The sequence below is a fragment of the Pseudanabaena sp. CCNP1317 genome (assembly GCF_034931345.1).
Lineage (GTDB): Bacteria > Cyanobacteriota > Cyanobacteriia > Pseudanabaenales > Pseudanabaenaceae > Pseudanabaena > Pseudanabaena galeata.
This window is the reverse complement of the sequence record NZ_JAYGIF010000055.1, coordinates 115,344-156,869: the sequence shown is the minus strand read 5'-3', so window position 1 is coordinate 156,869 and position 41,526 is coordinate 115,344. Positions and strand designations below refer to the sequence as shown.

The 41,526-nt window shown below is 42.0% G+C and carries 37 protein-coding genes and 1 pseudogene (1 of these 38 cut by a window edge); 22 read left to right on the top strand and 16 right to left on the bottom strand.

Annotated elements, in window-relative coordinates:
• Positions 1-431 precede the first annotated feature (431 nt).
• From VB775_RS10955 to VB775_RS10935, 5 genes are all read left to right on the top strand, one after another.
• Positions 432-704: an HNH endonuclease gene (locus tag VB775_RS10955; RefSeq protein WP_281005569.1), complete on the top strand. Its 273-nt coding sequence runs from the start codon at positions 432-434 to the stop codon at positions 702-704.
• An 85-nt stretch (positions 705-789) separates the two neighbouring features.
• Positions 790-1,473, top strand: a complete 684-nt coding sequence (gene rnc, locus VB775_RS10950; RefSeq protein ID WP_281005568.1) for a ribonuclease III — start codon at positions 790-792, stop codon at positions 1,471-1,473.
• Positions 1,474-1,612: 139 nt separating this feature from the next.
• Entirely contained in the window at positions 1,613-1,828 is a 216-nt protein-coding gene (locus tag VB775_RS10945; RefSeq protein ID WP_281005567.1) for a type II toxin-antitoxin system HicB family antitoxin, read from the top strand.
• Positions 1,825-2,049 carry a type II toxin-antitoxin system HicA family toxin gene (locus tag VB775_RS10940; RefSeq protein WP_281005566.1) on the top strand — a complete coding sequence of 75 codons (225 nt, stop codon included), beginning with the start codon at positions 1,825-1,827 and terminating at the stop codon, positions 2,047-2,049. The genes VB775_RS10945 and VB775_RS10940 overlap by 4 nt, the downstream gene beginning before the upstream one ends.
• Before the next feature lie 117 nt (positions 2,050-2,166).
• A complete protein-coding gene (locus VB775_RS10935; protein ID WP_323216791.1) occupies positions 2,167-2,337 on the top strand; it encodes a hypothetical protein in 171 nt (56 codons plus the stop codon).
• Positions 2,338-2,718: 381 nt separating this feature from the next.
• Here VB775_RS10935 and VB775_RS10930 read toward each other — a convergent pair whose 3' ends face one another.
• Positions 2,719-2,907, bottom strand: coding sequence for a type II toxin-antitoxin system RelE family toxin (locus VB775_RS10930; RefSeq protein ID WP_407072932.1), 189 nt, complete (start codon positions 2,905-2,907; stop codon positions 2,719-2,721).
• A pseudogene (locus VB775_RS10925) lies at positions 2,894-3,034 on the bottom strand (IS982 family transposase); the annotation flags it as partial. The pseudogene VB775_RS10925 and the gene VB775_RS10930, both read right to left, overlap by 14 nt.
• Before the next feature lie 213 nt (positions 3,035-3,247).
• On the opposite strand from VB775_RS10925, the gene VB775_RS10920 reads away from it, so the two are divergent.
• From VB775_RS10920 to VB775_RS10905, 4 genes are all read left to right on the top strand, one after another.
• Positions 3,248-5,416 (top strand): NACHT domain-containing protein, encoded by a 2,169-nt coding sequence (locus tag VB775_RS10920; protein WP_281005564.1) that lies wholly within the window; start codon positions 3,248-3,250, stop codon positions 5,414-5,416.
• An 87-nt stretch (positions 5,417-5,503) separates the two neighbouring features.
• Positions 5,504-6,538: an adenosylcobinamide-phosphate synthase CbiB gene (gene cbiB / locus VB775_RS10915; protein WP_407072988.1), complete on the top strand. Its 1,035-nt coding sequence runs from the start codon at positions 5,504-5,506 to the stop codon at positions 6,536-6,538.
• Positions 6,539-6,948: 410 nt separating this feature from the next.
• Positions 6,949-7,593: a type I restriction endonuclease gene (locus VB775_RS10910; protein WP_281005562.1), complete on the top strand. Its 645-nt coding sequence runs from the start codon at positions 6,949-6,951 to the stop codon at positions 7,591-7,593.
• A gap of 140 nt (positions 7,594-7,733) precedes the next feature.
• On the top strand, positions 7,734-8,951 hold the full coding sequence (locus VB775_RS10905) for a M20 metallopeptidase family protein (RefSeq protein WP_281005561.1): 1,218 nt from the start codon (positions 7,734-7,736) through the stop codon (positions 8,949-8,951).
• A gap of 46 nt (positions 8,952-8,997) precedes the next feature.
• On the opposite strand, the gene VB775_RS10900 is transcribed toward VB775_RS10905, so the two are convergent.
• From VB775_RS10900 to ylqF, 4 genes are all read right to left on the bottom strand, one after another.
• Positions 8,998-9,942 carry a trypsin-like serine peptidase gene (locus tag VB775_RS10900; protein WP_281005560.1) on the bottom strand — a complete coding sequence of 315 codons (945 nt, stop codon included), beginning with the start codon at positions 9,940-9,942 and terminating at the stop codon, positions 8,998-9,000.
• A gap of 107 nt (positions 9,943-10,049) precedes the next feature.
• Positions 10,050-13,313 carry a CHAT domain-containing protein gene (locus VB775_RS10895; protein ID WP_281005559.1) on the bottom strand — a complete coding sequence of 1,088 codons (3,264 nt, stop codon included), beginning with the start codon at positions 13,311-13,313 and terminating at the stop codon, positions 10,050-10,052.
• A 407-nt stretch (positions 13,314-13,720) separates the two neighbouring features.
• Positions 13,721-14,620 (bottom strand): DUF2887 domain-containing protein, encoded by a 900-nt coding sequence (locus VB775_RS10890; protein ID WP_281005558.1) that lies wholly within the window; start codon positions 14,618-14,620, stop codon positions 13,721-13,723.
• Between the two features lie 246 nt (positions 14,621-14,866).
• Positions 14,867-15,706 (bottom strand): ribosome biogenesis GTPase YlqF, encoded by an 840-nt coding sequence (gene ylqF, locus VB775_RS10885; RefSeq protein WP_281005557.1) that lies wholly within the window; start codon positions 15,704-15,706, stop codon positions 14,867-14,869.
• An 88-nt stretch (positions 15,707-15,794) separates the two neighbouring features.
• Between ylqF and VB775_RS10880 the strand changes: the two genes are divergently transcribed.
• A complete protein-coding gene (locus VB775_RS10880) occupies positions 15,795-16,631 on the top strand; it encodes a TPM domain-containing protein (protein ID WP_323216789.1) in 837 nt (278 codons plus the stop codon).
• Between the two features lie 92 nt (positions 16,632-16,723).
• Here VB775_RS10880 and VB775_RS10875 read toward each other — a convergent pair whose 3' ends face one another.
• Together VB775_RS10875 and VB775_RS10870 are read right to left on the bottom strand one after the other, a co-directional pair.
• Entirely contained in the window at positions 16,724-19,579 is a 2,856-nt protein-coding gene (locus VB775_RS10875; protein ID WP_281005556.1) for a zinc-dependent metalloprotease, read from the bottom strand.
• A gap of 339 nt (positions 19,580-19,918) precedes the next feature.
• Positions 19,919-20,713: an E3 ubiquitin ligase family protein gene (locus VB775_RS10870; protein WP_281005555.1), complete on the bottom strand. Its 795-nt coding sequence runs from the start codon at positions 20,711-20,713 to the stop codon at positions 19,919-19,921.
• Between the two features lie 111 nt (positions 20,714-20,824).
• Between VB775_RS10870 and VB775_RS10865 the strand changes: the two genes are divergently transcribed.
• Positions 20,825-22,216, top strand: coding sequence for an aldehyde dehydrogenase (locus VB775_RS10865; RefSeq protein ID WP_281005554.1), 1,392 nt, complete (start codon positions 20,825-20,827; stop codon positions 22,214-22,216).
• Between the two features lie 221 nt (positions 22,217-22,437).
• On the opposite strand, the gene VB775_RS10860 is transcribed toward VB775_RS10865, so the two are convergent.
• Positions 22,438-23,520, bottom strand: a complete 1,083-nt coding sequence (locus VB775_RS10860) for an alkene reductase (RefSeq protein WP_281005553.1) — start codon at positions 23,518-23,520, stop codon at positions 22,438-22,440.
• A gap of 139 nt (positions 23,521-23,659) precedes the next feature.
• On the opposite strand from VB775_RS10860, the gene VB775_RS10855 reads away from it, so the two are divergent.
• Complete coding sequence (locus VB775_RS10855; RefSeq protein WP_323216787.1) at positions 23,660-23,962, top strand: ArsR/SmtB family transcription factor; 303 nt, start codon at positions 23,660-23,662, stop codon at positions 23,960-23,962.
• 464 nt (positions 23,963-24,426) lie between these two features.
• Here the strand turns inward: VB775_RS10855 and VB775_RS10850 are convergent, their stop codons facing one another.
• Entirely contained in the window at positions 24,427-25,212 is a 786-nt protein-coding gene (locus VB775_RS10850) for a carbonic anhydrase (protein ID WP_281005551.1), read from the bottom strand.
• A gap of 110 nt (positions 25,213-25,322) precedes the next feature.
• On the bottom strand, positions 25,323-25,628 hold the full coding sequence (locus VB775_RS10845) for a hypothetical protein (RefSeq protein ID WP_281005550.1): 306 nt from the start codon (positions 25,626-25,628) through the stop codon (positions 25,323-25,325).
• 199 nt (positions 25,629-25,827) lie between these two features.
• On the opposite strand from VB775_RS10845, the gene VB775_RS10840 reads away from it, so the two are divergent.
• Positions 25,828-27,213: a 1-acyl-sn-glycerol-3-phosphate acyltransferase gene (locus VB775_RS10840; protein WP_281005549.1), complete on the top strand. Its 1,386-nt coding sequence runs from the start codon at positions 25,828-25,830 to the stop codon at positions 27,211-27,213.
• Between the two features lie 133 nt (positions 27,214-27,346).
• Here the strand turns inward: VB775_RS10840 and tsaD are convergent, their stop codons facing one another.
• The gene (gene tsaD, locus VB775_RS10835) at positions 27,347-28,372 is read right to left on the bottom strand and encodes a tRNA (adenosine(37)-N6)-threonylcarbamoyltransferase complex transferase subunit TsaD (protein ID WP_281005548.1); all 1,026 of its coding nucleotides are present in this window, start codon (positions 28,370-28,372) and stop codon (positions 27,347-27,349) included.
• 291 nt (positions 28,373-28,663) lie between these two features.
• On the opposite strand from tsaD, the gene VB775_RS10830 reads away from it, so the two are divergent.
• Together VB775_RS10830 and VB775_RS10825 are read left to right on the top strand one after the other, a co-directional pair.
• Positions 28,664-29,239: a Photosystem I reaction center subunit III gene (locus tag VB775_RS10830; RefSeq protein ID WP_281005547.1), complete on the top strand. Its 576-nt coding sequence runs from the start codon at positions 28,664-28,666 to the stop codon at positions 29,237-29,239.
• A 107-nt stretch (positions 29,240-29,346) separates the two neighbouring features.
• Entirely contained in the window at positions 29,347-29,463 is a 117-nt protein-coding gene (locus tag VB775_RS10825) for a Photosystem I reaction center subunit IX (RefSeq protein WP_071590168.1), read from the top strand.
• Between the two features lie 257 nt (positions 29,464-29,720).
• On the opposite strand, the gene VB775_RS10820 is transcribed toward VB775_RS10825, so the two are convergent.
• The 4 genes from VB775_RS10820 to VB775_RS10805 all read right to left on the bottom strand — a co-directional run bounded on the left by VB775_RS10820 (position 29,721) and on the right by VB775_RS10805 (position 35,221).
• On the bottom strand, positions 29,721-31,322 hold the full coding sequence (locus VB775_RS10820) for a SpoIID/LytB domain-containing protein (protein WP_281005546.1): 1,602 nt from the start codon (positions 31,320-31,322) through the stop codon (positions 29,721-29,723).
• A gap of 260 nt (positions 31,323-31,582) precedes the next feature.
• Positions 31,583-32,776, bottom strand: a complete 1,194-nt coding sequence (coaBC, locus tag VB775_RS10815; protein ID WP_281005545.1) for a bifunctional phosphopantothenoylcysteine decarboxylase/phosphopantothenate--cysteine ligase CoaBC — start codon at positions 32,774-32,776, stop codon at positions 31,583-31,585.
• Positions 32,777-32,960: 184 nt separating this feature from the next.
• Positions 32,961-34,316, bottom strand: coding sequence for a TldD/PmbA family protein (locus VB775_RS10810; RefSeq protein WP_281005544.1), 1,356 nt, complete (start codon positions 34,314-34,316; stop codon positions 32,961-32,963).
• 110 nt (positions 34,317-34,426) lie between these two features.
• On the bottom strand, positions 34,427-35,221 hold the full coding sequence (locus tag VB775_RS10805; protein WP_281005543.1) for a DevA family ABC transporter ATP-binding protein: 795 nt from the start codon (positions 35,219-35,221) through the stop codon (positions 34,427-34,429).
• A 150-nt stretch (positions 35,222-35,371) separates the two neighbouring features.
• On the opposite strand from VB775_RS10805, the gene VB775_RS10800 reads away from it, so the two are divergent.
• The 7 genes from VB775_RS10800 to VB775_RS10770 form a co-directional block, all read left to right on the top strand.
• On the top strand, positions 35,372-35,914 hold the full coding sequence (locus tag VB775_RS10800) for a hypothetical protein (protein WP_281005542.1): 543 nt from the start codon (positions 35,372-35,374) through the stop codon (positions 35,912-35,914).
• Between the two features lie 98 nt (positions 35,915-36,012).
• Positions 36,013-37,257 (top strand): polysaccharide ABC transporter ATP-binding protein, encoded by a 1,245-nt coding sequence (locus tag VB775_RS10795; RefSeq protein ID WP_281005541.1) that lies wholly within the window; start codon positions 36,013-36,015, stop codon positions 37,255-37,257.
• Between the two features lie 23 nt (positions 37,258-37,280).
• Positions 37,281-37,967, top strand: a complete 687-nt coding sequence (locus tag VB775_RS10790; RefSeq protein WP_323216785.1) for a TylF/MycF/NovP-related O-methyltransferase — start codon at positions 37,281-37,283, stop codon at positions 37,965-37,967.
• 2 nt (positions 37,968-37,969) lie between these two features.
• A complete protein-coding gene (locus VB775_RS10785; protein ID WP_281005540.1) occupies positions 37,970-38,701 on the top strand; it encodes a methyltransferase domain-containing protein in 732 nt (243 codons plus the stop codon).
• Between the two features lie 21 nt (positions 38,702-38,722).
• On the top strand, positions 38,723-39,727 hold the full coding sequence (locus tag VB775_RS10780) for a glycosyltransferase family 2 protein (protein ID WP_281005539.1): 1,005 nt from the start codon (positions 38,723-38,725) through the stop codon (positions 39,725-39,727).
• 249 nt (positions 39,728-39,976) lie between these two features.
• A complete protein-coding gene (locus VB775_RS10775) occupies positions 39,977-40,972 on the top strand; it encodes a glycosyltransferase family 2 protein (RefSeq protein ID WP_281005538.1) in 996 nt (331 codons plus the stop codon).
• A gap of 12 nt (positions 40,973-40,984) precedes the next feature.
• Positions 40,985-41,526: the 5' portion of a class I SAM-dependent methyltransferase gene (locus VB775_RS10770; protein WP_281005537.1), read on the top strand. Its footprint extends 376 nt past the window's final position; only the first 542 of its 918 coding nucleotides appear in the window; it begins with the start codon at positions 40,985-40,987; its stop codon lies off the right edge, out of view.

Here is a 41,526-nt window from a genome sequence, read left to right as displayed (position 1 = left end):
GAGTAGTTGTTTGACAATCTTAGGGAAGTTAGATAACATTGTTAACATTATTTTTTGTTTTGACGCTTCTAATTTATCAAATTAGAAGCGTGTTTTTCTAGCTTTTTTCTATCATTCAACACTTCTGGTTTAAGACAAACAAATATCAACTATTTGATTTTCGTCTTATACATAACACCTAAGTTTCTCAGTTTTGTGCAGCCTCATTATTTTGACTCAGCACTGATTGTAGAGCAGACATTGTACTTCTAGCAAAGGTACTGGTTCAACATACTGAAGTATGCACTGAACTGAGGGACATAGGTATTATGCTTAAGACGTTTACAGTCAATTATTCTAAGGAAATGCGCTATCCAAAAGTGAAATTTCTGTATATTTGACAATTTGATATTTCAAGTCTGTTAAACCACTATTTAACGGAGTTCTTTGAAATGCCTAAGCAAATGAGCAAAAAACAAAAAAATGCCAGAAAACATCTACTTGCAAATGATTGGGGCTTTGGTCTGTCTTGTTTCTGGTGTCGGCAAGATTTCCCATTTGAGCAACTTACCCTTGATCACTTGCGTCCTTCAAGTAAAGGTGGATCAAACAATCCAGAAAATTTACGCCTTACTTGCCGCAAATGTAATATCTCACGCGGTAACAGCTTATTTCCACCTGAGCAAAGGTACAAAAGTTCGTCTTTGAACAACTCTGGCAAATAACTTTTGTGTAACTAAAACCTAGATTTTATATTTAGGTTTTAGTTGATTTAAACAATTATATTTCTAACAAATAAACTCAATAAAAATGCATAAACTTTTGATTTTTAATGACGAAAAATTACTTCGTCGTGCGCTTACTCATCGCTCTTTTGTTAATGAAAACTTTGATGAATCTGGACATAATGAAAGATTAGAATTTCTTGGTGATGCCATTCTCAATTTTATTAGTGGCGAATACCTATATGAACAAAATCCTGAAATGGCAGAAGATGAAATGACTCGAAGACGTTCTGCTCTTGTGGATGAAAAACAACTTGCTCGATTTGCGACTGAAGTTGGACTAGATTTTAGAATCCGTTTGGGAGAAGGCGCAAAAAGAGAAGGTGGTTATACCAATCCTAATATTCTGAGTAGTACATTTGAAGCAGTTGTTGGTGCTTACTATTTGGATAATCAACGGAATATTGATGTACTTCGTCCTCTAATAGAACAACTATTTGACTCTGTACCAAAAGATGTCATGGTTGTTCGCTCCAGTATAGATTCCAAAAATAAACTTCAAGAATTCGTGCAGGCAAATGGAGCGACAACTCCTCCCAAGTACGAAACTGAGCAGATTGGCGGAATGTCTCATGCTCCCGAATTCCTAGCTAAAGTCTATGTCAATGGCAAAATCTATGGTGAAGGCAAAGGTCGTAACAAGAAAGATGCAGAAAAAGAAGCTGCGGCTGATGCATTGGCAAAACTGAAAAAGCGGGGATTGCTTTAAATACTCAATTCCAAAAACAATTGGTGTTTTGATTAACTTGAGGATTTTGGCGATCGCCAATGGTTCGTTAACCTATAGTAAACTAGGGCAATAACCTAAAAGCAATTTGGGCAAATCAAGATAAGCGAGTTAGTCAAAAATGATTAGAGAATTTAACGTAGTCATCGAAAAAGACTCTGATGGGTACTTTGTCGCCTCAATCCCCAACTTGAGAGGCTGCCATACCCAAGCAAAATCCCTTGATATTCTTATGGAACGCATTCAAGAAGCAGCAGAACTATGCTTAGAATTCGAGAAACAAGACAGTCCATTTCCAGAATTTGTAGGCATCCAGAAAATTTTAGTAAAGGTATGAGCAAGCTACCAAGTTTGACAGGCAACCAACTAATCAAAGCTCTACAGAAAATAGGCTTTGATATAGCGCGGGTAAAAGGTAGTCACCATATTCTTATTCATGAGGATGGTAGACGAACAGTAGTTCCAGTTCATTCAGGTGAAGATATTGGAACTGGACTACTTTCACAAATTCTCAGAGATTGTCAGATCACAAGAGATGAGCTTAGAGACTTGCTGTAAGTGTAATTCCTGTTTGATTGACTCGAGGATTTTGGCGTTCGCCATCAATCTATAGCTTTGAGAAAGGCGAGCCATCAAACTGTACACTAACAAACTATAAGCAAAGTGGTAAACAAGATGAAAATCAATAGTTTTAATTTTAGAAATAATAGCCAAAATTGGCATCTAGAGAACACTTGCTTTGATAACTTAAACCTGTTAGTTGGTGGTTCGGGCGTTGGAAAAACTAGAATTCTAAAAGCACTTTATTTAATTTGTAATGTTGCTCAAGGCGAAGTCCAAATTTAGAAGATGTAGAATGGTCTATTAGCTTTTCACATTTAGGACGAAAATATCGATGGGAGCTAAAGGCGTTAAATCCAACTGAAACAACTTTTTCTAACGAGCAGCAACACTCTGAGATTGCAGAAGAAAAACTTATTAAATTTACCGAAAATAATAAACCTATAGAAATTCTACATCGCACTAAAACCGAATCTACATTAAATCAAACTCAGATACCGAAACTTAAAAGAACTGAAAGTGCGATCGCTGTTTTGTTTTGAGATTTAGTTGATCGGGTTTTGTGGGTGATGTGGGGCGATCGCAGTTTGATATAAGGAAAAGGCGATCGCATTTATGGGTTGTAAAGGATGATTGCTGTTTGATGGGGAATAGGCGATCATTTATCTAATCGTAAATTTCCCTGCAATGTCTGACCTGATGGATAATGACACTTTTTTGTGATTGCGCGATCGCATAGATAACTCGATAATCTCCAACACGCAGCTTAAAAAAGCTTGATAAATTGCCAAAAAGCGATAGAGGTGTAATTTGCTGTTTAACATAACGTGAGTTCGACGCACTAAAAGATGGCATGATGAAGAGCAGGCAAGCCTTTGAAGAGAAGATCTAAAGCAGGTTTAGTCTCTCGATATGTATAAGCAACCAACCCAGCTAAAAGGTTGACAAGAAAATTAAAAAAACTGGGATGTCTTGAATGCTCTTTTGTATCCTGACCCATGAAAGGCGATGTAGACTGCCAAAGGAAATTTGCGGGGTTATCGAAACGAGCAAAGCTCGTTTCGATAACCCCCAACTAGTCAAAGTTCTAGTGGCGGACTACTAGTCTCAGCTTTTCTTTTGCTTTTGTCTACTCCGTCGAACTGACGTTAATATACAATTATGTTGTTTGGGCGTTATTTGAGCGCATTTTAGAATGGCAGTAGATACAAAACAAGAGCAAAGCATTCGTGAAGTTGTCAATAGATTTGAAACATTATTGTCAGAATTTATTAACAATAAAAATGAGCGTAGGGATGAAATCGACCAAGTATATTTTAATCATGCGATTTCCAAGGCTGTGCTTCGTTATATCAAAAATTATGTAGAATCTTATACTGCTATTCAAGTAATGGGCACTCAAAGATCTACTTCTTTAACTTCAATTTATATTACCCAAAAACTTCAAGCCTATACTTCCATTCGTAGTTTTGAATCAGTGGATGATCTAGAGGAAGCCTTTACTCGCGATCTCCAGAGAAGCTCTTCTTGTAAAGGTCATAATTTGTTGGGTTTGAATATTGCCAATGAAGAAGAATATCTCATGGTATTGGGGCTACCTGCTTCTGGTAAAACAACTTATCTAAAACATATTGGATCTGAAGCTTTACGCTATCCTAAGGGTCGTTACAAGCACGATGTTGTACCTGTGTTTTTACAGCCCCATAAATTCTATCGTGATACCGATACTCTATTACAGGCGATCGCAGAAGAGTTTGAGAAATGTGGGTTTCCCACTCCACAAGAACTAGCGCTATGGATGTTAGAACAGGGCAAGTTAATAATTCTGATTGATGGACTCAATGAGTCCGCTCTATCTCATAACCAACTTTCCCATCTGATCAAAGAATTTGTAACCGCCTATCCACGTAATCGCTATATTGTTTCTAGTCGTTTAGATTCCTATGAAAATAGTTTTGGTCAATTTCTAGAAGTTGAACTTCAGCCTTGGGGAGATCTACATGTGCAGGAATATATTCATAGGTGGTTTACGCTCAACCAAGCTTTTAAGAATGAGTCTTCTCACGATGAAGCTAATAACAATGCCTCGGCAATGGCTCAAAGGTGTTGGGAGATTTTGCAGGTCAATACGATCGCTAGGGAACTAGCAAAATCACCGTTGAGTTTATCCCTGCTCTGCCTACTGTGCGATCGCCGTTATAGTTTACCCAGTAATGTTAGTGGACTTTATCAAAAAAGCATTCAGTTACTAATTGAAGAGCAGTTACTTAATCAACAGCTAGATAATATCGAGGATTGCAGCAGTCTTAGCGTTGTTGTTTTGGAACTAATACTGGCTGAAATTGCCTACAGAGGCTTTGAAATCTGCAAGCTAACATTACCTTTAGAGGTTGTGACAGTTTATATAGAAGACATGCTCACTAACTATTTTCAAGATCTTCAAGAACTATCCACTGATTTTGTGTTCAAGATTTTGAAGAAAATTGGAATTTGTAAAATTATTAATTCTGAAAGTGGAGCTAGTTTTAGCTTTACCCATATTAATTTTCAAGAATATTTTGTCGCTCTATATATACATAAACATAATCAAACTAAAAATTTAGTTGTTAATCATCTTCACGATCGCCATTGGCAAAATGTTTTCCTTTTCCTTGCAGGAATGATGAGCGGTAATGTAGAGGAGCTATTAATTGATATAGAGTTTCAGGCTGCTCAATATATTAATGCATCGAAACTAACTAATCTGCTAATTTGGTTGGAGAAAGTAGCTGTTAACTCTTCAGGTGACTTAAAGAACATATCCAAACGAATTGCGACTTTGTTTCTTGCTCGCCCACGTTTTTTGACGGAGCTTGCACCCGCTCTAAGTTTGACAAGAATGCTATTCTTGGCTCGTAACCTCTATGGGATGTTTGATTCACCCCTAAATTTTGACAAGATTTTTGAGGCAGAACTCTCACTGAGTCTTGCTCAAGCTCTAGATTTTGATAGTTCCACAGAACTTGATTTGGCAATGCAACTTTGTTCTAACTTAGAACAGTCTTTGATTAAGATTGACTATGACCCAAGCCAAATTAACTTTAGAGCTTTGAGTGAAAAATTGAATGAGTTGCATACCCAAGCCCCTAGCTATGATCAACCCTTTGATGTGCGATTACAGTTTCGCAATCAGATTAGCCGCACTTGGTTGCAAACTCTATATCTTCCATTGGATTCCAATCAGCTTTCATATCAAGAAATCACAAATTTAGAGAACTATCTCTATGCAAATTTGTTAATGGTGCGATGTAAAAACGAGGCGATCGCTATTTCCCGCAAAACTTGGCAAGAGATTGAATCACGGATGTTAAGAATCACAAATTAAATAGAAATCATTATTGTTGAGGTGAGCAAAATCTATCTCAACAATAATTGGACTTTGAACTGAGCAACTTCTATTCTCAAACTAATGATGATCGCTTTGAATCCATTTTTAGATTTACATCTAAATGGAATAAATGTAAATTTGCTGATTTTAGTCTTGGCAGCTAGCCTTGATCGCTTAATTGGTGATCCTTTTGATTGGTTGCATCCTGTACAGGTGATGGGATGGTTAATATCGCGGTTTACTAATTTGGTGCTGATTCAAGATCCTGTTACGAACACCCGCATTCCTCGCTTTGAGCCAATAACCATGAAGATCTTAGGCGTAATTTTAGGGATGAGCATGATTTTAGGAAGTGGAGTTGTTGGCTGGTCGATCGCCATGGCTGCATCAAAAGTCCATCCTCTTTTGGCGATCGCAGTTTCTAGCATCTTACTCGCCGCTTGTTTTGCGGGGCGGAGTCTTCGTGATGCTGCCGAGTCGGTATTAGCAGTCTTACAAACGGGAAATATTGAAAATGCTCGCCAAGAGTTGAGTCGTTATGTGGGGCGTGACACAGCCGATTTGACAGAATTAGAAATTTTACGGGCGGTGCTAGAAACTGTGACCGAAAATGCGATCGATGCTGTTACTTCGCCATTGTTTTATGCCTTGATTGGTTCGGTATTGTTTGATTATGGCGGTGTAGCCCTCGCGATCGCCTACAAAGCATCTAGCACTCTTGACTCAATGGTGGGCTATCGGGAATTACCCTATTCCGATCTCGGTTGGTTCAGCGCCAAAACCGATGATGTGCTTACTTGGTTGCCATGTCGGCTCACGGTGCTTACTTTAGCTTTGCTATCAGGCAAGCCGATTTATGTTTGGCAAATCTGTCAACGTGATGCGAAGCAAGACCCTAGCCCCAATTCAGGATGGAGCGAATGTGTCTATGCGGCAATCTTACAAGTACAGCTAGGCGGCGAAAATCGCTATCGGGGACTTGTCAAACAAAAGCCTTTATTGGGAGATGCAATTGAGGCGATCGCTGCACCTAAGATTTCACAGGCTCTCAAACTAACCAGTATCTGTTTTTTGCTGTGGCTCAGCTTCACAATAGGTCTAGTCATCTTTTTTAAGTAGATCATTAAAAGATACATTGCGATCGTGGGAAGAGCAACATTCCCATTGGCAGATCTCATGGAGTAATGCTTTGCCACCCTATCATTTTTTGAATTAATGAATCTATAGGCGATCGCATTGCTAACTTACTCAATAATTCATCAGGCGATCTATAATTCTCAAAACCTCCCACAACCTAAACCAAAATCTCAAGATTTGCCAGTTCAGCTTTTTAACTATTGGTCTAGTTAAATAAGGAATTTATCTTGTAAACGCTAGCAATATTAAACACGGTAAATAGCAGTCGCAAAACTCATGCCTGACAACAGAACATTTACTGAACTTGGGTTAGTTGGATGTGTTGAAGATAAAACAGATATTTCTGTCAACTAAAAATCTGTAATAAAATCCTAATAAGGAAAATTAAAACTATGGTTCAACTTCTCCGAATTTCTGAAGAAACAAGCCTTGAGAGACTAGAGCAAGACTTTCTCTTACAGCGGAATGACGATCGCAACTTCTTTTTAGAATGGCAACAGGATCTGCCAAATCTAACAGAAAGCGATCGCGAAGATTTGCAACGGATCGCAGAACTTTATGAACGCATTAGTCGGCGATCTGTGGTTTCAGAAAACATCATTAAAATGGCGATTTTGTCCCCATTACTCGATCTTGCAGGATTTTATAGCTCTCAATTTGCAATCGCTGATGAAGAATCCATCGAAATAACCACCAATGATGGTGAAACCGTCTATCGAGGACGCATTGATATTCTCGTAATCCAACAAAGTCTGTGGGTAATAGTCATCGAGTCCAAGAGCAGTAGCTTTTCCTTGCACAAAGCTTTACCTCAAGCCCTTGCCTATATGCTGGCAAGCCCTAACTCACCCAAAACCACTTTCGGATTAATTACTAATGGTGGCGAATATCGCTTTTTGAAACTAAATCATCCCAATTTACCTACCGAACCACCACAATATGCTCCATCTTCTCTATTTTCTATTTCGCCCCCAGACGATCATCTTCCGACTGTATTACAAATTTTGCGCCGCATTGCCAAAATGATTGCACCTTGATTAATCAAATAGAAAAAGCGTCAGAATTTTGACAACATCCACCGCGATCGCAGTTTTCACACCTTGAGATGAATGGTAAAGCTGAGATTGTTATATTGGAGATAGTAATTTTGCCTATATAGCGATCGCCCTACAAGATCATGACTTTTGCTACCACCGCCTCACCCACCCATACTAACTTCAAGATTCGTGCCGATATTCTCGATCTGAAATCTAGTCTTATTCAATGGCGGAGAGACTTTCATCGCTTTCCTGAGCTTGGGTTTAAAGAAAAGCGTACAGCTAATGCGATCGCTGAAAAATTAACTGCATGGGGTATTCCACACCAAACAGGCATAGCCCAAACAGGCATTGTCGCCACGATCGCAGGAACCAAAAAAGGCGGCAACAAGGTTTTAGCAATCCGTGCCGATATGGATGCGCTACCAATTCAAGAAGAAAATATCATTAGTTATAAATCGCAAATTGACGGGCTGATGCACGCTTGCGGTCATGACGGACATACGGCGATCGCCTTGGGTACAGCAAAATATCTCTGGGAACATCGCGCCGATTTTAGCGGCACGGTGAAAATTATTTTCCAGCCTGCCGAAGAGGGACCAGGGGGTGCAAAACCGATGATCGAGGCGGGAGTACTCGAAAACCCTAAAGTTGATGCTGTGATTGGGTTGCATCTATGGAATAATTTGCCCCTTGGTACGGTCGGCGTGCGAAGTGGTGCATTAATGGCGGCAACGGAATACTTTTATTGCAAAATTATGGGACGGGGTGGACATGGCGCACTTCCCCATCAAACTATTGATTCGATTTTAGTCGCGGCGCAAGTGGTAAATACCATTCATAGCATCGTGTCCCGCAATGTTAGCCCTCTCGAATCCGCCGTCATCAGCATCGGTGAATTTCACGCAGGTTCCGCCACAAATATTATTGCTGATTCCGCCATGATTAGTGGCACTGTGAGGTTTTTTAATCCTGAAGTTGGCGCAAAGTTAGTATTACGTTTGGAAGAGGCGATCGCTGGAGTTTGTGCGGCTCATGGTGCTACTTACGAATTGGACTATACCAAGCTCTATCCACCTGTAATTAATGATTATGCGATCGCTGAGTTAGTTCGCTCTGTTGCCGAAACCGTCATCGAAACTCCCGCAGGAATTGTTCCCGAATGTCAAACGATGGGCGGTGAAGATGTCTCTTTCTTTTTGGAAGCTGTCGCTGGCTGCTATTTCTTTCTTGGTTCAGCAAATCCTGACAAGGGTTTAGCCTATCCTCACCACCACCCCCGTTTCAATTTCGATGAGACGGTTCTCGCGACTGGAGTAGAGATTTTTGCTCGTTGTGTCGAGAAGTTTTTGGGCTAGTCGGCAATTGTCTACAGCGCTTGGCTCTGTAAATCACGCACATTTCCTACTTACCCATCCGTTTCTTTAACTCTGCCTCAATCCTACTAATCTGTACCGCATAGTTTTCAATTCCTTTACCTGTACGCGATTTCAGCCCAGCCGCATGGAGTCCGACAATATGATAAGCACCATCAATCTTGCCAATCAGTGCGGAACCAGAAGCCCCAGAGTTGGTGTCGCAATCATGCACAAACATACCATCCAATTCGCCGACTACACTACAGCCAATATGGACTCCAGCCGTCTCGCCCTTACCTGCTTGCAAGTCAGCATAGCGTTTTGGATCGGGATAATCAACAGAATAACCTGTTACAAATAGTTTCTTTTTGTAGTCTTGCAACACTGAGAGAGAAAGTGATTTCCATCTTAGATATCCATATTTCTCACCCAAGGGCTTATTCAGGAGCAAGATCGCCCAATCGTCTGCTGAGTTGTTTTCTGAATTCTTAGTTCCTGCAAAAACTTCTTTTACCACGGCATAGTCTGTCTTCCTTCGTAGCCTTCCATTGATTAAGTTGGGTAAAAAGATCATTTTCTTGGCTAACTTGCCCCGATCATAAACACAGTGAGAATTGGTTAACACATGGTAATCTCCAATCAAGGTTCCTGTGCAAGCATATTTTTCATTTTTATCAGTCAGTCCTATAACCTTACCCACGGTAGACCAAGGATAATCTCGGCTCATCATGGGTTGGCGCTGGTCTGCTCCGATCACGCCACGATTAGAACTAGGCTGATCCGATTGGCGCAATAGTCTAGGAACAAAGCCGTTAGGATCGGTGTTCAGGGTTTGCGTCTGATTAATCTGGGCAGGGGCGATCGCCTCTTGCGTTAGTAAATCCTCCAGCGATTGCGCCTCCGATGGACTCTGTATGATGATCCCGCTTAAAGAGGCGATCGCGATCCCAAGTACAAATCCGATTAGAGCTTTCCACGTTTTGACTGGCATAGCTTTCTCTTTCAGTTTTAAGATTAGATTTTCACTAGATTACGATCAAGGTTAAACGATTACTATAGCGGTTACAGAATTTGCAACAATTTTTAGATGTTTTCTTATTACAACCCATTCCCGATCGCAAAAAATGCTGACCAGTAGAAGGGATGATTGTATTTACCAGACTTGATCATGGTCACTTGAGCGCGGCGCAATGCTTCTGTTACCGTGACATTGCCTTTTTTTAATTCGGCATAAAATGCTTCCATCAGTGCTTGGGTTCCATCGTCACTAACTTCCCACAGTGAGGCGATCGCCACTCTCGCACCTGCCGCTTGCATTTGATAGCCCAAACCTAAGACCTCAATTCCTGTGCCTAACTTGCTACCCAATGCTGTCTGACAGGCACTTAGCACCACTAGATCTATATTGCTTAAATTCCAGTCCTTAAGTTCGCTAATAGTTACTTTTTCGCCATTGCCAAACAGAATAAAAGAATCTTCGGGTGTACCGACTGCTAGCTTTCCGTGGGTAGCTAAATGCAAAATCGTATAGGAGTTTGCTCTGTCTTCAGTAATGCTCTTGGTAAATTCCTTTTCAATGAGTTTGGTGGTGTTTGGAAATTGGCTAGCAATTTTTTGGACTTCGTTGATAGTTGCGGGTAATCCGCTAAAACCTGCACGAATTTCGCCACCTTTGCCTCCAAATGCACCTGCAAAGATGCGCGGATTGGTTATAGGTTTGCTGTTAAAGGCGGTCAAGGATTCGGCGGTGATGTTATTAATCCGATATTTCTCGACTAGCCATTGTTTACCGTCATGGAGACTGCCAAGGGGAATATAGCGCAGTTGTCCGTCTGGGGCATAGATAATCGTGTCGATGTTAAGTTGGGCAAGTTCAGCTTCAAAGGGCTTGATCAGGATGTTATAAAGCTTCTGTGAGTTTTCCTTGACTTCGGGTGATAGGGTTTTGTCTCTTAGTTCGATCAATAAGGTAATTATTGCTTCATTAAGATCTTCGCGTTTGATGTTGACGGTGCGCCGCAGTGGTGGGGTGTTGGCGTTGAGGATAACTAGCTCTAGGCGATCTTCGAGAATGAGGGGATAGAGAAGGACAGCTTTAGGAAATTGCGAAAGAAGATCTTTTTGTAATTTGCGATACTTAGCTACGTCAACGTTTTGATTGTCTTCAACGCGGCGCAGTTCGGTGATGAGCTTCTTGATTTCGGGGCTATCGAGGAAGGAGTTAAATTGTTTATTTTGGTCGCGTTCGGCTCGGACAAGTTGGGCAAGGCGTTGTGCTTCTGTTTGGTCTAGTTTGCCTTCTCGGTCTTTTTGTTGCAGTTGGTTGAGTTCGGTGGCAAGGGCAATAATGTTTTGTTCGGGACGTTGCAGATCGACTCCTTGGGAGGTTTGGTTGTTGCCGCGCACAGTTTTAAAGTAGTCGCTGAGTTCTTGGACTTTGAGGAGGTCGAGGACTTGTTGTGATTCGAGGATGCGGTCTTCTTTGAGCAGGAGATCGGCGAGGTTGCGGTAGGTAGATTCGACTGTGGCTAAGTAGGATTTTTGGATGTCCTTATCGAGTTTGCTGATGTCTTTGCGGATGGCTTCGCGGACATTGATCGATTGTTTGTAAAAGAGAATCGCTAGTTCGGGTCGTTTGGCTTTGGATAATACATCTCCTAAATTTGCGAGAGTTAAACCTTCACTCCCTCGATCGCCAATTTCTCTAGCAATGCTCAATGCTTGCTGATAATAAATCATCGCTTCGCGATCGCGATTTAGTTTTCCGTAGGCAACGGCTAAATTATTCAGCGCCGTTCCCTCACTGCGACGGTCTTTGATTTCCTGTGCGATCGCTAACCATTGCATTTGGAATTCGATCACTTTGTCATATTTGCCGAGGGAATCGTAAGCGACTCCAAGATTTCCGAGCGCAGTTCCCTCACTGCGACGGTCTTTGGTTTCCCGCGCAATTGCTAACCATTCTAGATAGTTCTCAATCGCTTTGTCGTATTTGCTAAGGGAATAGTATGCGTTTCCCAGCCCTCCCAGCGCATTTCCCTCACCTTGACGGTTTTTGATTTCTCTCGCGATCTCTAAGCTTTGCAGATGTAACTCGATCGCTTTGTCATATTTGCCAAGGGAATAGTAAGCGATTCCAAGACTTCCTAGCGCATTTCCCTCGCCTTGACGGTTTTTGATTTCCCTCGCGATCTCTAAGCTTTGCAGATGTAACTCGATTGATTTGTCATATTTGCCGAGGTTTCGGTAAGCGACTCCCAGATTTCCCAGTGCATTTCCCTCACCGCTACGGTCTTTAATTTCCCGCCTGATTTCTATGCTTTGCAGATGAAACTCGATCGCTTTGTCATATTTGCCGAGTAAATCGTAAGCGAGTCCTAGATTTCCGAGCGACCGCCCCTCACCACGACGGTCTTTGATTTCCCGCGCGATCGCTAATCTTTGCAGATGGAACTCGATCGCTTTGTCATATTTGCCGAGGGCTAGGTAAGCGCTTCCCAGATTTCCTAGTGAATTTCCCTCACCGAGACGGTCTTTGATTTTCCGCTTGATTTCTAAACTTTGCAGATGGAACTCGATCGCTTTGTCATATTTGCCGAGGTAATCGTAAGCGACTCCCAGATTTCCCAGCGACTGTCCCTCACTGCGACGGTCTTTGATTTCCCGCGTGATCGCTAAGTCTTGCAAATGGAACTCGATCGCTTTGTCATATTTGCCGAGGGCTAGGTAAGCGTTTCCCAAATCCCCCAGCGCATTTCCCTCACCGCTACGGTCTTTGAGTTCTCTTGTAATAGCTAATCTTTGCAGTTGGAACTCGATCACTTTGTCATATTTGTCGAGATCATAGTAAGCGTTTCCCAAATTCCCCAGCGCATTTCCCTCACCGCTACGGTCTTTGAGTTCTCTCGTAATAGCTAAGCTTTGCAGATGGAACTCGATCGCTTTGTCAAAGTTACCCAGCTTTTCGTAGCTAGTTGCCAGATTGCCAACAGCTAGTCTTTCAATTCGTTGATCTTTGACTTCCCTTACGATCTTTAAAGCTTGTTGTAAATTATCAATCGCTTTTTGATATTGATTGAGAGCGTTATAGGCAACACCGATATTGTTAAGAGTAAGTCCCTGTCCCCTCAAGTTATCAGTTTTTTTGAAATCCTCTAACGCCGCCTGACAAGCCAATAATCCCTCTTGAAACTTTTGAGCATTCAAATTATCGCGACATGACTTTAAGACTCGATCTTCTTCCGCCTTGCGCTCCTCTGCTGTTTGCGCCAGCACCGTCATCAAAGCTAAATCAGGCGGCGACACCATGCCCAAAACTCCAGTCAGAGCCACAAACACCAACGCATAAAACCGCGAAGCCATAAACGTTCCTCAAGGAAAAAGTAGAAAGGCAAAAGGAAAAAGTGGTGGAGTTTTGGGGCTTTCGGGCGCGATTACATCCCAAACCCTACCATCCGCACAGCCAATATATCACTAAATTTTTTTATACCTCTCTCTCCCCGATTGTTTTTAGCATTCACCAAATCAAGGAAAAAGGAAAAAGTAGAAAGTAAAAATTATCGTAGGGGCGTAGCATTACCGCCACTATTTAGGCATTTCACCACAACCTCTAAACGGTAATGCTACGCCCAAACCTCTCGCATTCACAGATAACCTATAAACCGCCAAGAGGGTCAAGCATTTGCGTACAGAAATTTCTTGAGAAGTTTAAGAATTGTGGCGCAAATGCTTGACCCCTACAGATTTACAAATTTTTTCCTTTTTCCTTTCTACTTTTTACTTACCAACCAAGCCTCCAAATCCGCCACCTTCACAAAATCCAACACCGCCTCCGCCAACTCCTCCAACTGCTCAGCCGACAACTTTTCGAGGCGCTTAACCGTCTTCAGCGACACCTTGCCAAACTTCCGCGTCAATAGCCTTACCACAGCTTGCTTTAGCCCCTGCTTTAGCCCCTGCTGCTGTCCTAATATTTGACCACGCTGTGCGCCAATTTTTTCACCTTCAAGCTTGCCCTCAAGCTTGCCTTCGAGCTTACCCTCAAGCTTTGCATCCCGATAAACCCTTGTTTTTTTGAGATCACCTAACGTAAACATCGCCTCAACCTCCTCTCGACTCATTTGCGGAAACTTGTAAAGCAAAACTGTCTCAATAAATTCTATCATCCTCTCGCGATCGCCTTGCCCCACCCTACTAGCCAACTGCTGCGCCAGAGCTACCGTTTCCCTCTTCGGCGCAACGATCAACCTCACAAGCCCCAAACTCAATGACTCAGACTCTGGCAACTCATCCAGATAGATCCGTTCAATATGCCCACCCGCAAATAGTATCCTAAATTGCTTAGGTATCTCAGGCTCAATGCTCCGCTTCGCAAAAATGGCGACCGCTTGCCAATCATGCGCTGGCTTGTACTGACTCAGATACAGAAATATCTCACCGATAAACTCCCAGTAAAATTCGGCTCGTTTTTGGAATTGAACCTCCACAAACCAAATATTTTTATCAATTGAATCTGGGATAAAAATACCATCAAAGCGGAAGGCTTTTTCCTTGATCTCCACAGAAGTAAAGCGATAGCCCTCTGAAGCTTCAGGTGGTAGTCCTACTAGCTCAAACAACAAACTATCAAAGGTTTGAAATAGCTGAAAAAAGATCGTGTCAGTTCGCATTGGCTTATTTTAGCGAATTTTATACGCAGGAACGCAAGCTTACAGCTACCATTCATGCATATAGCGCGATCGCTCTCAAGTCATACCAATTCATAAAAGTGTGGCAATACTTTTATGAATTAAAAAACAAACCCAGTAAGGGTTTTCAAGGCGCAAAATGTACGCCATTTTGCGCTTTAGGATAAGAATAATTTCAAGACTCTTGGGCTTGTAGTAGTGGATATGAACTCATTCGGCTTGTTAATGTTATTGAGGCGGCATTTCTAGCGCGATCGCCCCTAATTTCCCTTTGCGAAAGTCATATAAAATCAACCTAGCAACTTTATCTAAATCACCTTGAAACTTATTTAAGGCTGCAACTTCGTGGATATACTCGATTCCTGAAGTTACCGTTGCTGGATCAATGACGTAACGGCTGCTCAGCTTGGCATTTAACTGGATCAGCAGATCCACTGCTTCCGCCGCCACTAATACGTTGTCGTAAGCCGCCTGACCAATATCATCGCAAATGGCAAGCTTCATCGCTGCATCTTGATCATGGAGCAAGGGTGGAATTACCCCAGGGGTATCTAACAACTCGATCTCGTCAGAAATCCTGATCCAACGTAACTGGCGCGTAACCCCCGGTTTATTAGCACTAGCAACCACTTTTTTCTTGAGTAACCGATTAATTAGCGCCGATTTGCCCACATTAGGGAAGCCGACGACTACAGCCCTCACAGGACGCGGCAACATGCCCCGACCACGCCGCCGTTCATTTACCTTTTCGCCTGCAACTTGAGCCGCCTTGAGCAGATCCACCATGCCTTTGCCAGCCTGTGCATCGGTGAAATATGCCATGCGTTCTTGCTCGGTAAACCAGCGCATCCATTGCGTTTTCACCGTTGAAGAAATGGCATCAATGCGATTGCATACTAAGATATGCGACTTTCCCTCCACCCATTTTTCAATTTTGGGATGCTTACTAGACATCAAAATGCGCGAATCACGCACCTCAATGACCACGTCCACCAATTTTAGTTGTTCTAACAACTGCTTTTCAGCTTTGGCGATATGACCTGGATACCATTGAATTGGGCTTGCCATAGGAAAAAAATACAGAGAGAAAGTATCTTTAACTATATACTGCTGCTAAGATATTAAGAAATATTAAGATTAACTTTTAACAAAAATCATGATTAAGCTCAATCTACAAAAATTTGCTCGGAGATTCGCTCAAAGATTTGGCGCGATCGCGATCGCCATGTTTCTTCCCTTAGCGATCGCCTTTACCCATATTCCTGCTGCTCAAGCCTTTGATGCCCCAGAGCTATTGCCTGAAAAGTATACAAACGTTATTGATTTGGGACGTTTTTTGACTGATCCAGAAGAATCAGCTCTAGATCAAAAGTTAACCAAATTTGAAGAGCAAACAGGTTGGAAATTGCGTGTTCTTACTCAAGTTGATCGCACCCCCGGACGTGCAGTTAAAGAATTTTGGGGATTAGATGATAATAGTGTGATGTTAGTAGCGGATGCACGCGGACGCAACTTGTTAAATTTTAGTGTTGGTGATGCCATTTATCCATTGCTATCTCGTAGCTTCTGGATTGAGTTGCAATCGCGATATGGCAACCAATTCTATGTCCGTGAACAGGGTTATGATCAATCAATTTTGTCGGCTATTGATGCGATCGCTACCTGTCTCGATCAAGATGGTTGCGCTGTTGTTCCTGGGATTCCTCAAGAGCAATGGATTTTGACTTTGATTACTTCCATTGTCGGTGGTGTTGTATTTGGATTCGCGGGACATCCTCGGAAAGATGGTGAAATCTTTGCTTGGAAATGGGCTTTAATCTTTACACCACTTTGGGGCATGTTGTTTATCTCGTTTGGTTTAGGACCCGTACTGACGCGCACTAGTGAATGGGTTCCCATTGTTCGCAATGTGGCGGGTTTTGTCGGTGGCGCGGTAATTGCCTATTTGATTCCTTCGCCAAGGCGAGTGACTCCATCAACTGAAGCAAGATAAAGAAAAGCGGCGCATCGCGCCGCTTTTCTTTATTGTAAAAAGTGCTGCGAAGCAGCACTTTTTACAATAATTACAGTTCTGGTTTCAGCGCTTTATTGAGCTTGCAACTTGGAGTCGATCGCTTTGGCAATGCGATCATTTGCTTCTTCGAGGTGGGCTTTTGTATAGGTGTCGAGCCTGTCACCACGATCTCGCAATACACTCGCAAGGCGATCGCGCAGTTGACGCAGTTGATACCACGCAAGGGTACGGGCATCTTCAGGTGGATTAATGGTTTGCATCCCAACGACAAGATCAAGGAAATTATCGATTTTGTTTAAGGAGAGACGATTGCGGAGAGCCAAATTGACTAATAGATTCATATGTTGGCGCTGAAGTGAACGCCGCAGACTCGAAACTTGGGTTAAGTCATTAGTTGGTTGTATTACTTCTGTCCAAATACCTTGCATTAGCGTGTCAAACAGTTCAGGTAAGGTCAGAGCTTCACCAGCAGAGGTTTTTAGTTCCGTATCACGTAGCCTTTGCAAGCGTTCTGAAGACAGTAAATCGCTTAGAACAAAGGTTTGCAAAGAGAGAATGCGATCGTGAATTGGATAGTCTAGAGAAGAGTATTGCGGTGAAGCTCCCCAATGATACCAACGGGATGGAGCTAGTTTATTCAACAGATTGGGCGAAAAGTTGAGCGCATCGGCTGAAAAGAGATTTTTTTGAATTGAGGCGATCGCTTCCCGTTGCTTTGATAGAGGAACTGGCTCAAAGGGTAATCGCCCGATCGCATCACCAGAACGATAACGGTTAAAGGATTGCCCACCCACATAGGAAACTAAGGTAAACAAATTAGAGGCATAATGTCCAAACACCTGATTGAAGGCAACTTTCGTATCATTAAAGCTTACACCTTTACCTGGGTAACGCTTTTCGATGCGGTTCCACATGACGCGAGCATTGTCAAACTGCCATTGAGTATAGGTAATAGAATCATTGCTCAAATCATGGGCTTGGGTCATAGGATCAAGTCCCGCAAATGCATCCTCATCGGGGGCATAGGCTAGTTCTGATTGAGGAGCAAGCTTAGCGATTTTTTCTAGTTCTTTTAGCTCACCAGCAGGAATAATCGCATCGATTGGAGTATATCCATAGGCGATCGCCCATTCGTCATAGGCTCCAATTTTACTGGTGAAGAAATCACCTTGCTTCGTTCCTTGGGGCGCAAGATTTACACCGTTGTAATCCATTACAGAACCAACTAAACCACGTTTGCGAGTGATTTCAGTATTGTTCAACTCCGCAGGTGAGAGCATCGCACTACCATGAAAATTATGGCGCAAACCCAAGGTATGTCCGACTTCATGGGCTGTAACTTCTCGCACAAATTGATTGATATAGTCTTTCATGCGATCGCTACTGGGCAATATGTTCTCAAACAGTGATAGAGACATTGCACCCACCTTAAACTGTTCCACTGCTTCCATGCCATAGCACAAATCACTGGCCCTAGACATAAACAGGTTGTCATTGAACTTAGGGGAAATCGTTTGTTTTTGCAGCAAGGCGATCGCCTGTTTGTCGTAGCGCATTCGCCGCGCATCCATTCCAGAACTGCATAGAGGCGGATTACCCGTCAAACGCGACAGAAAAGCTAAGTTTTGCCAACTATTTTGCTGAGTGATACTGCCAAAATTCTGCTTGATGGCTCGAACCAAATTACTGTCAATAATAATATCAGCGTCGAGAATCTCACCTGTTAAGGGATTAGTGCGAGATGGTCCCATCGCGAAGAAACCATCAACTGAGTTGAACCAACGGATCGTGTTATAGCGAACATCGGCTGGATTCCAATCAGTGCGATCGGGCATTTGTTTAACAACGATCGCATCTTTAAACCCGATCTTCTCAAAGGCACTATTCCACATTAATGCACCTTCCCGCACAGCAGCCCGATATTCTAAAGGAACCGTATTCTCTATCCAAAAGGTAATCGGCTGTTTTGGTGGAGAAATTGGATCGCGAGGATTTTGCTTTTCTAAATGCCAACGATTGATGTAGCGTACAAACGGAGTTCTTGCCGAGCTTTTGGAGATGTCTTGATAGGCTGTCACAAAATAGCCAATTCGTTCATCAGCAAGGCGAGGACGATAGCCATTTTGAGTTGGTAGTTGAGATAGGCTATAACGGACTTTGAGTGTAAAACTATTGCTATCAGGTAAGGTAGCTAGATTGGAATTACTAAATCCTGAAGTCGGTATTACTGATCCCATAAATCCAAATACTGACTCCAGTTCAATATTTTTGGGAAAGGCTTCCGCATTGCTGATATAGGATTTGCTGGGATCGGCTGTGAAGGAAGTACCAAGTTGTGCAGCCAAAGTTTTACTCAAACTGGGTAAAATATCACTCAAGATCAAGGGATCTAAATCGACTAAAAAAGATTTATTTTGAGGATGAATACTGAGAATTGGCAGTGATATCAAAATCGAGTCGCTAAATGATTGACTAAGCGATCGCTCTTGGGGGTCACCTAGCTGAGCGCGAAAGTTAGTATTTGGAACCACAAATTGCAAATTGTTATTTAAGCGGCGCAGGGTGAATATCAAGTCACGCAAAGGAATACCACGATAGAGACCGCGCTCACCTAGCCCCGATTCAAGGGTCATCACTGCCAAAAAGTTGCGATTAAGTTGTGCAGGTTTAATTTCGGCAAAGATTTTACCCGTCTCTTTATGGCGATAAAGCGTAAATAGCCCCGCTAATTTTTGATAATCTTTGATTAATTGGTCAAATGGCTGTAGCGCAGGTTTGTCCTGTCCTTGGATATTAGGTAGAGGAGGAGTATTAGTAACAAGAGGAACTTGGGCGTAAATGGGAGAAAATCTCTCGATAAATGGATGAGAAATTAGTACAAGAAAAAAACTAAGGCAAATTGCTATCCAAAATCGAATTCTCTTCATTTCCGCGCCTCTGACATGAGTTTTGTTAAGACAGACTACCCACTTTAGGTGTACTTGCAGCAATTAGTCTAAATATTTTATGGAAATTTAGCATATTCTCTAAAATTCACCTAATTTAGAAAGGCGGCGCGAAGCGCCGCCTTTCTAATTAACTGATGTTACGTGGAAGCAATTCCTGCGATCTCGGAAGTCTGGGGCTGGCACGGGGGCGCAGCCCCTACAGAATCTAAATTATTGAGGTAGGGGCAATCCCCCCGTGGTTGCCCTGCTTCGCTAGCAGCAAGCAATTCATCATCTGAGTTCCACGTAACATCAGTAATTAAGGAGTTGTAATGTTCACTATTTCAAAATTAATCCTAAAACCAATAGAATTGCCCCGATCGCAAAACAAGCAATCTCACCATAGAGAAAACCTTTGGCAGCATTTGCCGTAGACTTGGCTAATTCCTCTTCACTCTTGAGGGAAATAATAAACTTTTTGTCAGATTGGATCGGCTTCCGAAGAGTAACTTGCCCACCCTCATCAGCCGCTGTACCAATTACTAAAACCTCGCGATCGCAGGGCAAGATTGACTCCGTATAACGATAACCAATTGTGCGTCTACCACCCATGCCCTCACCGAGGGATAAATTAAAGCCGCCAAAAGATATCGAAGAACCACTTGTACTCTCTTGTCGAAACTCATTTAAGACTTGAACAGTCTCAATATTGCCACCATAAGGATTAACCACAAGTTCGCCAGAATTATCTCGCAAAGTAAATGGAATTGCTTGACTATTACTTGACACCGTTTCTGAACCCCGACGAGTTTCGGTGCGGGTTTTATTTTCACTATCGCGAGTTGTCTGTTGCTCCTCATATTCCCTGACCACCTTCATGGTGTAATGCACACAGGGTTCCTGTTTAAGCTCCGAAATTAAAGGGTGATCGCTACGAATAATACCGCGCACCTTCACGTATTCTCGTAAATTTCCACTGCCAATCTCACCTGCAATTTCACTAGCAATCCGTTGTAACTCCCCTACTGTTGAGGCTGTCGCTAGTTTAATACTTTGTAGTTTCGTACTGTAATTCTTTTGGACAAAAAATAGAATGATACCGATTACGATTAGAATGCCGCCAAAAATTGCCATAGTCTTTGCAGTATATATGCGCTTTTGCTATGGCTTAAAATTAACATAGGTTAACCTTGAGCTAGAACTCAATTTTATAAATTACGAATTACAAAGTACGAATTACAAATTATGGTCACCATACCTGCCAGTAGTCTTGATATCCAAGTCGCGATCGCCAAGCAACGCACTTTTTTTGCCTCAGGTCAAACCAAAGATTATAATTTTCGGGTTACTCAGCTAAATAAGCTTTCACAAATGATTAAAGAACATGAACAGCTAATTCTTGATGCTGTTTATGCCGATTTACGCAAACCCGCGATCGAGGCTTTTGGGAGTGAAATTTTAGTCACCCTCTCAGAGATTAAATTTGTTCTCAAAAATCTTAAAGCTTGGATGAAGCCCCAAAAGGTGGGAACTCCTATCAACTTATTTCCAAGTTCTAGTTATATTTATACTGAACCTCTAGGCGTAGTATTGATCGTTGCGCCTTGGAACTATCCTTTTGCCCTGACAATTCAACCTCTGATTGGGGCGATCGCCGCAGGAAATTGCGCCATTCTCAAGCCTTCAGAACATACGCCGCATACTTCCAGTGCGATCACTAAAATCATTAACGATAACTTCGAGCCTAATTTTGTAATCGCCGTTGAAGGTGGGATTGAGACCAATCAAGCCTTACTTGCCGAAAAATTTGACCATATTTTCTTTACTGGTGGAACTGCGATCGGCAAAATTGTAATGGAAGCTGCGGCAAAACATCTAACTCCTGTCACCCTAGAACTTGGTGGTAAAAGCCCTTGTATTATCGATGAAACCTGTGATTTAGAAATTACTGCGAAGCGGATTGTCTGGGGTAAGTTCTATAATGCTGGACAAACCTGTGTTGCACCTGACTATCTATTGGTTCAGAAAAGTATTAAGTCTGCGCTCATTGAGAAGTTAGTCACTCATGTTCAAGCCTTCTTCGGAGAGAATCCTCAAAAAAGCCCTGACTTGGCTCGTATCGTCAACGATCGCCAATTTGATCGCCTCGTAGGTTTGCTAAATGAAGGTAAAGTACTAATCGGTGGGAACAGCGATAAAAGCGATCGCTTTATTGCACCGACTCTAATTGAGGCGGTGTCTCCTAATTCAAAAATCATGGCTGAGGAAATCTTTGGTCCAATCTTGCCAATTTTAGAATATGACCAACTTTCAGAAGCGATCGCTTTTGTTAATGCTCATCCAAAACCACTAGCCTTGTATTTCTTCTCTAGCAACAAACAGAATCAGGAGCGCATTATCCAAGAGACATCCTACGGTGGCGGTTGTTTCAACGACATCATTATGCATTTAGGCAATCCAGAGCTTCCCTTCGGCGGTGTAGGTCATAGCGGTATGGGTAATTATCATGGCAAGGCAAGTTTCGATACTTTTTCCCATCGTAAGAGTGTCCTCAAAAATTCTTTTCGCTTTGATCTCAAATGGCGCTATCCCCCTTACACAATGACTCTTGATAGCTTGAAAAAATTCATTAAGTAGACGGGCTATTTACAACGCTTTGCGCTCAAACCCAAACCAACAAAAAAAAGAAAGCGTTGCGAAGCAACGCTTTCTTTTTTTTGTTGGTTTGGGTTTGATTGGTAATTGCTGTAATTCCAAACCCTAACCCGTAAAATTTCGTGTGGGGCGCAGCATAAACCTAGAAAGCTGTCCCGCCCGCTAAGTGGGCGGGACAGCTTTCTAGGCTTATGCCTAGCTACTTACAAGCTGGGATAGTCGGTATAACCTTTCTCATCACCACCGTAGAAGGTATTGCGATCAGGTGTATTTAATGGAGCATTTGCCGCAAATCGTTCTACGAGATCAGGGTTAGCAATGTAGAGACGACCAAAGGCAACCAGATCTGCCGATCCAGATGCGATCGCTTCGTTACCAGTCTCAAAGCTGTAACCACCCGCAGTAATAATTGGATTATTAAAAATTGGACGGAAGAAATCAGCCCCAAGATCAGGTTGATCTTCAGCAGAGCCAAAACCTTCAACTCTAGGCGCGACTAGATGTAGATAGGCAAGGTTAAAGCGATTCAATTCCTTCACTGTATAGCCAAAAGTAACAGCACGATTGGAGTCATACATACTGTTAAATGTGCCACTAGGAGAAAGTCTCACTCCCACGCGATCACTACCCCATACATCCATAACTGCGGCGGTTACTTCCAGCAATAGACGAGCGCGATTCTCAACCGCTCCACCATAAATATCGGTGCGATGATTAGAATTATCTTGCAAAAATTGATCTAATAGATATCCGTTTGCACTGTGAATTTCTACGCCATCAAAACCCGCATCGAGAGCATTTTTTGCACCGAGACGATATTGTTCAATAATTTGAGGAATTTCAGCTAATTCCAAAGCGCGAGGTGTAACGTAAGGCTTCATGCCTGTGTAAGTCGCTGATTCACCTTCAGGGGCGATCGCCGATGGGGCGACAGGCAATATGCCATTGGGTTGTAAGTCTGGATGGGAAATTCTGCCCACATGCCAAAGCTGTAAAAAGATTTTGCCACCCTTAGCATGAACTGCATCCGTAACCAGTTTCCAGCCTGCCACCTGTTCAGGAGCATAAATTCCAGGGGTATTGGGATAGCCCAAACCTTCAGGACAAACCTGTGTTGCTTCGGTAATCAACAATCCTGCGGAAGCTCTTTGTTCGTAGTGCAGAGCATTTAAGGCTGTAGGTACATTACCAGCAGCAGCCCGATTGCGTGTTAAGGGAGCCATCACAATTCGATTGGGCAAGGTATAACGACCAAGCTTAACTGAGGAGAGAAGGGGAGCGCTCATTGGATTAATTAGTGACTACATAAATTTCTATTGTTCGATTATACGCGAACAATAGAAATTTATGTAAGATCATGGGATAATGAAATTGATGAAAATAGCTTTGCTATTTTCATCAATTTCATTGGTTCGGCTTTTTGTAATGCGTCAATATCATCATCCCGATCGCGAAAATATTTCTCTTACTGGTGTTTTCTACGCACTCAGCGATCCAACGCGCTTACAAATCGTGAAAATGTTAGCGACTAAGGAAGAAATTACCTGTGGCGAGTTTTGTCTAGAAATGAGCAAATCCACTCAATCCCATCATTTTAAAGTTCTGCGCGATATGGGAATTATGTATACGCGCCTAGAAGGGACGCAACATTATAATTCCTTGCGCCGAGAGGATTTAGATGCAAGATTTCCCAATTTACTAGATTCTATTTTGGATGCTATCAAGTAGAAGCTTTACAAAGTGTAGTTTTTGTTAATATCATTAATCATTAGCGCCCATAGAATAGAAAGAATAGAACTTTAGATACTGTCTTACTGACTGATGTTACGTGGAACGCAGATGATGAATCTCCTACTGCTAGCGTGACAGGGCAAGCACGGGGGCATTGCCCCTACCTGTACAATTTTGAACTAGTAGGGGCTGCGCCCCCGTGCCAGCCCCCCGTGCCAGCCCCCCGTGCCAGCCCCCCGTGCCAGCCCCCCGTGCCAGCCCCCCGTGCCAGCCCCCCGTGCCAGCCCCCCGTGCCAGCCCCCAACCTTGAGGGTCGCAGGAATTCCTTCCACGTAGCATCAGTTACTGAAACAAATTGCTGGGGGCGCAAATCAAATAAAACCTTAATGTAGATTTTGTTTGATTATCGGATAAATTTGAGCGGCAAGATAATTAAAGGCGGTGCTTTGCACCGCCTTTAATTATCTTACTGAACCGCGATAGATGCGATTGGCTTGCTCAATGGACATCCATGAAGCTAAATCACCAGGATTTTTAGATTGAGATTTAGTTGCATCGTTCTGATAGGCGGATGGAATGGGGGGGGCATCAGTATGCACAAAATGTTCATTGGGCGCACTGGCTAACAAAGATTGGGGAACCTCAAACTCGTCAGTTTCAGGATTGTAGGCAAGCACTTCACCCGACTCAATGTCATAAATCCAGCCATAAATAGACATCTTGTTTTGATGCAATTTAGAGCGAATTACGGGATAGGTTTTCAGGTTTTCGATTTGGGTGACGACATTCTCCGCCATCGTAATTGCTAAAAGTTCTTCACCTTTAATATCAGAATAATTTTCTTGAATCAGTCGGCGCGTTGACTCAGCATGTTGAAGCCATTCATAGACCAGAGGCATTTCGGTTCTCAGCTTTTCTAGCTTGAGCAGACCTTTCATCGCACCGCAGTTAGAATGTCCGCAAATAATTACTTGCTCGATACCAAGCACATGGATCGCATATTCGATCGCTGCACCTTCACCACCATTAGCAGCACCAAAGGGCGGCACTAAATTCCCTGCATTACGAATTACAAATAGTTCGCCAACACCTGACTGGGTAATGAGATGCGGCACAATCCGCGAATCGGAGCAAGTGATAAACAATACTCGCGGTTTTTGTCCTTCGGCGAGTTGTTCAAAAATCTCTTGATTGGCAGGGAAATAGGACGATTGAAACTTGTGTAAACCCTTTAGTAGCTTTCTCATATACCAGTGTTGACCTTGGATGCAGCAATTTATCGCTTGTTTTATTGCTAATGCTCTAGTGTATAGCGATTTGTGTCGATAAAAAAAGGGGGCGCTTTGCGCCCCTTTTTTTATACTTGCGGAATCGTACACCAGATCGATCGCGTTAACTGAAAGCCCAGTTTTACGGATAGGCGATCGCCATTGATTAAGTGTTGATGAGTTTTTTGTAAAATCTCTTGATTTGCACAATATATTCTTGCCACTGCATATCTACGGTTTGGGAGCATGACTCGCAAAAGTAACATCGTGCCACTTGACCATGCGATCGTCCGAAATTTAGTACCTTTCTTAGGGGCAATCCATTGAAACCTTTTACCACTAGCTTTCAAATATGTTCCAAAATCATTTAATACCGCAGGTATATTTGTCAGCATAGAGTGCCTTGTTTAAAGTTTGTTGCGAAAAGGACTTTAGCTGAAATTATACCCAAAAGAGCGAAGCGGCGCTTCGCGCCGCCACTCTCTTTTGGGTTTTATGGCTTAACTAAAATTTATTTGGTTTGTAAAAAAGCTAAAATCGCGAATATACGCTTTGCGTGTTTTAATTCGTATTGCTATACATACAAAGGAAATCATGGCAGTAGATCTGACTCGCGTCCAACCACCTCTCAAAGTTCATCCGCCCAAAGCCAATCAATTCATATTGAAAATCATACGGCTGTTAACGCCTTTTTGGTTGCGGTGGCAATGTGGCATTAAGCAGATTGAAACCCGCTATATTGATCGCCTTGTTGAAGCCACCAAAAAGTTTCAGGATGGTAAATCCCGATATATGCTTGCATTTCGGCATCCCACCACAGATGATCCCTTTGCGATGTTATATCTGTTAGCCTACGCAGTACCAGAACAAGCGCGAGAAATGGGGATCAAACTAACGACATTACCCCATAGTGGTTTTGTGTACGATCGCGGCATTTCTCTATGGGCTGGGGACTATATTAATTGGCTATTTCCAGCATTGGGTGGGATTTCGATCTTTCGCGGCAAGCTCGATCGCCCAGCTTTAAACCTGATGCGTAAGCAAATTACTCATGGAGATGTACCACTCTCGATGGCTCCAGAAGGCGGCACAAACGGTAAAAGCGAAACCGTTGCGGAGTTAGAACCAGGGATCGCTCAGATCGGATTTTGGGCTGCCGAAGATTTGCAAAAAGAAGGGCGTACCGAGGAAATGTTAATCATTCCTGTGGGGATTCAATACGAATATTCGACCGAGGCTTGGGACAAAATCGATCAAACGATCGCCACAATTGAAAAAGAATGTGGAATTAATAAACCTGCAATTACTACCGATACCAGATACCAAAGACTTTACGACTTAGGTAGTTACTTAGTGCAGTGGGTTAGTGATTATTACAAAAATTTCTATGGTAACTATGCCAAAATTGATAGCGGAAACACCAATTCTGATGATTTGGCAATCAATTTGCAGGAGTTGGCTGAGCGCATTTTGAGCGTTGCCGAAATGAATTTTGGCATCAAGGCAAAGGGTACACCCATCGATCGCTGTCGCCGTCTCGAACAAGCAGGATGGGATCGCATTTTTCGCAATGACATTAAGGATCTTGAGCAGTTATCGGAAGTAGAGCGTGGCTTTGCCGATCAGTTAGCTCTCGAAGCCAGCTATAGCAACTGGCATATGCGAATTGCTGAAAGCATTATTGGTGTTACTAGTGATTATGTACGCCAACATCCTAGCCCTAGCCGTTATATCGAAGTTTTGAAATTAATGTGGAGTGTGTTGCAGCGCGTCACCGAACGCAATCAAGATTCGGCTTTTAAAGAAACTCCTCACTTTGGCGATCGCAAATTAACCATCTCGGTGGCTGAACCCCTCTCAGTTTCTGAGCGACTATCCGAATATCAATCCAGTCGTAACTCTGCTAAAGAATGTACAAAAAAACTGACTGAAGAAATTCATGTTGCCATGAAAAATTTAGTCTTACCCTCGGTTATGTAAACAAAAGCCTTAACTATGCCTGACACGCCCCTCATCCCCCAACCCCTTCTCCCGCAGGAGAAGGGGAGGAAATTAGATTTCTTGTTCCCCTCTCCTGCGGGAGAGGGGCTAGGGGTGAGGGCTTAACGCTTTTTTATGAATATAAGCTTTGGCAATCTTCGAGATTTAGGCGCGATCGCGTGGCAATATTCATCGACGAAGTTTCGCCGCGTGCCAGATGAATCGCTCCCGCACAGCCAATCATCGCCGCGTTATCCGTGCATAGACTCAAAGGCGGAAAAATGGCACGAATGTCATGCTCTGCCGCACTTGTTACCAGACGCGATCGCAAAGCACTATTCGCCGCCACACCACCGACCGCCACAATTGTCGATAAATTATGCTCAAGCGCACATTTGATTGTCCTTATAGCTAGAGCCGCCGCTACGGTTTCTTGGAAACTAGCCGCAATATCCGCGATCGGCAACTCTTCGCCATTGGGACTTAGCTTTTGGGTTAAGCGCAATACCGCAGTCTTTAAGCCGCTAAAACTGGAATCATAGGGAAAATCGGGGATTCTTCCCTGTGGCAATTTGTAGGCTTTCGGATTTCCCGCGATCGCAATTTTGTCAATTGCTGGGCCCCCAGGGTAACCCAAACCTAACAACCTTGCTACCTTATCAAAAGCCTCACCCGCCGCATCATCGCGGGTTTTACCCATCACCTGATAGTCGGTGTAGTCCTTGACCAAAATAATGCTGCTATGTCCGCCAGAGACTAGTAAACATAGGAAAGGTGGCTCCAAAGCTGGATCAGCTAACAAAGCTGAACATATATGCCCCTCAAGGTGATGCACGGCAATCAAAGGCTTTTTATGCAGCATTGCCAAGGTTTTCGCCGCTGTTACGCCGATCATCAGCGAGCCAATTAGTCCGGGGGCAGTCGTCACCGCAATCCCGTCAATATCAGCCCATGTTTTACCCGATTCACGATAGGCTTGGGCGATCGCAGGATTAATCGTCTCCACATGCTGACGCGCCGCAATCTCAGGCACAACGCCGCCATAGAGTGCATGGGTCTGAATTTGCGATGAAACTACGCTACTAAGAATTTGGCGATCGTATACCACCGCCGCCGCAGTTTCATCACAGCTAGATTCGATCGCAAGAATAGTTGGCATTTTAATTAGCGATTAGCTTTTAGCGATTAGCTTTTAGCTTTTAGCTTTTAGCTTTTAGTGGACTTACTTATGATACATAAACACTTGGTAGCCTTGATATTCTTCTAAAAAAGCCCAAAGCTAACAGCTAATAGCTAATAGCTAACAGCCCCTAATTAATAACTTACTTTACAGGATGTGAAGATTGCTTTACCAAGGCGCGATCGCTGATATAGGATCTGAGGCTAAGTTCTCAAACGAAAATCTCGTTATTTTTGCCTATCTTAAACCAAGGTAAATTAAGGTTAGTCCATGAAAAGACTTTTTGCTCTCATTTTAGTTATTAGCTTGTGGTTTGGCGTAAGCCTTGCTGCAACCCCTGCTGCATATGCAGAGTTCTCATTCAATGCTTTGACTCCCTGTGCTACATCCTCTGCATTCCAAGATCGTTTGGCTTCAGAAGTTGATGGTTACACCGCTCGTCTAGCTAACTTCAAAGCTGGCAGTGGTCCTGCGGAGTACCTCAAAGGTAAAATCGCTCAAACTGAAGCACGCTTTGCTAAGTATGCTCAAGCAGGCTTACTCTGTGGAGATGATGGTCTACCTCACTTGATCAGTGATGGTCGTTGGGATCGCGCTGGCGAATTCACTATTCCTGCTTTGATGTTCCTATACATCGCTGGTTGGATTGGCTGGGTAGGTCGTGCTTACCTCATTGCGATCCGTAAGGACACAGCAACCGCAGCTCAAAAGGAAATCCTCATCGATCTTCCTCTAGCTGTTAAGTACATGCTAACTGGCTTTGCATGGCCCCTTGCTGCTCTCAAAGAATTTGGTACTGGCGAACTAGTAGCTCCTGAAAACGAAGTTACCGTCTCACCTCGCTAGATATGCAAGTAATTTTTAAAAGCTTTGTTTTGCAAAGCTTTTAAAAATTATCCCCAGCATATTTCCACTTAGAGAATTTATCAAAACTATTTAAAAGGAGAACTCCATTGAAAGGTTTCTTATCATCTGCTCCTGTTTTAGCTGCTGTATGGATGACCATTACGGCTGGTGTATTGATTGAAGCTAACCGCTTATTCCCAGACACCCTGACATTTCCTTTCTAAATTTGGAAAAGAGTTAAATTAAGAGCAAGGCTCTTAATTTAACTCTCCACAATAAAAAAGAGATAGCACGCCGTGCTATCTCTTTTTTATTGTGGAGAGTTACGTGTATACAATTCCTGAGATCATATAAGTCTAGGGCTGGCACGGAGGCACAGCCCCTACAGAATATAAATTATTGTAGTAGGGGCAATCCCCCCGTGGTTGCCCTGTTACGCTACCAGCAAGAGATTCATCATCTGAGTTCCACGTAACATCAGTTATTGGTAATGTTCGGGACGTAGCTTTTCTAGCTGGACGTTTGTGTAATAGAAATTGAGAATGCGATCGTAAGTCCAGCCCATACGCGCCAAATTGTAAGCACCTGTTTGACTCATGCCGACTCCATGCCCCAAACCGCCACCAATAAAAGCATATCCAGTTAATACCTTATCTTGATAAATTGGCTCTAGTTTAAAAAATGTGCTGTCAGGTGGATCGAACGCATCAATGATTTCATCTTTCCTGACGATGATTTTGCCAGTATCGGTGGTTACTTCCATCTCTAAGACTCTTCCTGAAGTAGCTCTTTTTAATACTTGCAATTGTTTAATTGCATTAAAATTAGTTGTGTTATCTCCAGAGAAGCGCAAATACCTTTTCAAAGATGTTTGCAATTCTTCTAACGTGCCAACTCTCCGCCATCGCAGATTTTTCCACCCTACCTCATTAAATCCTTCTTGGCGTGCTAAAAATGCTTTCAAATTCTTATCGTCACTAATATTCGCCGATCGCATATTTTCTGGACGCTTAGCAAGATCCAAAACCGATTGTAAATAGGGGCGTGGTGTGCCATCCCAAATATCGTTGTAGTTGGCGGTAATGCCCCCTGTGGTTGAGGAATACAAAGCATCGATCGCGCGATTGTTGTAGGTCAGCACTAAGCCTCTAGTATCAGATATCGCCCGATCAGCCACTACTGTTGTGTCTTCTAACCCTCGATAGACTTGGCATTGCGTATCGGCACAGAGTTCATAGTTATCGACTTTGAAACGGTGCAAACTTGCCAACACATAGGTACGGGCTAAAATTGCTTGCGCTTGGACTGCGGCATAGGGAGCGTTATACCCAATTTCATGGGGAACCACACCACGCACATAGGTTTCCAAAGGAACATTATTAACTAGCGTAAAATTTTGGTGGGCATTGGGTTGTAATCTGAGTGTACCTGCATAGGGACGATTGCTAATTTCGGCTTTATTCTCGCGTTGATAGCTAACTTCCACAATTCCTGTACTGCTACTAACATCAAGGCGATCGCGATTGTATCGAAAATCTCCGACCGTAAAGGAGGGGATCGCTTTTTGAGGCAATACACGGCGATCGAGTTGCACGGTTAAATTACCTTGCGATCGCAGGGTATAAAACATCAAATAGCGCAATAACATTGAGTCATAGACTTCACGCTTTGCCCAAACTTGCCAGCGTCTTGGTTGTGCCATTTCTGTTTGAATTCCTTTCTCTCCCCAATGGAAGGCACTCGCAGCCGCATTCTCAAAACTACGATGATTACTCAGAACGATCTTCTCTTCGAGAATTGGTGGCGATAATGGCTGGGAGGCGATTTCGATCACTATGCGATCGCTGGTAATAGTCTGGGTACTTGTACCATCAGCCGATGGGAAGGAAAGTGTCAGTTGTCCACCTGCTCTTGCTTTTAGTGTCAGCCGATCTTGAGGTCTTTCCCCAAAACGTTGCACAATGCCAATTTTTAAGATGGGGTTAGAGTCGGATTGAGCTTGAGCAAATTCACCTGCTGTGAGTGTAAATGAACAAATAGTCACTATTACGGTTTGGCGAACGATACCGAAAGTTTTTAGCATGTCAAGCCCAATATTTTCTAAAACTTAGATATTTTACACCCACTCTAGAGAGATAGCTAGGACAAATCAAAAACCAAAAGATGAGTGGCGGCGCGAAGCGCCGCCACTCATCTTTTGGTTTTTATTAGCAAAACTTACATTGCTATAACGTGAGTTCAATATAGCCATTTGCGGCGTGCGATGCACGACGCAAATGGCAGAAAATGGTAAGAATCGCTTAGCGATTCTTACCATTTTTCGCTTTCGTCGATCTGACATTGCTATAGGAAATCGAATAAGCGATGGGCAAGTTCTAATTTTGAGCAGAGAGGAGTAGTTTGCTCATGTCCCTCTTTGTGGATAAATATGGCTTGATTGGTATCAGTGCCAAAGCCTGTTAAAGAAGTATTGACCGCATTAGCCGCGATCGCATCTAGTCCTTTTCGCTGCAATTTCTCTTGTGCTGCGGTCATAACCTCTGCCTCAGTTCCAGTTTGAGCAGCAAATCCCACCAGTATTTGATCAGGACGTTTACGAGTGGCGAGATCGGCAATAATATCAGGAATATATTCGAGTTCTAAATTTAAGGGGATTTCTGACTTTGGTAGCTTACGATCACTTTGCATTTTAGATCGCACATCACCAACAGCCGCCGCCGCAATCGTAATATCAGCGTTAGGAAATTCTTCGAGCATAGCTTGGTGCATTTCGGCGGAAGTACGGACTGTCTTCACCCCTAAACCACTTCCCACTAGCGGCGAGGAGTTAGAAGTAATGAGGGTAACTTTTGCTCCGCGATGAATAGCTGCTTTGGCGATCGCAAGTCCTTGTTTTCCTGTGGATGGATTGCCGATAAAGCGGACAGGATCAATAAATTCTCTTGTTCCGCCAGCATTCACTAAAATCCTCTTTCCTTTAAGATCTTGTTTCCCTTGGGTAAACAGAAAAGACTCTAGATATTCCAAAATTATTTCTGGTTCTGCCATCCGTCCAGTGCCAACTGCATCACAGGCGAGGATTCCATCGGTCGGTGCGATCGCGGTATATTTGGAGAATGTCAAAACTTTATGCCAATTCTCTTGAACAGTAGGTTGCAACCACATCGTCGTATTCATCGCTGGAGCAAATAGAATTGGGCATTCAGCCGCGAGTAAGGTATTTGTAAGTAAGTTATCAGCCATTCCATAGGCTACTTTCGCCAAGGTGTTTGCGGTCATGGGTGCTAATAAAATTACATCCGCCCATTCTGCTAACTCTATATGCAAGGGTCTACCATTACTCGGTTGCCAGAAGTCTACATCAGTATAAGCTGGTTGCCGCGAGAGTGTCGCAAAGGTAAGTGGAGTCACAAATTCCGAGGCGGATCGCGTCAGGATTACTCGCACTTCGATTCCACGTTTGGCTAGACTCGAAACCACCTCACAAACTTTATAAGCAGCAATGCCGCCAGATATTCCAATTAGTACGTGATTCATTTTTTGTCTTTTAAGTACCTGTGCAGAATAAATTACCCAAACCCGTAAAGTTGCGCCCCGCAGGGGCGCAACTTTACGGGTTTGGGTTTGTAATTAATTATGCCCATCTACTTAACGGGTGTTTTACAACCCACATTTCGCTCGTAATGGATTATTAGCGCACGAGAGGCAACCCAATCGTTTTTTAGAGAGTGAAGGTAAAGTCTTGTACTAACATGCCTGGGACGAGAATACCGCCAAGCGATCGCGTTTCATAGGTTCCTGTATTAGGAATAAATTCACGAAAATTGGTAAAAGCTTCGAGATTTTCGCCAAGAAACTCATAGATACTATCATCAAAACGTAGATTCTCAATGGGAGCGATAAACTCACCATTCTCAACCCAGAAGCAAGCATAGCGAGTCATCCCAGTAATTCTACCACCACTGCGATCGCTCCAATTGAGGTAATGCAAATTGGATAGATAGAGTCCCGTATCTAACTGTTTGAGAATGTCAGACTCAGCTAAACTCCCTGCGGCAACTTCAGGCGATCGCATCGATTCACCTTCATCAGCACCATTAGCAATCTTGCCATATTCTTTGGCACTGCGCGAACTTACCAAAGTATTAACAAGTTTTCCCTCAGTAATAATGGGTAAATATTCAGGAGCAACCTCGCCTAAATCGTTAAAACGCGGTACATTCCCATAGGTAAAGTTTTCACTAATGGATAGTAAAGGTGAGAGAGCTTTTTCTTGGTTTTTTAACTTTAAAAGAGCGCTACTACTCTGCTGCAAACCAGACTCCCCCGCACTCCAAGTCAAAAAGCCCAATAGCTCCGATGAAGCCGCAGGCGCAAAGTAAGTACGGTACTGACCACGCTCTAACGTTTTACTTGGCTTTTGCAATGCTACTAATTGTTGCTGAGAGCGATTAATCTGTAATTTATAAGCTTGTGCATCCCAATCTTTGCCAGCATAAATACCTTTGACGGCTTTTTCGCCTGAATCAGTCTGGACAAACATCGAATAATCCACAAAAAAAGAATCCGTCGCAAACCAATGTCTTTGACCTGCGGAATTCGCGTTAGCGCGAATTACCGAACCTGAAGCATAGAAGCCAGTAAAATCAACATTATTCACTGGCGCGAGAATTGTGGCGATCGCCTCCTCTGGCTTTAACAAATTACCTTGATAAACCTCGCGACTTGAGCCTTGGTTCTCAGGAATGACTAGATAAGGGTTCTCAGGGATTTGGGCAACTTCTTGCCTGAGATATTCAAGATTAGCGATCGCATAAGCCATATCAATTTCGCGATCGCCTGTAAACGGAAACTTAGCAAAAGCTTCACGCTGATTATAAATTAGCAAAATGGTCACGTTCCCATCAGCGACCACTCCTGACTGTCGGACTTTGGCATGGTTAAATCTGGTGAATTGACTACGTTCACTCTCCAAGTTAATCGTTAGGTGTTCACCCTGATGCAGACTATCAATCAAGCGATCGGCAAGTTGATAAAACGCTTTTTCTAGTGCTTGTTCTTCTAGATGTCTGCTCATCAAAAAATTAACTCCAAATAAATTAGTTACAGCCTATTTAAATTATTGAAAGCGCTGCTTTCAATAATTTCAGATAAGTATGGTTGGCGCAAAGCTCCAACCATACTTATCTACAGCATAAATGTACGTGAATCAACACCTGAAGCATCACGATTCGCCAGAAAATCATTCATCACATTGTCAGATTCTAAATTGCCATCCACCAAGTTAATAATGCGATCGGCAACATCAAGAATACGGTTGTCATGGGTCACCATCAAAATAGTGATGTTTTCCTCCTTAGCCATTTTTTGCATCAAAGTCACCACATCGCGCCCAGATTTTTTATCTAGAGCCGCCGTTGGCTCATCGGCAAGGATTAAACTAGGACGATTGACCAAAGCCCTTGCGATCGCCACCCGTTGTTTTTGTCCACCCGATAGAGCATGGGGCTTATAGTCAACTCTTTCTCCTAGCCCAAGCTGCGTCAAAATTTCCGCCGCTTTATTCGCTGCCATCGCATTACCACCCTCATGGGTAAATAGATCCGTTGACATCATCACATTTTGTCTTGCTGTCAAAGAATGAAAGAGGTTATGCGCCTGAAATATAAAGCCAATATTCTTACGGATTTGCACCAATTTTTTAGGGTTTAGTCCTTTTAGTTCCTGACCCAAAACTTTCAGACTACCATCTTGGATTGTCCTTAAAGCCCCTATTAAAGTTAGAAGCGTGGTTTTACCTGAGCCAGATGGTCCCGTAAGGATCACAATTTGTCCAGAGCGGATCTCTAGATTGATGTCAAATAAAACCTGCTTAAATAAATCTCCTTCACCGTAATGAAAATTTAAATTGCGGATTTGAACTGATGGCTCGAAGTTGGGGGATAAGGACTGTGGCGTAGAATCTAGGTAAGTATCGAGCATAAGCTATTGTCCTGTGAGCAAAATAAATAACAAATTATAGGATTTATTCAAACTATCAATGAAGCTCTCAGACTATATTAATTATTATGGCAGGTGCATTTTACCTGTGCAGTTAAATCTACTTAATTATTCATTGAAGGTTCTAAAATTATGGCCTCACGAACCTTAGTCAAAAATTATGTCGCACAGTGGATGCAGATGGGCAAAACCGTAAGCTTGTCTACTCAAGGTGAACAAGTTCGGATCTACAAGATAGTACAAGGGGAAAAATACTCACCTTTATTTAACCAACTCTGGGATGAAATTAGTACCACTAAAGCCCAAGAAGCATATCTAAGCGGTACGAATCAAACCGTTAGTGACTTACTCAGTAATAAATGGGAAATTATTGCTTGCGCCCGTTGCAACTTACTTGTACCATCCATCGACATTGGCCCAAGAGTTCCTGTGTGCTGTCCCTGCGATGATTTACCCACTCATCCTAACCTTGACTCAGTTGTCCCCCATATCCCTGTCACACTGGTATCGCATCTTGACGAGCTATGCGATCGCCTAGCGCAAAAGTCAGAAGATCAAGATCAAGAAGCTCATGAAGACTCCCACGACGATACCTATACATCTGAAGAAGAAAATACTCAAGCTATCCACAATCTCAGAACTTCAATTTTAAAACTCGTCAAATCTGGTCAATAGGGCTTTAAACTAGATTTTTGATGGCGCGGCTTCGCCGCACCGTCAAAAATCTAGTTTAAATTGCAGAACTCTTACCGATACCATTTAAGAACTTACAAATGTCTGATGTCGTAATTCGCGTCGAAAACTTAAGTAAGAAGTACATTATCGGTCACCAAAAGCAAGAACGCTACACAGCTTTACGTGATGTGATCGCTAATGGAGCCATGTCTTTTTGGCAGGGCTTAACTGGCGATCGCCAAGCAAAGCATGAGGATCTTAGTGAGGAGTTCTGGGCGCTCAAAGATGTATCCTTTGAAATTAAGCAAGGCGATCGCGTTGGTATTATCGGACGCAATGGCGCAGGCAAATCCACTCTCCTCAAAATCCTCAGCCGCATCACCGAACCCACTGCTGGCAAAATCTCCATCAGAGGCAGAGTAGCTAGTCTCCTAGAAGTCGGTACAGGTTTCCATCCAGAATTAACAGGTCGCGAGAATATTTATCTTAACGGCGCAATTTTGGGAATGGATAGATCAGAAATCAAGAAAAAATTTGACGAAATAGTTGCCTTTGCAGAAGTAGAAAATTTTTTAGATACTCCAGTTAAGCGTTATTCCTCAGGAATGTATGTACGCTTGGCTTTTGCAGTAGCAGCACATCTAGAGCCAGAGATTTTGATCGTTGATGAAGTATTAGCCGTAGGAGATGCGATATTTCAAAAAAAATGTCTAGGGAAGATGGAGGATGTGGCGGAAAAGGAGGGAAGAACTGTCTTATTTGTTAGCCATAATGTGTCTGCTATTAGAAAACTATGCTCAACAGTAATACTATTAAGAGAGGGTAGGCTTACAAGAGTCGGTAGTTCTTCTGACTGTCTTTTAATTTATGAGGGTGAAAATATACAACATCAAGGCATGACTTGGGCTAGATCTGAAGATATGCAAAAATGCACATTGATGATCGTCTACGTTAAAACAATTCTCAAGGCAAAGCAGCCTAATTTAGAACTTGAGTTTGAAATAAAGCTTGAATCTACTAGCTCACATAAACCAGCTTTTTTGGCAATTGATATTGCAGATAATTCTGGAATAGTCATTATGCAGGCAATACCAACACTTGAAAAGTCAATCACAGATAAAGATAAATTACATTTTCTAAGAGTAATAATTAAACTTCCTCCTTTAATCCCTGGTCATTACTTAACCTCAGTATGGGTGGGTAGCCACAATTCACAAACAATTGACTGGGTAAAAGAAGTAACTTTGTTTGAAGTGAATGACTCTCCCATAATAGGCAGAACATATCCCCACACAAAAGATCATGGATATATTGTCCCAATTTCATTTTCGTCAGAAATATAATTTGTAAAAAAGTTATCTATAACATGATCAATTTAATAGACTACGGAATTGGGAAATTAAGAACTCAAAAAAAACTGTCAAAACTTAGAAAAATATATACTAAGTTTCAACGGTTCACCATGATATCTGAAAGGACGTACACACATAATCTTCTAATTGCCGAAGGAGTCTCTAACCTAGATGGATGTATAATTGAATGCGGAGTTTGGCGAGGAGGTATGATAGCTGGATTAGCTGATTTACTTGGTAACAATAGGAACTATTATCTGTTCGACAGTTTTCAGGGTCTTCCAGAAGCTCAAACGATTGATGGAGAAGCTGCTATCAGGTGGCAATCTAATACTAGTGCTAAAAATTACTATGAAAATTGCTATGCACCAAGGGAATACGCACAAAAAGCAATGGAAATGTCTATAGCTGATAATTTTTTTCTAAAAGAAGGATGGTTTGAGGAAACATTACCTAATTTTAGACTTAACGAGAAAATCGCATTTCTACGTCTTGATGCAGACTGGTATAAATCAACCTATACATGTTTAGAGAATCTGTTTGATTTAGTTGTAGAAGGAGGAATAATTGTCTTAGATGATTACTATACTTGGGACGGATGTAGTAGAGCTGTGCATGATTTTTTGAGCAAAACATCTAAAACTGAAAGAATAGAATCTTTTAATGGTATTTGTGTAATCAAAAAAAAAGGAGGAGCTTAATTATGAATAAAATTGATTATGATCATTCTCAAAATTTACATTTAATAGATGCTCCTTCTCGTATATTCCCAATAATCAATAAAAAATACAACCCTAAGAGTGTATTAGATATCGGCTGTGGTAAAGGAACTTGGCTGAAAGTCATATCCGAATGTGGGATCGAAGATTTTTTAGGCGTTGATGGGATAGAAGTCATAAGTGACAACTTTTTAGTATCAAAAGAAAGTTTTTTTTATCAAGATTTGAGAGGAAAATGGGATTTAAACAAGAAATTTGATTTGGCAATATGTTTAGAAGTAGCCGAACATTTACCTGAAGAATCTGCCGTCAACCTTATCTATTCATTGATTCTTCATTCCAACACAATTATCTTTTCTGCTGCATGTCCACATCAAGGTGGGCAAGGACATATAAATTGTCAATGGCCTTCATATTGGCAGGAAATTTTTAATAATTATGGTTATGCTTGTTTCGACGAAATTAGACCGATAATCTGGAACTACGACTTTCCTGAATATTGGTATAAGCAAAATATATTTGTTGCTAAAAAAGATGAAAAAATAGCAGGCACAGAAGAGCGTATATTGCCTCTTGTCCATCCTATCTTGTATGAAAGTTATTATCAGAGTTACATTAGGCAATTGGATATAAATAGAAAGATGATTGATGGAGAAATTAGTCCTAAGACATATATTAAAATGTTTATAAAGTCATTAAAGGTACTGGTTAGCTAAAATAGAAATTAGGTATAATCAATGGAAAGTCAGTTTGCGATCGCTATCTGTACATATAATCCAGACCTGCGTTTATTGGCTAGGTTGCTTAATGCACTGCTACAAATCATTAAATCAGATACAGAGAAAGTAGATGTGATCATTGTTGATAATAATTCGTCACCTCCTCTTAATTCTTATTCAGAAGTACGAGATTTTTTGTGCGAAGCACCAAATTCTCAATGTATTATTGAAACAAAACAGGGATTGACCGCTGCAAGATGTACTGCAATTAAGGCTACATTAGCTTCAATAGTAGTGTTTTTTGATGACGATAACGAACCTGCTCCTGACTACCTAGAGATACTTTCCCAATATTTTAAAAAATATCCTAATGTGGGAATTTGGGGACCTGGTCACATAGAAGTTGAATACGTGGATGCTGTAGATTTATGGTTTTTAGATAACAAAGAAAAATTCCAACAACGAAGACGACCTTTTGCATATATTTGTGAGCCAGCAAATTGGGGGCAGTATTATCCAAATGGTACCGGGTTTGCAGTGAGAAGAAAAATATTAAATAAATACTTGGAAGCTGTAGAGAATGGAAACCTTCAGTCAAATGACCGTAAAGGAACTCAACTTTCTAGTGCTGGCGATGTTCAGATTGTCTGGGAAGGTATGAAGTTAGGCTTTGCGGCAGGGATGATTCCTATACTCAAGTGCAATCATTTAATTCCTATTTCAAAAGCTAATTTTTCATACATGGCGAGACTGCATTTCGGTACATCCTCAGCTTATATGCCTGCTCTATATCAATCGTTTCCTGAGAAGAAAGAGCAAGACTACAACTTACCATCAAAGCTACAAATTCATAAGAGGCTTGTCAAGTTAAAAATAAAGCAAATATTACGCCCAAAGCGTAAACATGAAATTAGTTTTGAGATCGCAAGCTATATAGGAAGCTTATATGGAATAGTCAAGGCTATAAAATCCGAACGAACCCAAGAGATTCTTAATTTAGCTAAATCTTTTAAGCTTTTATAAGTTAGGCATCTCTGGGTTATAGAGATAAGAAGGAATTGATAATTTTAGATCAAGACTAGATATACTATTATAGTCTAACTTCCTTTACAATAACTCTGTAAAAATACTGGACAAAGCTTATCTAAAAACTTAAAGTGCCGCAATTCGTAAATCCCAGCTATCTTTTCAAATCCCCCCCTTTGCCCTTATTCTTTAATAGAAATTCTTGATTCTGAATGACTCCCTCAAGTAATTTATAGATGCGAATTTATGCACTGTGAAACCCCGATCGCATTTTTTATCTTCCGTCGCCCCGATCTAACTGCTCAAGTTTTTGAGGCGATTCGACAAGCTAAACCTAAGAAACTTTTAGTTATAGCCGATAGCGCACGCAATGAGTCAGAAGTGGAACTATGTCAGCAAGCTCGTGCTGTCACTGAAGTGGTAGATTGGGATTGTGAAGTCCTAAGAAACTACGCAGATAAAAATCTCGGTTGTCGTAAGCGAGTAAGTAGCGGACTAGATTGGGTTTTTGAACAAGTGGAGGAGGCAATTATTTTAGAAGATGATTGTTTTCCACATCCTTCCTTTTTTAGATATTGTCAAGAGCTACTGGAATATTATCGTGAAGATAAACGGATCTGGTGCATTAGTGGCGATAACTTTCAAAATGGACAATGGCGTGGTAATGGAAGCTATTATTTCTCAAACTATAACCACTGCTGGGGTTGGGCAAGTTGGCGGCGAGCTTGGCAATATTATGATCACGATCTATCTAACTGGCAAACAGTTAGAGATGGTCACTATCTAAAAAGCATTCTGGATAGTGAGTTAGAAATAAAATATTGGTGTGATATCTTTGAGAGATTAGACACATTAGGTCAGCCTAATTCTTGGGCTTATCCTTGGACTTTTACGTGCTGGCAAAATAGTGGACTGACAGTATTGCCAAATGTTAACTTAGTCTCAAATATCGGTTGTCGTAGTGATGGAACTCATATTACATGGGATTCAAAGTTTGCTAATATACCAGTTCAAGATATTGGTGAAATTTATCACCCATCTTTCCTAGTACGCGATCGCATAGCTGATGAATATACTTTTAATCATGTTTTTGGGGGAATAGCGATGAAAGAAGCGAATAGTTTTTCTGGTAGGCTACGTTCTTATCTTGCAACATCTAAACAGAGAATTATTCGCTTATTTAAAGATCCAATAGGTCTTTATTTTTCGGCAATTAAAAAACTCACCCCTAATAGTTGTTAAAGGCTAGTATTTATGATGGCTATCAGTCCCTTAACTTATTCTCAAAATATAACTTTATTAAAAATATTTAATACCAATCAGTTAATTTATGATTGGAGAAATATTTATGATATCGATATAACAGAAGAATTAAACCACTATCCAGAAATCTATTTATATCAATGCAATGACAGTAAACTTAGATTTTTCTTCCCATTTGATATTGCTGGTTCTGAAAAACTCTATGAGCAATTGCAAAAATTAGATTGGTTTTATATGCCAAACAAGTGGGAACATAAAGTTGCTCTAAAAAATTTATTAGACTGCAATGACATCTTAGAAGTAGGTTGTGCATTTGGTTCGTTTGTGGAATCAGCGTTAAACTTAGGTATTAATGCTAAAGGTATTGAACTTAATCTAGCCGCAGTTAAAGTAGCTAAAAGTAATAATCTACCTATTGAAAACATTGATTTAAATGACTTTGCAAAACTTTATCCTTTATCTCAAGATGCAATTTGTTGTTTTCAAGTACTTGAACATATCTCCGAACCTAGAAAATTTATTGAACTATGTCT

Bases quoted from the DNA above. Each gene is read 5' to 3' on its own strand.
- VB775_RS10955 (WP_281005569.1), top strand. From the start codon at position 432: ATGCCTAAGCAAATGAGCAAAAAACAAAAAAATGCCAGAAAACATCTA.
- rnc (WP_281005568.1), top strand. From the start codon at position 790: ATGCATAAACTTTTGATTTTTAATGACGAAAAATTACTTCGTCGTGCG.
- VB775_RS10945 (WP_281005567.1), top strand. From the start codon at position 1,613: ATGATTAGAGAATTTAACGTAGTCATCGAAAAAGACTCTGATGGGTAC.
- VB775_RS10940 (WP_281005566.1), top strand. From the start codon at position 1,825: ATGAGCAAGCTACCAAGTTTGACAGGCAACCAACTAATCAAAGCTCTA.
- VB775_RS10935 (WP_323216791.1), top strand. From the start codon at position 2,167: ATGAAAATCAATAGTTTTAATTTTAGAAATAATAGCCAAAATTGGCAT.
- VB775_RS10930 (WP_407072932.1), bottom strand. From the start codon at position 2,907: ATGCCATCTTTTAGTGCGTCGAACTCACGTTATGTTAAACAGCAAATT.
- VB775_RS10920 (WP_281005564.1), top strand. From the start codon at position 3,248: ATGGCAGTAGATACAAAACAAGAGCAAAGCATTCGTGAAGTTGTCAAT.
- cbiB (WP_407072988.1), top strand. From the start codon at position 5,504: ATGATCGCTTTGAATCCATTTTTAGATTTACATCTAAATGGAATAAAT.
- VB775_RS10910 (WP_281005562.1), top strand. From the start codon at position 6,949: ATGGTTCAACTTCTCCGAATTTCTGAAGAAACAAGCCTTGAGAGACTA.
- VB775_RS10905 (WP_281005561.1), top strand. From the start codon at position 7,734: ATGACTTTTGCTACCACCGCCTCACCCACCCATACTAACTTCAAGATT.
- VB775_RS10900 (WP_281005560.1), bottom strand. From the start codon at position 9,942: ATGCCAGTCAAAACGTGGAAAGCTCTAATCGGATTTGTACTTGGGATC.
- VB775_RS10895 (WP_281005559.1), bottom strand. From the start codon at position 13,313: ATGGCTTCGCGGTTTTATGCGTTGGTGTTTGTGGCTCTGACTGGAGTT.
- VB775_RS10890 (WP_281005558.1), bottom strand. From the start codon at position 14,620: ATGCGAACTGACACGATCTTTTTTCAGCTATTTCAAACCTTTGATAGT.
- ylqF (WP_281005557.1), bottom strand. From the start codon at position 15,706: ATGGCAAGCCCAATTCAATGGTATCCAGGTCATATCGCCAAAGCTGAA.
- VB775_RS10880 (WP_323216789.1), top strand. From the start codon at position 15,795: ATGATTAAGCTCAATCTACAAAAATTTGCTCGGAGATTCGCTCAAAGA.
- VB775_RS10875 (WP_281005556.1), bottom strand. From the start codon at position 19,579: ATGAAGAGAATTCGATTTTGGATAGCAATTTGCCTTAGTTTTTTTCTT.
- VB775_RS10870 (WP_281005555.1), bottom strand. From the start codon at position 20,713: ATGGCAATTTTTGGCGGCATTCTAATCGTAATCGGTATCATTCTATTT.
- VB775_RS10865 (WP_281005554.1), top strand. From the start codon at position 20,825: ATGGTCACCATACCTGCCAGTAGTCTTGATATCCAAGTCGCGATCGCC.
- VB775_RS10860 (WP_281005553.1), bottom strand. From the start codon at position 23,520: ATGAGCGCTCCCCTTCTCTCCTCAGTTAAGCTTGGTCGTTATACCTTG.
- VB775_RS10855 (WP_323216787.1), top strand. From the start codon at position 23,660: ATGCGTCAATATCATCATCCCGATCGCGAAAATATTTCTCTTACTGGT.
- VB775_RS10850 (WP_281005551.1), bottom strand. From the start codon at position 25,212: ATGAGAAAGCTACTAAAGGGTTTACACAAGTTTCAATCGTCCTATTTC.
- VB775_RS10845 (WP_281005550.1), bottom strand. From the start codon at position 25,628: ATGCTGACAAATATACCTGCGGTATTAAATGATTTTGGAACATATTTG.
- VB775_RS10840 (WP_281005549.1), top strand. From the start codon at position 25,828: ATGGCAGTAGATCTGACTCGCGTCCAACCACCTCTCAAAGTTCATCCG.
- tsaD (WP_281005548.1), bottom strand. From the start codon at position 28,372: ATGCCAACTATTCTTGCGATCGAATCTAGCTGTGATGAAACTGCGGCG.
- VB775_RS10830 (WP_281005547.1), top strand. From the start codon at position 28,664: ATGAAAAGACTTTTTGCTCTCATTTTAGTTATTAGCTTGTGGTTTGGC.
- VB775_RS10820 (WP_281005546.1), bottom strand. From the start codon at position 31,322: ATGCTAAAAACTTTCGGTATCGTTCGCCAAACCGTAATAGTGACTATT.
- coaBC (WP_281005545.1), bottom strand. From the start codon at position 32,776: ATGAATCACGTACTAATTGGAATATCTGGCGGCATTGCTGCTTATAAA.
- VB775_RS10810 (WP_281005544.1), bottom strand. From the start codon at position 34,316: ATGAGCAGACATCTAGAAGAACAAGCACTAGAAAAAGCGTTTTATCAA.
- VB775_RS10805 (WP_281005543.1), bottom strand. From the start codon at position 35,221: ATGCTCGATACTTACCTAGATTCTACGCCACAGTCCTTATCCCCCAAC.
- VB775_RS10800 (WP_281005542.1), top strand. From the start codon at position 35,372: ATGGCCTCACGAACCTTAGTCAAAAATTATGTCGCACAGTGGATGCAG.
- VB775_RS10795 (WP_281005541.1), top strand. From the start codon at position 36,013: ATGTCTGATGTCGTAATTCGCGTCGAAAACTTAAGTAAGAAGTACATT.
- VB775_RS10790 (WP_323216785.1), top strand. From the start codon at position 37,281: ATGATCAATTTAATAGACTACGGAATTGGGAAATTAAGAACTCAAAAA.
- VB775_RS10785 (WP_281005540.1), top strand. From the start codon at position 37,970: ATGAATAAAATTGATTATGATCATTCTCAAAATTTACATTTAATAGAT.
- VB775_RS10780 (WP_281005539.1), top strand. From the start codon at position 38,723: ATGGAAAGTCAGTTTGCGATCGCTATCTGTACATATAATCCAGACCTG.
- VB775_RS10775 (WP_281005538.1), top strand. From the start codon at position 39,977: ATGCACTGTGAAACCCCGATCGCATTTTTTATCTTCCGTCGCCCCGAT.